Genomic DNA, 56,079 nt, shown 5'->3' with positions numbered 1-56,079 from the left:
CCACCCGTCCCGCCGTCCGGAGGTAGCTCTGCTGACTCACCACGAAGCCCGCGCTGGCCCGGAAGAAGGGATGCAGCGGCTGCTTGCTGAAGGCGCGGTACACCAGGCCCCCGGAGAGCCCCACCGCCGAGGCGTTGCGACTGCCGCCATTGATGGAGCGGCAGAGGTCGGGACCGAGGGTGTCGCCGACCGTGGACACGAGGCGGCAGTCATCCTGGGTGACGAGGCCCAGCAGCTGCGCCTCCACATTGAACCCGAGATTGTCGTTGGGGAAGTAGGTGCCCGAGAACGTCACCGCCAGGCTCCGCCCGAACGCCCGCGACACGGCCAGGGTGTCCACTGCGCCGGGGCCGACGATGAACGGCTGCCGCCCCACGCGCCACAGCGTGCCCCCTCCCGAGGTCTGCCCGAAGCCCAGGGTGAACATGAGGCGGGCCTGGTCGGCGGTGGCCTGGGCCTGGAGGCCGGCCGCGCCGGCCAGCAGGAGGGCCAGGCAGAGGGAAGGCAGTCGCCGCATCAGTGGCTCAGGAGCGAGGGGAGGTCGACCATCAGGCAGCGGTTCATGACCACCGCGATGCCCGCCGCCTCCAGGGCATCCCGGGTGGGGACGTCTGACACCCCGACCTGCATCCACACCAGCCGGGGCCGGACCGCCAGCAGCTCCGGCAGCAGGCCCGGCACTGCCGCGGAGCGCCGGAAGATGTTCACCACGTCGAGCGGGCCGGCGGCGGCCGCCGCCTCGGCGAGCGTGGCGAACACCGGCTCGCCCAGGATGGTGCCGCCCCCCGGGCGCACCGGCAGGACCCGGTAGCCGGACTCCTGGAGGAAGGCGGCCACCTCGTGGCTCGGGCGGGCCGGGTCGGCGGACAGTCCCACCACGGCGATCGTCCGGGCCGTGCGGAGCAGGGCGCCAAGGCCCCGGGCGTCGGTCATCGCGCCACGCGTGTCGGAGGGTCGTGCGGGAGGTGCATCACGGTCCGGGTGGAGACGCGGCGGGTCCCCGGATGCCGCACAGCGCGGGCCGGCTCAGTCGTCCGCGGTGCAGTCGGCGTAGAGCGAGGGGCCTTCCGCCACGCGCACCCGGTGGAGCCGCGCGCCGGCGGGGAGCCGCGGCGCGATCCGGGCGAAGAGCCACGCCGCGAGCGCCTCACAGGTGGGCTGCACGGCGCAGGTGGCGAAGGGGGGAATCGCGGCGTTGAGGTCCCGCCCGTCGAGGCCACCGACCTCGTCCGCGAGGATCCGGTCGAGCGTGGGGAGGTCGAGCAGCATGCCGCTGGCGGGGTCGGGGGCGCCGCCGACGGTGACGGCGCAGGTGTAGTCGTGGGGATGGGGTTCGGTGAGGTCACCGAAGCGGGCCCGGTTCTCCTCCGCCGTCCGTCCCGGCAGCCGGTAGTGGTGCGTGGCCCGGAAACCGAGGATGCGGGTGAGGGTGAGCCCCATGCGCTAGAACGCGAAGCCGAGCCCGACCCGCAGTTCGCGCCCGCCCGACCACTGGTCCCGCTTGCCGCCCGGGAGCACGGCATTGGGATTGTCCGGGTCGGTGGAGGGCTCGGCGGCCGGCTCGTCGGTGTAGGAGAGCGGGTAGTCGAGCTTCCAGTAGAGCTGCCGCGCCTCCAGCCGGAGCTGCAGGCTGTTGGTGAGGAACACCCGGACCCCCACCGCCGGCGCCAGGTACAGCTTGCTGCCGAAGCGGTAGCCGCTCGAGTCCTCGACCGCGCCGGGCGCCAGGTCCTCGCCGTCGACGTAGCCGCCGGTGACCCCGATGAACGGCGCGAGCCGGTGCCACGACTTCCTGCCGGTGACATTCAGCTGGAACCCGGCCTCGATCATGGTGAGGCCCTGGTCCACCGGCCCGCGCTTGCGGGTGGCCACGCTGTCGTCGGCGCTCACCACGAAGCGCTCCAGCTCCGCCCGGGCCACGGCCACGGTGAAGTGGACGGGGGTGCCGATCCGGATGTCGAAGCGCAGCCCGTACGACTGGCCGTGGTGGGGGCCGATGCCGAGCTTGCCGCCGTCGCCGCCGATGTCGCCGAAGAGCAGCGTCAGCGACTTGCCCTTGGTAATGTCGCGGTAGGGCGAGGAGGTGGGCGGATGCCCGACCTGGGCGGCGAGGGGCACGGTGAACGCGAGCGCGAGGATCGCGTGGCGGAGGGCGCGGAGCATGGCGGGAATAGTAAGGGGGGCGGGAGGAAGTACGGAGGCCCGAGGCGCCGGGGACGCGACGCTACGCGCCGCGCAGGTCGCGGCCGGTCATCTCCGGCGGCGGTTCGATGCCGAGGAGGCGGAGCACCGTGGGCCCGACGTCGCAGAGTGCGCCGCCCGCGCGGAGCGGCCCGCCGGCCCGCACCGCCACCAGCGGCACCGGGTTGGTGGTGTGCGCGGTGTGCGGGCCGCCGGTGGCCGGGTCGATCATCATCTCGCAGTTGCCGTGGTCGGCGGTGACCAGCACCGTGGCGCCCGAGGCCTCGGCGGCGGCCAGGATGCGCCCCAGGCATTCGTCCACCGTCTCCACCGCCCGCAGCACGGCAGGCAGCACGCCGGTGTGCCCCACCATGTCGGCATTGGCGAAGTTGCAGAGCATGAAGTCGTGGCTCTTCCGGCGCAGCGCCCCGATGAGCGTGTCGGTGATCCCCGCCGCGCTCATCTCCGGGGCCAGGTCGTAGGTGGCCACCTTCTGCGACGGCACCAGCGCCCGCTCCTCGCCCGGGTACGGGGGCTCGTAGCCGCCGTTGAAGAAGTAGGTGACATGCGGGTACTTCTCGGTCTCGGCGGTGCGCAGCTGGGTGCGGCCCTGGTCGGCGAGCACCTCGGCCACGATCCGGGCCATGCTGAAGGGCGGGAAGGCCTGCGGCACCGGGAAGGTGCGGTCGTACTGGGTCATCGTGACCATGCGCAGCCGCGGGCGGTCGTCCACGTTGAACCCGTCGAACCCGGGGATCATCAGCGCCCGCACGATCTGGCGCATCCGGTCGCTGCGGTAGTTGAAGCAGAAGACCCCGTCGCCGTCGCGCAGCGGCGCCACCGGCGCGCCGCCCTCGGTGAGCACGATCGGCTTGACGAACTCGTCGGTCTCACCCCGGGCCAGCGCGGCCTCCACCGCCGCCACCGGGTCGGTGGCCGCGAGCCCCACGCCGCGCACCATGGCGTCGTAGGCCAGCCGGGTGCGCTCCCAGCGGCGGTCGCGATCCATGCCGAAGTAGCGTCCCACCAGGCTCGCGATGCGGGCCCGGCCCGGCGCGATCCGGGCGATGTCCCGGGTGAGCTGGCCCACGACCTGCGCGCCGATGGTGGGCAGCGTGTCGCGGCCGTCGAGGAAGCCGTGCACCGCGATGCGGGGCACCTCGTGGCGCATCCCGAGCTCGAGGCAGGCCAGCAGGTGCTGGTCGATGGCGTGCACGCCGCCGGGCCCGAGCAGGCCCACCAGGTGCAGGGTGCCGCCGGTGTGCTTGAGGACGGCGCAGAGGTGGGCGAGCGGCTCGAGGCGGAAGAAGTCGCCCCGCTGGATGCTCTGGGAGATCCGGACCAGGTCCTGGGGCACCACGCGGCCGGCGCCCAGGTTCAGGTGGCCGACCTCGGAGTTCCCCATCTGCCCCTCGGGGAGGCCGACGGCGAGCCCGCTCGCCTCGAGCAGGGTGCGCGGCTGGCTCTCCCACAGGCCGTGCCACACCGGCGTCCGGGCCAGTTCGATCGCGTTGCCCTCGCGGGCCTCGCGATACCCCCAGCCGTCCAGCACAATGAGCGCCACGGGACCGCGCGTGTTTGACATGACTCTCCGGCGTCTCTACAATCGAAAGCGTGCGAGCCGCGCAAGAATCTACTTCCCGAGGGTGCCGCCTACCAGCCTTGCTGGTGGCCGCCCTGGTCTTCGTCGTCACCCCCGGTGCCGGCCAGTCCGCCGTCACGCTCACCGCCGAGGCCCGCTTCACCAAGGCGCCGCGCGGGGCGGTGCTCGGTACCCTGCTGTCGGGGGCGGAGGTCCGCCCCGGCCGGACCTCCGGCGCCGCGGTGGAGGTGGCCTTCGAGGGGTGGCTCCCCACCGCCGCCCTCGGCCCGTTCACGCGCGACGGCTTCGACCGGGTGGTGAACCGGCGGGGGGGCGAGCAGCTCCGCCTCACGCCGGAGGGGAGCATCGTCGCGCGGGTGAGCAGCGGGGTCGGGTTCGTGAAGGTCGACACCCGCGGCACCTGGACCCGGGTGCGGCGCACCGCGTGGATCGAGCAGAAGGCGCTCCCGGCGGCGGGAAGCCAGGCCGCCGCCCCACCCGCCGGCCCTGACCGCGGGGTGCTGGCCCGGAAGGCGCCGCTCGCGGTGGCCGCGGGGGGTGCAGTGGTGGGTTCGGTGGATTCCGGCGTCCCCGCCCGGGTGATCGCCCGCTCGGCCGGCTGGACCCGCCTGCAGCTCGAGGTCTGGGTGCCGGACAGCCTGGTGCAGACCGGGGACAGCGGGGTGCTGCGCGGGGTGAGCGTGGCCGAGGTGCGGGCCAATCCCTCGCGGTACGTGGGGCAGGTGGTGGAGTGGCGGGTGCAGTTCGTGGCGGTGCAGAAGGCCGACGAGCTGCGCCCCGAGATCCCCCTGGGCCAGTCGTACCTGCTCACCCGGGGCCCCCTGCCGGAACCCGGCTTCGTCTACGTCGTAGTGCCGTCCAGCCAGGTCGCCCGCTTCGAGGCGGTGCCCGCCCTCAAGGAGCTCACCCTCCGGGGCACCATCCGCGCCGCGGCCACCAAGTACCTGCCCACGCCGGTGCTCGACCTGGTCCAGGTGATGGCCGGCGTGGCCAACTGAGGACGGAAGGCGGGGCGCCCCATGAACGACCTCCTGCGGCAGCGCATCCTCCGGCGGCTCGAGTCGCTGCCCGACGAGCGGGCCTACCAGATCCTGGATTACGTCGAGTTTCTCGAGAGCAAGTACGCCGAGCGGGCGGCGCCGAGCGGCCTGCTGGCCCGGATCACCGAGACGGTCGAGGACACCATGCGCGCGGCCAAGCTGCCGGTGCAGGCCATCAGCGGGACGGCGTCCGTCATGGACAGCGCCGGCCGGCTGATGAAGGGCCTGGCGGCGGCGGGGCAGGCGGTGGTGGACGAGGCCGTGAAGGTCGCCTCCACCGCTCCGGCCCCCCCTTCCCCTCCCCCCAAGGCTGACGGCCCGTGACCCCTCCGACGGCATCCTCCTCCGCCTCACCCTCGTTCATCTCCGGGATCGGTCCCCTCGCCGCCATCAGCATGGTGGTCGGGACGATGATCGGCTCCGGGATCTTCATCGTCTCCGCCGACATCGGCCGCCAGGTCAACGCCTGGGGCCCGGGCGCCCTGCTGGTGATCTGGCTGGTCACCGGCCTGATGACGGTGATGGGGGCGCTGGCCTACGCCGAGCTCGCGGCCATGATGCCCACGGCGGGGGGGCAGTACGTCTTCCTGCGTGACGGGCTGTCGCCGCTGGTCGGGTTCCTGTTCGGGTGGACGCTCTTCGCGGTGATCCAGACCGGCACCATCGCCGCGGTGGCGGTGGCGTTCGGCAAGTTCCTGGGGGTGCTCTTTCCCGGGGTGACCCCGGACGTCTTCCTCTCGCTCGGGCACCTGCCGATGCCGGGGGGCAGCATCGAGCTCGGGCTCTCCTGGCAGCGGCTGGTGGCGCTTGCGGTGGTGGCGGCGCTGACCCTGGTGAACGTCTTCGGCGTGACCCTCGGCGCGCGGGTGCAGACGGTGTTCGCCGTGGCCAAGGTGGCGGCGTTCGCCGTGCTGATCGTGTGCGGGCTCGGGCTCCGGCACGGCTCGGTCGAGTGGGCCGGCAACGCCGCGGGCTTCTGGGGCACGGGCGACTGGTCGCTGGCGCTCATCCCGGTCTTCGGCGCGGCCATGGTGGGGAGCCTCTTCTCCGCCGACGCCTGGAACAACGTGACCTTCGCCGCCGCGGAGGTGCGCGACCCGAAGCGCAACCTGCCGCTGGCGCTCGGGGTGGGCACCGCGCTGGTGTGCACCATCTACCTGCTGGCCAACGTGGCGTACCTGCACCTGCTCCCGTTCGGCGGTGACCCCGCCGGGGCCGACGCCACGGCGCGGGGCATCCAGTACGCGGCGCAGGACCGGGTGGGGGTCGCCGCCGCGGAGGTGATGTTCGGCCCCACCGGCGGGCTGCTCATGGCCGTGGCGATCATGCTCTCCACGTTCGGCTGCGTGAACGGGCTCACCCTGGCCGGGCCGCGGGTGTACTACGCGATGGCCCGCGACGGGCTCTTCTTTGCGAAGGCGGGCGCGCTGCACCCGGAGTACAAGACGCCGGTCTTCGGCCTGGTGACGCAGGCGGGCTGGGCCATGGTGCTCTGCCTGAGCGGGAGCTACGGCAACCTGCTCGACTACGTGATCTTCGCCTCGCTGCTGTTCTACTTCTTCACGGTGCTGGCGCTGTTCCGCCTGCGGGCCACCCGCCCGGAGCTGCCCCGCCCGGTCAAGGCGTTCGCCTACCCGGTGGGGCCGGCGCTGTACATGGTGGCGGTGGCGGCGCTGATGGTGATCCTCCTCTTCAAGAAGCCGCTGTACACCTGGCCGGGGCTGCTCATCGTGGCGCTCGGCGTCCCCATTTATTTCCTGTGGCGCCGGGACCGGAGCGGCTGACGGGTCACCTTGCGCCCCCTCCGCTCGGCGCCGTAACTTTAAGGATGGAACACCCGAACACATTCCGAGTGGTCGCCGCATGAGCGCCATCCGTCCCGGCCTGGCGCTCACCTTCGACGATGTCCTGCTCGTCCCGCGCCACTCCACCGTGCATCCCCGCCAGGTCAGCGTCCAGAGCCGGCTGACCCGCGCCATCCCGCTCAACATCCCGCTGGTGTCCGCCGCGATGGACACGGTGACCGAGGCCGCGATGGCCATCGCGATGGCCCGCGCGGGCGGGATCGGGGTGATCCACAAGAACATGTCGGTCGAGAAGCAGGCGGCCGAGGTGGACCGGGTCAAGCGCAGCGAGAGCGGGATGATCCGCGACCCGATCACCCTGTCGCCCGACCGCCCGCTGCGGGAGGCGGCCACGGTGATGGCGCGGTTCCGGATCTCCGGCGTTCCGATCGTGGACGCGGCGGGGATGCTGGTGGGGATCATCACCAACCGCGACCTCCAGTTCGAGCGAAACCTCGAGCAGCCGATCCGCGAAGTGATGACCAAGGAGCGGCTGGTGACGGCGCCGGTGGGCACCGGCCTCGACGAGGCGGAGCGGATCCTGGCGCGGCACCGGATCGAGAAGCTGCCGGTGGTCGACGCCGAGGGCCGGCTCAAGGGCCTGATCACGGTCAAGGACATCTTCAAGCGCAAGCAGTACCCCGACGCCAACAAGGACCAGCACGGCCGGCTGCGGGTGGCGGCGGCCGTGGGCGGGACGTCCGAGGCAAAGACGCGGGCCCGCGCCCTGATCGACGCCGGGGCCGACGCCCTGATCATCGACTCGGCGCATGGGCACAGCGACGGCGTGCTGCAGACGGTCAAGCTGCTGCGCGACGCCTTCCCCGACGTGCAGCTGGTGGCGGGCAACGTGGCCACCGAGGCCGGCACCCGGGAGCTGGTGCGGATCGGGGTCGACGCGGTGAAGGTGGGCGTGGGGCCGGGCAGCATCTGCACCACCCGGGTGGTCACGGGCGTGGGGGTGCCGCAGGTCACGGCCATCATGGACGCGGTGCGCGGGGGCGGCGACATCCCGATCATCGCCGACGGCGGGATCAAGTACTCCGGCGACGTGGTGAAGGCGCTGGCCTCCGGCGCCAGCTCGGTGATGATGGGCTCGATGCTGGCGGGCACCGACGAGAGCCCGGGCGAGTCGATCCTGGCCGAGGGGCGCCGGTTCAAGTCCATCCGCGGGATGGGCAGCCTGGCCGCGATGCAGGAAGGCTCCGCCGACCGGTACTTCCAGGAGGGGGAGCTCTCCACCTCCAAGATGGTGCCGGAGGGGATCGAGGGGCGCGTCCCCTACAAGGGGCCGGTCGGTGACGTGCTGTTCCAGATGGTGGGCGGGCTGCGGAGCGGGATGGGGTACTGCGGCGTGGCCACCGTGGACCAGCTGCGGCAGGAAGTGGAGATGGTGCAGATCACCAGCGCCGGCCTGCGCGAGTCGCACCCGCACGACGTCACCATCACCCGGGAAGCGCCGAACTACAACGTCTAGGCCCGGGCAGGTTCCCCGCCGGCGCGGCCCCCGTGGCCGCGCCGGGCCCTTGTGTGTCGCACGCAGGATCGACTGTCCCTGAAGCGCCGGTCGTCATTCCCTCACAGTCTCTCTCCCCCGGGAGCCGTTCATGTCCCTGTTCCGCACCAAGTCCCTCTCCGAGCTGATGCCGGAGGAAGGCGAAGGCGGGCTCAAGCGGGCCCTCACCGCCTCGAACCTGGTCCTGCTCGGCATCGGCGCGATCATCGGCGCGGGCATCTTCGTCCTGACGGGCACGGCCGCCGCGCAGTACGCGGGCCCGGCGATCGTGCTGTCGTTCGTGCTGGCCGGCCTCGGCTGCCTGTTCGCGGGGCTGTGCTACGCCGAGTTCGCCTCGATGATCCCGATCGCGGGCAGCGCCTACACCTACGGCTACGCCACGCTGGGCGAGCTGGTGGCGTGGATCATCGGCTGGGACCTGATCCTCGAGTACCTGTTCGCCGCCTCGACGGTCGCGGTGGGGTGGTCGGGGTACTTCACCGCGTTCATGGCGGAGCTGGGCATCCGGCTGCCGCCGGCGCTCACCGGCGCGCCGTTCAGCGTGGTCGGGACCCACACCCTGGTGCCGGCGCAGATCTGCACCGATGCGTCGACCGGGGCCGTGGCGGTGAACGCGGTGACCCGCACCGCGATCCCGGTGGCCGACTGCGTGGCGCAGGGCTACACCCTGGTCAACGGCATCCTCAACGTGCCGGCGATGGTGCTGATCCTGCTGATCACCGCGCTGCTGGTGGTGGGCATCAAGGAGTCGGCCAAGTTCAACAACATCATCGTGTACGTGAAGGTCGCGATCGTGCTGCTGGTGATCGGGTTCGGCATCAAGTACGTCAACACCGACAACTGGGTGCCGTTCATCCCGCCCAACACCGGCGAGTCGGGGCACTACGGGCTGTCCGGCATCGTCCGGGGCGCGGGGGTGATCTTCTTCGCCTACATCGGGTTCGACGCGGTGTCGACGGCGGCGCAGGAGGCCAAGAACCCGCAGCGGGACCTGCCGATCGGCATCCTGGGGTCGCTGGCCATCTGCACGGTGCTCTACATCGCGATGGCGCTGGTGATGACGGGCATCGCGCACTACACCGAGCTCAACGTCCCGCACCCGGTGTTCGTGGCCATCGAGAAGGCCGGCCCCTCGCTCAAGTGGCTGGGCTTCCTGGTGAACATCGGCGCCATCGCCGGCCTCGCCTCGGTGGTGCTGGTGATGCTCATGGGCCAGCCGCGCATCTTCTACAGCATGGCCCGCGACGGCCTGCTGCCGGCGGTGTTCGGCAAGGTCCACCCGAAGTTCCAGACGCCCTACATCTCCACCATCATCACGGGCATCGTGGCGGCGCTCATCGCCGGCATCTTCCCGATCGGGCTGCTGGGCGAGCTGGTGTCGATCGGCACCCTGCTGGCGTTCGTGATCGTCTGCGGCGGCATCATCGTGCTGCGGCGGGTGCAGCCGGAGCTGCACCGGCCGTTCCGCACCCCGCTGGTGCCGTTCGTGCCGATCATGGGCATCCTGATCTGCGGCTACATGATGTACGGCCTTCCCGCTGACACCTGGATCCGGCTCGCGGTCTGGATGGCGCTCGGGCTGACGATCTACTTCCTCTACGGCAAGCACCACTCGAAGCTCAACAAGGCGTAACCCCAGGCTCCGGGGCGCCAAGGCCTGCCTTGGCGCTCCCGGCGGCCCTTGGCCCCCCCGGGCCCCCGCTGTAGTTTCCCGCCCCATGCCGCCCGTCCTGTCCGCCGATCGCCTCGCCGACGCCCGCCGCTTTGCCGAGATCCTGCAGCCGGGCCGGCGCATCTGCATCACCACCCACGTGAACCCCGACGGGGACGGGCTCGGCAGCGAGACCGGGCTGGTCCACCTGCTCCAGGCGCGCGGCATCACGGCGGTGGTGACCAACCCCTCGCCCACGCCGGAGCGGTACCACTTCCTGTTCCGCGACCTGCCGGGCGTGGACCGCAGCCACGAGGCGGTCAAGGAGCTGCGCCGCGCCGACCTGATCCTGGTGCTCGACATCTCCGACGTGGGCCGGCTTGGCATGCTGAGCCAGACCGTGCTCGAGCGCGGGGTCCCGGTGGCGTGCGTGGACCACCACGTGAGCCAGGGGCACCTGCCCGACGGCCCGCGCTACGTGGACCCGGAGGCCTCCGCCACCGGCGAGCTCATCTTCCAGCTGGCGCAGGCCAACGGCTGGCCACTCACCCCCGCGGCGGCGCGGGCGCTCTACGTGGCGATCCTCACCGACACCGGCGGGTTCCGCTTCAGCAACACCCGGCCCGAGACGCTGCGCACCGCCGCCGCGCTGCTTGAGGTGGGGCTCGATCCCGAGCAGATCTACCTCGAGGTCTACGCCAACGCCCCCGAAGGCCGGGCCCGCCTGCTGGCGGAAACGCTCCAGACCATGGTGGTGGAGGCCGACGCCGGCCTGGCGTGGGTCACGGTGCCGCCCGGCGCGCTGGAGCGGCTCGGCGCCACCGCCGACGACCTCGACGGGATCGTCGAGGTGCCCCGCCAGATCGCCGGGGTGCGGATGGCGCTGCTCTTCCGGGAGATCGCGGCGGGGCGGGTCAAGGTGTCGCTGCGCTCGGTGGGGGCGGTCGACGTGGCGCATTTCGCCAAGCCCTTCGGCGGCGGCGGGCACACCAAGGCCTCGGGGCTGTCCATGGAGGGATCGCTCGCGACGGTGCAGGCCCGGGTGCTGACCGCGGCGCGTGAGTACCTTTCCGGCAACGGGTCCCGCTGAACCGGCGGCCGCCCCGATTCCCAGCACGCAGGACCGCACCCATGACGACACCAGCCTCCGGCCCGGACCTCCTCGAGCGGATCGAGCAGACGCTCGACACCCTCCGGCCCTACATCACCTCGCACCGTGGCAGCGTGGAAGTGGTCGACTTCGATGAATCCCAGGGGCTGCTCCTGCTCCGCCTGGGGGGCACCTGCCACGGCTGCTCCGCCTCCACGATCACCCTCAAGCAGGGCATCGAGACCCGGCTCAAGCAGCTGGTGCCGGAAGTCCGCCAGGTCGAGGCCATCTAGATGACCGACTCGCTCGCCGCCCGCGTCGCCGCCGCCCTGGGCCGGATCCAGAACCCCAGGCTGGAGAACGACCTGCTCTCTGCCGGCATGGTCCGCGACCTCGCCGTCACCCCGGACGGCAAGGTCTCGTTCACCTTCCTTCTTTCCCGCAGCGACCCGGCCACGCTGGTGCGCGAGGCCCGCGCCGCGGTGCGCGCCCTCGAGGGCGTGAACCCGCAGGAGCTCCGGATCAGCGTGGTCGACCCGGGCGGGCCCGCCAAGTCCACCCACGCCCCGCCGGGCCAGCCCGCGCCGGGGCAGACCCACGGACAGGCGGGCCTGGTGCCGCCGCCACCCTCGCCGGCCGAATACCCCAACCTGGGCTGCATCATCGCCGTGTCGTCGGGCAAGGGCGGGGTGGGCAAGTCCACCGTGTCGGCCAACCTGGCCGTGGCGCTGGCCCAGCAGGGCCACCGCGTGGGCCTGATGGACGGTGACATCTACGGCCCGAACATCCCGCGGATGTTCGGCGTCTTCGAGAAGCCGCCGGTGACCCAGGGCCGGATCCAGCCGCTCGCGGGGTACGGCGTGAAGCTCATGTCGCTCGGCTTCCTGGTGGACCGTGACGCGGCCGCCATCTGGCGCGGGCCGATCATCATGAAGGTGGTGCAGCAGTTCCTGCGCGACGTCGAGTGGGGCGAGCTGGACTACTTCATCGTGGACCTCCCCCCCGGCACCGGCGATGCGCAGCTCTCGCTGGCGCAGTCGTGCCAGGTGGCCATGGCCGTGATCGTCACGACGCCGCAGGAGGTGGCGGTGGGCGATGCCCTGCGCGGGGCGAAGATGTTCGAGAAGGTGAGCGTGCCGGTGGCGGGGGTGGTGGAGAACATGGGGGCGTGGACCGACCCGGTGAGCGGCGCGCGGCTGGCGATGTTCGGCGAGGGGGGCGGCCAGCGCCTGGCCGAGGAGCTCAAGGTGCCGCTGCTGGGCCAGGTGCCGCTGCAGCCCGGCATGGCCGACCTCGCCGATCGCGGCCGTCCGATCGTGGCCGCGGAGCCGGGGAGCCCGGCGGCCCGGGCGCTGCTGGGGATCGCCGGCCGGATCGTGGAGCTGGCGGGCCACCGCCCGCAGCCGCTCCCCATCCTCCGGGGCTAGGCCAGCTCGCGCAGCGCGGCGAGGCGGGCGTCGACCTCGGCGCCCACCTGCCGCACCACCTCCAGCGCGCCGGTGAGGCCCTCCGGCGTGGCGGTGCCGGCCCGCAGCCGCAGCAGGTCCAGCCGCACGGTATCGAGCGCCCCGAGGGTCTCCCCGAGGGTCCGCGCCACCTCCCGTCGCTCCCGCTCGAACTCCTCCCGCACCGCCTCCCGCGCCGGATGCCCCGGCCCCCCGACCGAGGCCAGGGCGGTGCCCAGCTCCGCCTCCCGCGCGCGGAGCGTGGTGGCCTGCCCGGTGAGCTGGGTGATCACCTCGCCCAGCCGCTGCAGTCGGCGGCGGTCGTCTTCCGGGAGCGCCTCGAACAGGGCGCGCGCCTGGTCGCCCAGCAGCAGCTCGGTAGGGCGGGCGTCCGGGAGCGCCGGCTGGCCCGCCCGGCGCCTGCGGCCCATCAGCCGCAGCAGCCACTCCGCCTTCCGCGCCAGGAGGCGGTGGAGGAAGCCGGGCCGGCCCTCGCGCGGCGCCTCGAGGCGGGTGCCGATCCAGCGGCCGAGCGCCACGGGCAGGGCCATGGCCACGAGCTCCACCGCCAGCGCCGCCAGCCCGGTGATGCGGGTCAGCAGCAGCTCGCGGGGGCCGAGCCAGACGCCCAGCGAGGCCGCGAACCCGAGCAGGTAGAGCAGGATGGCGCGGGTGCGGGTCGGGGGCGTGCCCTCGACCGCCGCGGCCTCGCGTGCGTCCGCCTGGAAGGCGGCGCGGAGGTCGGCGGGGCTCCACCCCTCCCGCGCGGCGTCGCGCAGGTACCGCGCGGTCGAGAGCCCCTTGATCGCCGTCAGGCTGAGCAGCACCAGGGTGATGCCGATGGTGTACAGCTGCCCGAAGCCGAAGAAGTCGCTCGAGGCGGTGAGGGCCTGGGCCACCAGCACCACGGCGGCCAGGGTGCCGTAGCCCGCCAGGTCCACGCTGAAGGACCCTACCTCGCGGACCAGCCGCGCCAGGGTGGGCGGCACCGGCGCGGCCACCGCCGCGCCCGCGCTCAGCGCCGTGGCGAGCGCCTCGCCCGAGGCGTACCGCTCGGCCGGGTCCTTGGCCAGGCAGCGGTCCACCGCCATCGCGAGGGTGCGCGGCACCCCTGGCCGGAGGCTCGCCACCGGCGGGGCGGGCATGGTCAGGTGCTGGGCCAGGAAGGCCGCGGCACTCTCCCCCTCGAAGGGGAGCCGCCCGGTGAGGGCGTAGAAGGCGGTCACGCCGAGCGAGTAGAGGTCGCTGCGGCCGTCCGCGGCCTCCCCGGCGGCCTGCTCCGGGCTGGCGTACTGCGCCGTGCCGAGCTGGGCGCCCGGCGGCGTGATCGGGTGCTGCGCCAGCACGCGGGCGATGCCGAAGTCCATCACCAGCGCCCGCCCGGTGCCCCGCTCGAGCAGGATGTTTTCCGGCTTGATGTCGCGGTGCACCACCCCCTGCTGGTGGGCGTAGGCGAGCGCCCACGCCACCTCCTGCACCATCCGCGCGACGACGCCCGGGGCCAGCGGTCCCTCGGCCTGGACCCGTTCCGCCACGGTCTCGCCGGGGACGAAGGACATCACGAAGCAGGCGCAGTCGCCGTGCTCCTCGACCGCGTGGATGGGGACGATGTGCGGGTGGGCCAGCCGGGCCGCGGTCCGCGCCTCCTGCAGGAAGCGCTCGCGGAGCTGGGGCATCCCGGCCAGGTGGGGCGGGAGCAGCTTGATGGCCACGGGCCGCTCGAGGGCGAGGTCCCGGCCCAGGAAGACGACCCCCATGCCGCCCCGGCCCAGTTCGCGTTCCAGCAGGTAGCGGCCGCGGAGGGCCGCCTCGAGCGCCTCGAAATCAGTGGACATGGGTCTCCGGCCCGCCGGCCGTGGCGCCGCGCCTGACGCGGGCTACCTTACGGGAATGGCCATCATCACACTGCTGACCGACTACGGGACCGTGGACTCCTACGTCGGGGAAATGAAGGGAGTTTTGCTCTCCCTGGCCCCCGGGGCCACCCTGGTCGACCTCACCCACGAGGTCGCGCCCGGCGACCTCGCCTCCGCGGCCTACGTGGTGGGGCGCGCCTGGCATCGCTTTCCCCCCGGCACGGTGCACCTGGCCGTGGTCGATCCCGGGGTCGGGACCCAGCGCACCGCGCTCGCCTTCAGCACCCGCGGGCACTACTTCGTGGGGCCCGACAACGGCCTGTGGAGCGGGGTGATGCACGGGGCGCCGGTCGAGGCCGTCACCCTGGCCCCGCCCCCGCAGGCCTCGCCCACCTTTCACGGCCGCGACATCTTTGCCCCCGCGGCGGCGCGCCTGGCCTCGGGCGAACCGCTGACCAGCCTGGGCGCGGCCTACACCAGCATCCCCCGCCGGGTGAGCGGCGCCCTGCCTCATCATGAGGGCAAGGTCGTCGTTGGGGAAGTGATCTACGTGGACCGGTACGGCAACCTCGTCACCAACCTGACCCCGGAGGTGGTGCCGGCCTACGCGGTCCTCGAGGCCGAGTCATTGGTGATCGGGCCGCTCCGCTCCACCTTCGGTGATGTCCCCACCGGCGCCCTGCTGGCGTATGTGGGCTCGGGGGGGCATGTGGAAATCGCCGTGCGCGATGGCTCCGCGGCACGGCGACTGGGGCTCGGCGTCGGGGGCCGGGTCCGGGCCCGGCTAGGGTAGCGGCGGAGGGGTCCGGTCGCGGGGCGGCCGCTTCACGGCCGTGACGCCGAACTGCGGCGTGGCCCAGAGGAACTCGTCGGTGAGGGTCTCCGCCGGGAGGATCCGCCCCGCGAAGTGCTCCCGGAGCCCCGCCCGCGAGAGCAGCGCCGCCCCGAAGCCCACCGTGGCGAGCAGCCAGGTGACCAGCACCGCCGTGGCCAGGATCAGCGTCCCCGCCACCGGCACCCAGCCGAAGGCCACCCAGGCGAGCCAGGTCCCCGCCACCGCCGCGAGCCCCGCCATCACGTAGCGATAGCTGTTGGCCGGCACCGCGCGGCCCAGCGCGAGCTGGCGCCGGGTCAGGCTCTCGCCCATGGCGTGGGCGATGGCCAGGAATCCCCCCAGCACCGCCACCACCAGCAGCAGGGCAAAGACGATCACCGCGAAGGGCACCAGCAGGATTCCCGCGACCGTCAGCACCAGCCCCACCACCAGCATGCCGAAGGTGGGCAGCACCAGCACCTGGCCCAGCAGCCCCACGAGGAGCGAACGGGTGAAGGAGTGCAGCACGGTGTCGCTGACCACCTCGAGCGGCTGGCGGCCGAAGGCCACCAGCCCGGTGCCCACCAGCATCAGGGTCAGGAACACGCCAAGGACGCCGGCGCCGTTGCGCGCGGCGCGCATCCAGGCGGGGACGGGCGGCGCGACGGCCGTTCGGGCGGCCGGTTCCGGCGGGGCGTCGAGGGTGCGGATCTGGCCCAGGATGTCGCCACCGAGGTCGCGCACCTGGCCGGCCACGGCGAGCACATCGCCGGTGACCACCGCGCCGGGGTGGACGATGACGTCGCCCTCGACGCTGGCCAGGTTGCCTTCCACCCGGCCATAGATGTCGGCGTTGCCGCGCACCACCAGCAGGTGGCCGGCGTAGCGCTCCGCCGAGCCGAGCCCGTAGTGGCCGAGGTGCGCCTGCCCGCCGGGCACGGTGATGCGGAGCGCGTCGCCCCGGAGGGTGGCGGCGGAGCGGAGGAGCGGGGCCAGGCGCAGCGGGTTGCTGAGGTCGCCGAGGTCGATCGTGAGGCCGCCGGGCGCGGCGGTCCCCACCGGCTGGGGCGACGGCAGCACGCCGGCCGGCGCGGTCAGGCCCTCCACCTGCTCGCCCAGCAGTTCGGCGAAGGCAGACTCCTCGCGGGAGAGGCCCGCCGGGGCCCACGCGCGCAGCCGTTCCAGCGCGGCCGGCGTGTCGTGGCGCGACAGCTCGAGCATCAGCGCCCGCCACCCAACCGCCAGCGCCCCGTCCGCCGCCACGCGGCCGATCGGCTTGCCATCCACCAGCAGGACGCCGCCCTCGACGGCGAGCACCAGCGCGCCGCCATCGGTGAAGTCGAAGGTGACGGAGGCGATGTCGGTGGCGAGCGAGACCACGTGATCGCGGACCACGTGGTCGTCATCGTTGCCGAGGAGCTGGTTCAGGAGTTCGATGCGGGACTTCCAGGACGGCTCGCTGCTGTCGAGGTCGCGGGCGGCGGCCGGCGCGGGGAGCAGCGCCAGCGCCAGGGCGCCCACGAGGACTGACTCAGGGAAGCGCACGGGCCGTCCCGGCGGAGGGCAACGCGAGCAGCCGGCGCAGCGCCACGACGCCCGCGGCGTAGAGCGACACGGTCACGCCGATCAGGAGCGCGGCGCGGCCCGGCGTGAGGCCGGTGCGCAACGCCTGGTACCAGCCCTGCTGCTCGAGCATGGTCGAGGCGAACCCGACGCCCTGCCAGAACAGCGCCTGCGCGTGGGTCATGAGCCAGGTACTCGTGCCGCTGATGGTGTCCTGGTGGCCGGCGGCCCACGCTACGCTGGCCGCGATGGAGCCGCCCAGCAGGCCGCCCACGCCGGCCGCCGCGCCGACGGTCAGCGGGTTGCGGGCCACGCCGCTCCGCCACCGGCGCCAGGCGCCGGCCAGCGACAGCCCGCCGGTGTCGACCTGGTCCATGACCCGGTCGGCGAATTCGGCGGGGGGCGTGAAGAGCGGCAGCGCCTCGAGCTGGAGCACCAGCACCCGTTCGGCATCGGCCAGGGCCTGGCAGTCGGGGCAGCCGCGCAGGTGCGACTGGCGGGCCAGCGGCAGCTCCCCGAGGACCCACTGATCGAGGTCGTCGGCCGACAGATGCACGTCCGCGGCAACGGCGGCCACCCCGGCCACCGCCACCCGGGCCATCACCCGGTCCGCGAAGGCCCGGCCCGGCGCCACCTGCGGCAGGGCTCGGAGCTGGGCCACGAGGTCGCGCAGCTCCTCAGCGGTGGTGCGGCACTGCTCGCATGTTTCGAGGTGGGACGTGCGTGGATCGGGGAGACGTCCGTCCAGCCAGAGATCGAGCTCGTCGGGGCTGAAATGGGGTGCGTCAACCATACGGCGGTCTTACGGCCTCGTCGGAGAGGGGGTTTCAGTCTCGGAGGTGCGCGAGCATGTCCCGCAGCTCGTGGCGCGCCCGGTGGATATAGGTCTTCACGGTGCCCAGGGGCAGGTCGAGGAGCTGGGCGATCTCCTCGTAGGCCAGCCCCTCGACGTGCCGGAGCATGATGCAGGAGCGGTACTCGGGCCGGAGCCTGGCGATGGCCCGCTCGATGTGGGTCCCCAGTTCGCGGGCCTCGAGCTCGGCCAGGGGGGTCTCGCCCTTGTCGCCAACCTGCAGCGCCGTGGCTTCGATGTCGTCGGCGCTGGTGGCGTTGGGGGCGCCGTCGATCGAGAGGGTGTCGACCTCGCGGCGGCGCAGCTGATCGATCGCGGCGTTGTTGGCGATCTTGAAGATCCAGCTCGAGAACTTGAACTCGGGGCGGTAGCTCCCGATGGCGTTGAGCGCCTTGATGAAGGTCTCCTGGGCCAGGTCCTCGGCCAGCTGGCGGTCGCGGACCATGCGCAGGATGAGGGAGAACACGGGCCGCTCGTACCGGCGGATGAGTTCACGGTACGCGGCTTCGCGTCCCTCCTTGGCGAGGGCCACGATCTCCTGATCGCTCAGGGACACCAGATCGGGACGTTCAGCCATGAAGAGCCCGGCGCCTTGCCCGGCCGCCGCTCCACGGACTACATTCTGCGCCTATGTTAGCCACAGATAGGAAGTTACCGCTCTCCGGCGGGTTGGAGAAGCGGTCCTATGTCCGGGAGATGTTCACGGCCATCGCCCCCCGGTACGACTTCCTGAATCACCTGCTCAGCCTGAACGTCGACCGGCGGTGGCGCCGGCAGGCGGTGGCCGAGCTGGATTGGCCCGCCCGCCCCGACGGACTCTACCTCGATCTCTGCGCTGGCACCCTGGATCTGGCCGCCCAGCTGGGCCGGCAGGCCGGGTTTGGCGGCCGGGTCATCGGGGCGGACTTCGTGCTGCCCATGCTGGTGCTCGGGAAGGGCAAGTCGGACCGGGTGCGCCCGGTGAACGCCGACGCGCTGGAGCTGCCGTTTCCCTCCGCGACGTTCGACGGCGCCACGGTGGGCTTCGGGGTCCGCAACTTCGCGGAGCTGGACCAGGGGCTGGCGGAGGCGGCGCGGGTGCTCAAGCCGGGGGCGCGGCTGGTGATCCTCGAGTTCACCACGCCGCCGCGGCAGCCGATGCGGGGGCTCTACTTCTTCTACTTCCGCCGGCTGCTGCCGCTGATCGGGCGGCTGGTGTCGAAGCACCAGGACGCGTACGCCTACCTGCCCGCCTCGGTCCTCGCCTTCCCGGAGCCGCCGGCGCTCGTCGCGCTCATGGAACGGGCGGGGTTCACCGGGGTACGGTACACGCTGCTCGTCGGTGGGATCTGCGCCATCCACGTGGGGACCCGCGCATGACGCTCGACACCCTGCAGGAATTCATCGCGGCCATCGAGAAGATGGGCGAGCTGGTGCGGGTGCGGGAGCCGGTGCGGACCCGGCTCGAGATCGCGGAGATCGCCGACCGGTGCATGAAGAGCCCGGGCGGGGGGCCGGCGCTGCTGTTCGAGCGGCCGCTGCTCGACGACGGCCGGCCCAGCGAGCACCCGGTGGCGATCAACCTGTACGGCTCGATGAAGCGGATGTGCCTCTCGCTCGGCGTGCAGCACCTCGACGAGGTCGGGGCGCGGATCAGCGAGCTGCTCAACCTCAAGGTGCCCGACGGCCTGTTCGGGAAGCTCTCGATGCTGCCCAAGCTGGCGGAGGCGTCGAAGTTCCCGCCGCGCACGCGCGGCGGCCGCGGCGCCTGCCAGGAGATCGTGTGGCAGGGCGACCAGGTGGACCTGGACCGGATCCCGTTCCTCACCACCTGGCCCGGGGACGGCGGCCGGTACATCACCCTCCCGATGGTGATCACCGAGGATCCCAACCGGGGCATCCGCAACGTGGGGATGTACCGGGTGCAGGTGCAGGGGAAGCGCGAGCTGGCCATGCACTGGCAGCGGCACAAGGTGGGCGCCCACCACTGGCGCGAGCTGGCGGCCCGGGGGGAGAAGATGCCGGTGGCGATCGCCGTGGGCGCCGACCCGGCCAGCCTCTATTCGGCCTCGGCCCCGCTGCCGCCGATGATCGACGAGTTCATCTTCGCGGGGTTCCTGCGGAAGTCGCCGGTGGAGCTGGTCAAGGCCGTCACCTGCGAGCTCGAGGTGCCCGCCGAGGCGGAGTACGTCATCGAGGGCTACATCGACCCGGCGGAGCCGCTGGTCACCGAGGGGCCGTTCGGCGACCACACCGGCTACTACTCGCTGGCCGACCTCTACCCCCGGGTGCACGTCACCGCCGTCACCATGCGGAAGCAGCCGGTCTACGCCGCGACGCTGGTGGGCCGCCCGCCGATGGAGGACTATTACCTGGGGCACGCCACGGAGCGGATCTTCCTGCCGCTGCTGCGGCTCACGGTGCCCGAGGTGGTGGACTACCACATGCCGGCCTGCGGCATCTTCCACAACCTGGTGTTTGTCTCCATCGACAAGCAGTACCCGGGCCAGGCCTACAAGGTGATGAACGCGCTGTGGGGCGCGGGGCTCATGTCGCTGGCCAAGGTGCTGGTGATCGTGGACAAGCACGTGAATGTGCAGGACCCCGACGAGGCGTGGTGGATCGTGCTCAACAACATCGACCCCGAGCGCGACGTGCGCTTCACCAAGGGGCCGGTCGACGTGCTCGACCACGCCAGCCAGCACTTCAGCTTCGGCAGCAAGATGGGGATCGACGGGACCCGGAAGTGGCGGGACGAGGGCTTCACCCGGGAGTGGCCCGAGCTCATCACCATGGACGAGGCCACGCGGCGCCGGGTGGATGAGCTGTGGCCCCGGCTCGGGATCCGCCTGTGAGGGCCGAGGGCCAGACCTACGACGGCGCGTCGCTGCTGGCCCGCTATGCCAGCTTCGTCAAGCTGCCGCACACCATCTTTGCGCTGCCCTTCGCCATGCTCGGCGTGCTGGAGGCGTCGCTCGAGGCGGGGGTGCGGTGGCAGACGGTCGCGGTGGTGGTGGTGGCGTTCAGCGCCGCCCGCTGGGTGGCGATGGGCTTCAACCGCATCGTGGACCGCCGCTACGACGCCCGGAACCCGCGCACCCGGGAGCGGGAGCTGCCCCGGGGCCGCCTGACCCTGCGGCAGGCGTGGCTGTCGGTGGTGGTGGCCGGCGCGGTGTTCCTGGCCTCCTCCTGGTTCCTCAACCCGCTCTGCTTCCGGCTGAGCCCGCTGGCGCTGGGGTGGATCATGCTCTACAGCCTGGCCAAGCGGTTCACCTGGTGGCCGCACCTCTGGCTCGGGCTCTCGCTCGCGATCGCGCCGGTGGGGGGCTACCTCGCGGTGACGGGGCGCTGGAGCGAGCCGTGGTGGGTGCTGGTGGCCATCACGATGGCCGTGGCCACCTGGGTGGCGGGCTTCGATATCTTCTATGCCCTGCCGGACGAGGGCTTTGACCGCGACGCCGGGCTGCACAGCGCGGTGGTGCGCCTGGGCCAGGCGCGGAGCATCCTGCTCGCCAAGGTGCTGCACGGGGTGACGATCCCCGCGCTGGCGCTGTTCGGCTGGGGCGCCGGATTCGGGGCCTGGTACTTCGTGGGAGTGGCTGCCGCCGCGCTGATCCTCGCGTACGAGCACCAGCTGGTGCGCCCCGGCGACCTGTCGCGGCTCGACACCGCGTTCTTCACGATGAACGGCGTGATGAGCCTGACGGTCTTCATGTTCGCGCTGGTGGACCGGTTGGTGTAGTCCTGGGAAGCGGGAAGCGGGAAGCGGGAAGCGGGAAGCGGGAAGCGGGAAGCGGGAAGCGGGAAGCGGGACGACGAGAGTGGACGTGGGCACCACCCAAGGGGAGGCACGATGGGCAAGCGACCGAAGGAAAGCCTGATTCCGCAGCGGGGCCGTGGCAAGCCGAAGCCGGAGAAGGGCGCGCAGCAGCCGCGCGTGCCGCCTCCCCAGCCGGAGCGTCACGCCCCCAAGAACCCGACCGCCAACCGCCGCGGACGCTGACCGATGCACCCCGTGGTGCTGGCCGTCACCGGGGCCTCGGGCGCGCCCTACGCGGTGCGCCTCCTCGAGGTGCTGGCGCGCCACCGGGTGCCGGTGTGGCTCATCGTCTCGAGCCACGGCTGGCGGCTGCTCGGCACGGAGGCGGGCCTCGCGGATGAGGCCGCGCTCCGGGAGGCCACCGGCGGGGACTGGTCCAGCATCACCTGCTTTGCCGATACCGACCGGGGCGGCACGCCGGCCTCCGGGTCGGCGCGCAGCGCCGGCATGGTCATCTGTCCCTGCTCGATGGGCACGGTGGCCGCGGTGGCGCACGGGACCAGCCGTTCGCTGGTGGAGCGCGCCGCCGACGTGGCCCTCAAGGAACGGCGCAAACTGATCCTGGTGCCGCGCGAGACGCCGCTCTCGCTGGTGCACCTGCGCAACCTCACCGCCGTCACCGAGGCCGGCGCGGTGGTGCTCCCCGCCGCCCCCGGTTTCTACCACCGGCCCACCGGGATCCCGGAACTGGTGGACTTCATCGTGCAGCGGATCCTCGACCAGCTCGACCTCGGCCTCGACATCGCCCCCCGGTGGCAGGGCTGAGGCGGTGCGGCTCGGCATCATCGCGGACACCCACGGCCTGCTCCGGCCCGAGGTCTTCGAGGTCTTCGCCGAGGTGGACCTGATCCTCCACGCCGGCGACATCGGTCCGCTCGACCTCCTGACCGAGCTCGAGGCGCTGGCGCCGGTGCTCGCGGTCTACGGCAACTGCGACGGGTGGGACGTGCGGCAGCGGATCCCGCAGGTGGTCGAGCGCCGGATCGAGGGGCTCGACTTCGTGGTGACCCACGGCGACCAGCTCGGCAGCCCGGCGCCGGAGAGCCTGCATCGGCTGTGGCCCGAGGCCGACGTGATCATCTACGGCCACACCCACCGGCCGCTGCTCACCACCGTGGACCTGGTCCGGACCGTGATGAACCCTGGGGGCGCCGGGCCGCGCCGCTTCGACCTGCCGGCCTCCGTCGGGATCATGGAACTCGAGGCGGGCCTCCCGCCCCGCGCCCGGCTGGTGCCGCTCACCGGGCTCGACGTCGATTAGTCCGGCGCCGGGGTGCGGCTCCTCGGGCCCATGCCCACCCCGTCGAGGTCGCCGGCCTCGGTGAAGACCCAGCGAAAGACCAGCGATTCCTCGGTGAAGGCGGCATAGCGGCTCTCCCGCCAGTACTGCGGCCGGCCGTTGCGGCGGGTCATCTTCTCCTCGACGATCTCGCCCTCGACGCCGGCCAGGTTGAGGAATTCCACGATGGCGCGATTGACGCCATCGACGCCCCCGGCCCGTTCCTGTGCCCCCGCGCTCAGGTGTGCGACGAGACTGTCGGCCTCGGCGCTGACGAACCAGTCGTAGTACTTCCGGCCGAGCGCCAGGTAGTCGGCGTCGGTGAGGGTGGTCTGGGCCGTCACCCAGGCGAAGTGTCGTTCTGCAACCAACCGGAATCCCCATGCACCTGCTCGTGGCCGCGCTCCTGCTCGATACCCTGCTGGTCCGGCCGGCGCCCGCGCCGGTGGTCTTCGATGGCGTCGCGTCGCGGGAGGAGTACGGCGCGCCGACGCTCGAGCTGGCGCGGCCCGCCGGCGTGGTGCAGCTGTGGGTGGTGCGCCACGGCGGGTCGGTGGTGGTCGCGGCCCGGATGCCGGACCGGACGGTCTCCTGGGGCGACGACCTGGTGATCAGCCTCGACACCCAGGGGGATCGCGCTCCCGGCCCGATGCACGACGACTTCCAGTGGTACTTCCGCCGGGTGCTCGACAGCAGCGTGGTGCTGCGGGGCGAGGCGGGCACGTGGCGCGCCCCCCGGGACGATCCGGACTGGCGCCTCGGCGCCGAGCGGGAGGGGGGCGGGTGGGAGGTGCGCGCCGTGAGCGACGCGGAAGGCTGGTCGCTCGAGTTCCGGATGGATCAGGCCTACTTCGCGGAGGCCGGGGCGGGGCGGCCGGGCCTCGCGTTCCGGGTGTTCGACGACGATCCGCAGGGCTGGGTGGCCTGGCCGACGGCGCCCCGGGTGAAGCACCCGACCGAGGTGGAGCGGCAGCCGGCGCTGTGGGCGCCCGTCAGCTTCACTCGGTGATCGTCACCCGCCGCCGGGTGGTGGCCTGGCCGCCGTCAGCGGCGGTCACCGCCAGCTCCAGCAGGTAGTCGCCGGGCCGCAGCGCCGCGAGCGAGAGTGCGCGGCTCAGCCGGGTGACCGGCCCCGACGCGGTGCCCTCCCAGGCCGCGGTCAGCGCGGTGCGCCGCCCGCGGCGCAGGGTGAGGCGTACCAGGTACGGCGCGCCCGCCGCCAGCCCATACACCTCGTGATAGAGCGCCAGCGTATCGCCACGGGCCCAGCGGGCGCGGGGGGTGAAGTAGGCGGTGTCCGCCGCCTCTGGGGCCCACGGCGCGCCGATCCCTGGGCGGCCGAGCACCAGGTCGCTGAGCGCCAGGCGTGCGCCGTCGAAGTCTCCCACCTCCAGTGAGTCGGTGGGGAACACCTGCCCGGTGGAATCCCCGACCGCGAGCTCCACCCGATAGCGCCAGCGTCCCGGGGGCACCGCGAACGCGGCGCGCCCGAACGCCTCCAGCACGCCGGGCCGGCCCGGCGGCAGGCTCGCGATGGTGGTGGTGTCCACCCAGGCCACCGCGGCGCCGTCGGCGCCGAGCACCGCCACCCGCAGGTGTACCGGCGACTGGAGCCGCGCGCCGGCCGGCACCCCCTCCCGCACCGCGACCGGGACCTGGTAGGCCAGGTGCACCAGCGTCCGCTCCCCGCGCCGGCCCACCGCGAAGGCCTCCATGCGGGCCTGGAGGCCGTGGGCAAAGCGCCGTTCCCAGCCTTCGCCCGACACCGCCACCTCGGTGCTGCCGATGACCACCCGCTGCTCCTCCGCCACCAGCTGCGCCCGGCCGTGCGGACCCCACGCCGGGTAGCGACAGTAGACCGGGTGCAGGGGGCAGCGGGAGAGCAGCAGCAGGTCCCAGGCGGTGCTGCGCTGGTACATCGCGTCGAACAGCGTGGGCACCAGGCGGTAGTCGTCGATGGCGCCGCCGAAGTCGAGCGCGCCCGAGCTGTAGCCGCCCGCCTGGAAGTGCAGCAGCAGGTCGCCGTCGGCGCGGCGGTAGTGCCAGGTCTCGAGGGGCGGGAGCCCGAACAGCGGCACGATCACCCGGTCGTCGGGGGCGCCGAAACGGATCCAGACCACGCCGCGATCGTCGTACCACTGCTGCGCGGAGCGATACAGGTTGTTGGGGCTGTAGTAACGCCGGTTGAGCTGCAGCGCGAAGTGCCGCGTGGCGTGGGCGAGCCGCCGGTAGTGCTCGGCCACGCGCTCGGCGGGGTCGCGGAGGTCGCGTCGCGCCCGGGCCTCCCAGAACTGCCGCAGCGTCCCCGCCCGATCTTCCGCGGGGGCCGCGTCGAAGCCGGCGAGGGCGCTGTCGTCGGCGATGGCGCCGAGCGCCTCGCGGTAGGCCAGGACGCCCGAGGCGTCGTCCCGCGCGGCGGCAGCGTAGTAGAGCGAGTCGGCCCACGGCGTCCCGGCCTGGAAGCCGGTCCACGCAAGCGCGTGCCCCGCCTCCGCGGTGGCGGGCAGGTACCGGAGCAGGCTGTCGAGCGGTACGGAGGGCGGGAGGCTGTCGTCGAGCTCCTCGCGCGCCACGCGGACCAGTGCCAGCACCAGCTCGGGCGTGCGGAGGCCGGCCGCCCACGCGCCGGCGAGGGCGGGGCGCACCTCGGCGCGGACCGCCTGCGTGTCGCGCAGCACCACCGCGGCATCCACCAGCAGCGTGAGCGCGGGGAGAAAGCCGGGTTCGGCCACCAGCGCCTGGCGGGCGGAGCGCAGCGCTTCCTCGAGCGCCCCGTACCCTACCCGGGAGCCGAGGTTGAGCGGATCGGCCGCCAGCCACTCGGCCCGGCCCTGCTCGGCGAGTGCCCGGCCGTACCAGGGCCAGGGCCACGCGGGCCGCTGCGCGGCGGCGGCGGAGAAGTCGCGGGTGGCGCGGCCGAAGCTCCAGCCGTCGCCCACCTGGCCCAGCCGGATGCGGGTGAGGCCGCGGTGCAGCCAGGGGATCGTCCCGGTGTCGCTGGAATCGGTCCCGGGCTCGAGGGCACGCTCGCGGGCGCGGAGGGCGGTGGTATCCCCGACGCGCGCCAGGTCGGCCTGGTACCCGGCGAGCTCCGCCCGGAGCCCGGGGCTCTGGCTGGCGAGCGGCGCGGTGACCGCCAGCCATGCCAGCGTGACCGTCCTCAGGCCACCCATGACTCCAGCCTGCTGGTGCGCCGGAAGGCGTCGGGATGCCGCCGGAACCACGCCATGATGAGCAGGATCTCGTCGAGGTGACGGAAGGGCAGGGGGCCCGGGACCGGCGCCGGCCGCGCCAGTTCGTCGCGGACCTCGGCGCGGAAGGCCTCGCGCTCGATCGGCGTCTCGGGCCAGGGATAGCTGGCGCGGACGATGCCGTGGCGGATCAGGTAGGCGCGATCATCGCCGAAGTCGCCCGGGTCGCGATAGACGAACGTGAGCGCCTCGACCGCCGCGCGGGCCCGGTGCGTGGCGGCCAGCAGCCACTCGAGCTGCTCGAACCGCTCCCGCCATTTCGCGGCCCGCTCGAACTCCGCCAGCTCCGCGGCCGCCTGCATCTCCCGGACGATGCGGTCCATCGGCTGGATGGTGCGCCCCTCGAGGAAGGCCAGCGCGGTCTCGGCCCGGTCACGGTAGGCGGCCTCGGTGACGAAACCGGCGCAGGGCCCGGTGCAGTACCCGAACTCGTGCCGCATGCAGGCCGCCTGCAGCGCGGGCCGGAAGAGGTCGATCTGGCCCGCGAAGACCATCGGGATGGCCGGGGCGCAGTCGCGCAGGCCGAGCAGGTCATTGAGGGTACGCACGGCGTCGCGGACCCGGCTGGCGCCGGTGAAGGGGCCGTACCAGCGCTGGTCCTCGCGCCCGGTGACGCCGCCCACGCCGAGCCGCGGCGCCGGGCCGCCCGCCACTTTCACGAAGAGCGTCCGCCGGGCGCGGTTCATGTGGTGATTGAACGGCGGGCGGAACCGCGCGATCTGGCGCAGCTCGGTCAGGTGCGCGGCGAACTCGCTCGGGACGTAGTCCCAGGCCAGCTCGGCGGTGGCGTGGATGATCCGGGCCGCCTTGTCCTCGGGGTAGCTGGCCCGGAAGTACGACAGCAGCCGCTGCCGCAGCCGCTTGGCCTTGCCCACGTACAGCACCCGCCCGTGCGGGTCGAGCATGCGGTAGACCGCCGGCCGCGGCTCGCCCAGCCGGCGCACGCGATCGCGCAGCGCGGCCAGGTCGGCGGTGGGAAGCGACAGGCGGAGGGCAGTGGCCACGGGGGGTCGTGGAAAGGGGAGTGCCGGACTGCTCCTGAATTATGACGTCGGTCCCGTCGCCGGCGCCACGCCCGGCCGGCCTAGCGCTGGCAGCGGTGGCAGAACACCGTGATCCTGGCGTCGATGGCGTGGGTCCCCGCCAGGGTGGTCCCGCAGGCCCGGCACGGCTGTCCCTCGCGCTCGTAGACCAGGAGCTCCAGCTGGAAGTTCCCCGGCTGGCCGGTGCCGGTGCGGTAGTCGCGGAAGGTGGTCCCCTCGGCCTCGATGGCCGCCTTGAGGATGCGGCGCACGTGCTGGTACAGCCGACCGTAGGCCTCGGGGGTCACCAGGTGCGCGGGCTTCGACGGGTCGATCCCGGCGCAGAACAGCGCCTCGTTGGCGTAGATGTTCCCGACGCCCACGATCCGCCGCTGGTCCATCAGGACCTTCTTGATGGCCGCCCGCGAGGGCCGCAGCTGCGCGGTGAACGCCTCCGCCGTGAGGGCGGGGTCGAGGGGCTCGGGGCCGAGGGCCTGGTCGTAGCGGGCCCAGCCGGCCGCGTCGAGCAGCAAGAGCGTCCCGATCCGGCGGATGTCACGGAAGACGAACTCGCCGCCGCGGTCGAGCCGGGCCCGGAGCACGGCGTACTTCGCCTCGGCGGAGGTGAGCGTGTCGTCGTAGAGGAGCAGGTTGCCGGTCATCCCCGGCTGCAGCACGAACCAGCGCCGCTCGCCGGAGGCCAGCACCAGGTGCAGGATGCCGTGCTTGGCGCGGCGGGTGACGCGGTCGACGAACGCGCCGGTGAGCGCCGCGACCAGGCGGGGCCGCGACACCCCGCGCAGCACGTCGGTGTGGGTCAGCGTTGCGCCGACGATCGTTGCCCCCTCGAGCCGGGGGCGGACGCCGCGGACCATCGTCTCGACCTCGGGCAGCTCCGGCATGTCCCAAAGCTAGAGCAGATGGCTTCCCGCGCCTACGGCTGGCCCGCCTCCCCGCGCCCGGGCCGGCTGATACCCAGCTTCTTCATCCGGGCCTCGAGCGTCGTGGGCTTGAGGCCCAGGCGTTCGGCGGCGCCCCCCGGCCCGCTCACCCGCCAGCCACTGGCCTCGAGCACCCGCACGATATGCTCGCGGTCCACCGCGTGCAGCGTGGTCGGCCCCTGGGCCGCGGGCGGCAGCCCGACGGGCGCCGGCGACACCGGGACGTGCTGGCCGGTGGCCCACTCGGCCAGGACCAGGGTGGACCCGGGCGTGGTGATCACCGAGCGCTCGATCACGTTCGCGAGCTCGCGGATGTTGCCCGGCCAGGGGAACTGGCGGAGCCGGTCGAGCACGGCCATGGGAATGGCGTCGATCTCCTTGCCAAGGCGCCCCGCGTACAGCGCCACGAAGTGGCGCGCCAGGTCGGGGATGTCCTCGGTCCGCTCGCGCAGGGGCGCCACCGGGATCGGGAAGACGTTCAGCCGGTAGTAGAGGTCCTGCCGGAACTCCCCCCGCTGCACCATGGCGGCAAGGTCGCGGTGGGTGGCGGCGACCACGCGGACGTTGACGCGCACCGGCTGGGTGGCGCCCACGCGGATCACCTCGCCCTCCTGCAGCACCCGCAGCAGCTTCACCTGCAGGTCGAGTGGCAGGTCGCCGATCTCGTCGAGGAAGAGCGTGCCGCCGTCCGCCAGCTCCACGTAGCCGATCTTCCGCGTCAGCGCGCCGGTGAAGGCGCCCTTCTCGTGCCCGAACAGCTCGCTCTCCACCACACCGCGCGCGATGGCGCCGCAGTTCACCGCCACGAGCGGCCGGTCCCGCCGGGCGCTGGCGCGATGGATGGCCCGGGCGATCAGCTCCTTGCCGGTGCCCGTCTCGCCCCGGATGAGCACGGTGCTGTCCGTGGGTGCCACCTGCGCGATCTTCTCCTGGACCCGGCACATCGCCGCGCTGCATCCCACCAGTTCGGGACACGGGGCGGGCGGCGCCGGCGCCGTGAGGGGACCGGCGCCGCCCGTGGCCGCCGGCGGCGCCTCCGGCCGCAGCACCACCCAGATGGCGCGCAGCGCGCCACCGTCACGCACCCCCTCCCACCCGGCGCGGCAGAGGACGACCTCGCCCGCCGGTCCCGGCAGCCGGATGGTGCTGTCCGCGAGCCGGCCGCGCCCGGCCAGGAAGCGCCGCGCCAGCAGCGGCTCCGGGCGCGCCGCCGTGGCGGGCAGCGCCCCGAGCCGGACTCCGACGAGGCTCTCCCGGCGAGGCGCGCCGAACAGCGCCGCCGCCGCCGGGTTGAGGTAGCCGATCCGGCCCTCCCGCAGCAGCGCCTCCACGAAGGCCTCGGCCGGGGCCTCAGGAAGCGGCGCGATGGGCAGGTCCCAGCGGCAGAGGGGGGTCGGGAGCAGGTCGAGGACCCGTTCCGGCACCCCGTGGAGCGGCTCCGACCCGGCGGGGAGGTCGGGACGGGCCAGGGGGGGCAGCATCTGGGTGCCGTGCGGGAGGGGCGGCATGGGCGGCTCCGGACCGTGTGAACCTTTCTCAAGTGTCCGGCGTTGAAAAAGGTTCCAGAGGGGTGTTCATGACCATCACCGCGGCACAGCTCCAGGGCCTCCTGGGGGAGCGCTACGCCATCCGGCATGAGCTGGGGGGCGGGACGCTGGCGGCCGTGTTCGCCGCCGACGACCTGCGCCACGGCCGGCCGGTGGCCATCAAGCTGCTGCGTCCGGAGCACGCCACCGCACTGGCCGCGGAGCGGTTCGACCGCGAGATCCAGATCGCCGCCCGGCTGCAGCATCCGCATATCGTGCCCCTGCTCGACTCCGGCGAGGCCGGGGGGCTCTTCTACCTCGTGATGCCCCTGGTCGAGGGGGAGAGCCTGCGGGCCCGGTTGGTCCGCGAGGGGCCCCTGCCGGTGCGCGATGTCCTGCGGATCGTCGCCGACGTGGCCGATGCGCTGGCCTACGCCCACCGGAAGGGGATCATCCACCGCGACATCAAGCCCGACAACATCCTGCTCGCCGGGCGGCACGCGCTGGTCGCGGACTTCGGCGTGGCGAAGGCCATGAGCGAGGCCCTCGGGACCGACCGGAACCTGACCGGCGGCGTGGCCCTGGGCACGCCGGCCTACATGGCCCCCGAGCAGGCCACGGCCGATCCCGCGCTCGACCACCGGGTGGACCTCTACGCGCTCGGCATCCTCGCCTACGAACTGCTGACCGGGCGGCCACCGTTCGATGGGGACACTCCGCACGAGGTGCTCACCGCCCAGGTGCTGGATCCGCCGGTGCCGGTGTCGGAGCGGCGTCCCGACACTCCGGCGGCGCTCGCGGCGCTGGTCATGCGGGCGCTGCAGAAGGACCCGGCCGCGCGCTGGGCCACCGCCGACGAGCTCCTGCCCCAGCTCGACGGCCTGGCCACCCCGAGCGGGGGCGTGGAACCGGTGCCGGCCGCCCCGGCCCCGCCGGCCCGCTGGGGACGATGGCTGGCCGGGCTTGCGGTGGCAGTGGCCGCCCTGGCCGTGGCCGTCAGGGTGGTGGTGCGGCGCGTGGAGGCGACCGGGCTGCCGCTCGTCACCCAGCGGCAGCTCACCTTCGAAGGATCGGTGAGCGCCGCGGCCCCCTCCCCTGAGGGCAGCCTGCTCGCGTATGTCGCCGAGACCCAGGCGGGTGACGAGCTCCGGGTCCAGGACCTCCGAGGCGGGCAGTCGGTTCGGCTGGCCCTCGCGCGGGACATCAGCGGCCCCAGCTGGTCCGCCGACGGGTCCGAGGTGCGCTTCGACGCCCTCGACTCGGCCCAGCGCTACGGACACTACACCGTGCCGCGACTGGGCGGGGGCAGCCGACGGCTCGGGTTCCTCGACGGGACCGCCCTGACGCCCGATGGGCAGTGGCTGGCACAGTACCCCGGAGGTGGGACCCGCCTCCTGCTCATCGGGCGCGCCACCGGCGACACCCTCCATCGCGACCTTTCGGGATACCTCTGGCACAGCGACCCCGTCCTCAGCCCGGTGGGACCGCGGGTAGCGTTCGCGGCCGCAGCCCCGGCGGAACGCCGGTACCACCTGCTGGTGTGCGCCCCGCCGGACCTCGCTCCCATCATCGTGCTCGAGGATTCGGTCCCGATCGGGATGCCGGCCTGGGCGCCCGACGGACGGCGCCTCTACTACCTCCGGAGCTCCGGGGCGCTCAGCGACCTCATGATGGTGCGGCTGTCCGGGCGGGGGCGCGCCGATGGCCCCGCCGTCCTGGTGGCGGCGGGGCTGTCGGCCGAGCCGGAGTACATCCGCCAGCTGGCAGTCTCGGGGGACGGGCGGCGAGTGGTCTATGTGCGCCGGGACCGCTGGTCCAACCTTGCCCTGGTGACCCTGGCGGGACGGGCCATGCCGGCCATGGAGCGGCTCATCACCATGGGGTCCGCCCTCTACCGGACCGCCAGGCTCTCGCCGGACGGCCAGACCATCGCCTACGTGCGCGACCGGTCGGACGGCATGAGCCTCGAGCTCCAGCCCGTCGGCGGCGGTGCGCCACGGGCCATCGCGGTCCGGGCCGCCATCCTGGCCGTTGCGTGGTCGCCGGATGGACGGCACATCGCGGCGGCGGTGGGTGAGGAGTCCCGGCAGACCGGGGTCGAGATCTTCCCGGCGGATGGTGGCGAGCGCCGGTCATACGCGGGGATCCGGCCGGGTGCCTCGCTGGGGTGGCTGGGCGACTCACTGCTGCTGGTCACCGGGGAGGGGAATCGCGGCCTCTGGCGTGTCCCGCTCGAGGGAGGACCGCCGAGCCTCTTGCCGGGAGTCGACACGCTCTCATGGATCTTCTTCCCGCTGGCGGCCCCCGATGGTCGGACGCTGCGCTTCTACCAGAACTTCGGGGATGGCAACTGGGGCATCACGCACCTCGACCTGGCCACCGGGAGGTCCCGCCTGATGCAACGCGGGGCCATGCGCCTGCTGCACCTCGGGCGCGAGGGTCGCGATGTCTACTTCACGCCGATGGGGGCGCCGGCCGATAGCGCGCAGCTCTGGCTCGCGCCCGGCGACGGCGGCGAGCCCACGGTGGTGGCGGCCTTTCCCCGGGGGTCGGAGATCCTCGATGTGGACCCGCGGCGCGGCACGGTGCTCCTCAACCTGCGTGATGCCCGCGCGGACGCCTGGGCCGTGGAGCTCCCGGCCGACTGACCCCCGCGGTCGCCACGCCTCGCCTTACGCAACGAGCACCCCAACCTCCTCCTCCTCCCTCTCCACGCCACCCACCGGCTCGCTGACCAGCCCGCGTTCCACCGCGAGCGCGAGCAGCGCCTGCTTGAGCAGGCGCCGGCCGCGGTGCAGCCGGGACCGCACCGTGCCCACCGGGCGGCCGATGATCTCCGCGATTTCCTGGTACGCCAGCTCCTCCATGAAATAGAGCGTGCACACCGTGCGATACTCCTCCGGCAGCCGGGCCAGCGCGTCGGCGATCTCGCGGGTGTCGAGCTCGGAGATGTACGCCACGTCGGCCGGCACCGGGCCCAGGTCCTCCGCCACGGCGGCGCCCAGCACCGCGTCGCCCATGTCCGGGTCGTCGAGGGAGAGCCGATTCGGCGCCCGACGGACCCGGCGATACTCCGAGCGGCACACGTTCGTGACGATCCGGAGGAACCAGGCGCGGAAGTTGGTCCCTGCCTCGAAGCGGCCGAACGCCCGCCAGGCCAGGAGGGATGCCTGCTGCACCGCATCCTCCGCGTCCGCGGCGTTGCCGGTGAAGTGGCGCGCGGTCCGGTAGGCGGGTGCAAGCACCGGGGTGAGCAGCTCCTCGAACAGCGCGGAATCTGGGGTGGGGTTCGCCACGGTTCCCTCCATCGGTGAATCCGTCTGGTGGCCTGCGGACGGACCGAGGGAAAGGCAGGGGGCGGGCCGCGGCCGCGAGGGGCCGCGCCTTGTTTGGAAGAACTTGCGGTGGAAGGAGTTACGACGCCGGCGCCGAATGGCGCCCGCCTTGGCTTATCCCAACCGGTCACGACCCGATGGGAGTTTCCCAAGATGGGGATTGGGAACTCCCATGGACCGCGCCGCGCCGCGCACCCTCGCCGAGGCGGGGCTGCATGGTCTCCGGGCTACGGATTCACAATGACCAGCCCGCGCATGCCGGGGTGGATGCTGCACTTGTACGGGAATTCGCCGGTGGCGGCGAACACCACCGAGGCGGTGTCGTTCCGGGAGCTGAACGTCACATTGAAGGCGTTGGCGGCGGTGGTGTCGGTGACGGTGTGTCCCGCGCCGTCGTCGTTCCGCCACGTGACGGTCCCGCCGGCGGCGAGGCTCACCTGCAGGGTGTCGGGGTTGTAGGCCTGAAAGCCCTTGGTGGCCGCGCCGGAAACGATCGCAACGTCGGCGGCGGGTGGATTGCCGGGCCCGTTGCTGTCGCCGCCGCCGCAGGCGGAAACGAGGGACATGGCCACGAGGGCGGCCGCGGGGAGAAGGAGGATGTGGCGCATCACGTCGCTCCAGACGGAGGGAGGGTCGAGAGGGGACCGCAGGTCGAGCCCGCAACCTCGCATCGCCTCCCCGCATTCCCTAGGAGCCACGTCACACTTTCCGCCGCGCCGCCTCCCGCCAGCCGATATCACCCCGGAATACCTTCCCATCGTAGCGAATCGCGGCGGCGCCCGCGCGGCTCAGCGCCTGGGCTTCCGCGAACGTCGGGGCCACCGCCGTCACGTTGAGCACCCGGCCGCCGCTGGCACGCAGCACGCCCGCGGGGTCGCGGGTGGTCCCGGCGTGGAACACCGTCACGCCCGGCGGCAGGGTCGCCGGGATCTCGATGGCGGCGCCCTTCTCCGGGTCGTCGGGATAGCCGCGCGCCGCCAGCACCGTGGTCACCGCCGCGCCGGACCCGACGCGGAGCGGGCTTGGGGCCTCACCGCGGGCCACCCGGTGCAGGCACTCGAGCAGGCCGCCGTCCACCAGCGGCAGCACCACCTGCGTCTCCGGGTCGCCGAGGCGGCAGTTGAACTCCACCACGCGGAGGCCGCCGTCGGCACCCACCATGAGTCCGGCGTACAGCACGCCGTTGTAGGGCGCCCCCTCCGCGGCGAGCTGGCGCAGCGTGGGCGCGAGCACCTCGCGCCGCGCCCGCTCGAGCAGCGCCGGGGTGGCCAGTGCGACGGGTGCATACGCGCCCATGCCGCCGGTGTTGGGCCCCGTGTCACCCTCGCCGAGTCGCTTGTGGTCCTGCGCCGCGGGGAGCAGCTCGATGCCGGTGCCATTGGTAATGGCCAGCAGCGAGAGCTCCTCGCCCGGCATGAACTCCTCGACGACCACCACCTTCCCGGCCGCGCCGAACTTCCCCTCGCCCAGCATGGCGGTCACCGCCCCGCGTGCTTCGGCGCGGGTGGCGCACACGATGGCGCCCTTGCCCGCCGCGAGGCCCGAGGCCTTCACCACCAGGGGCTCGGGATGGGCGTCGATATAGGCCAGCGCGCGCGACAGGTCGGTGAGGGTCCGGCTCCGCGCGGTCGGGACGCCGGCGCGCTCCATCACCGCCTTGGAGAAGGCCTTGGAGGCCTCGATCTCGGCCGCGGCCTGGTCGGGGCCGAACACCGGATGTCCCGTGGCGCGCAGCCGGTTGGCCAGCCCCATGGCGAGCGGCGCCTCCGGCCCGACGATGGTGAAGGTGATGCCGTGCGCCACCACGGCCGCGACGAGGCGGTCGAGATCGGTGGCGGCGATGGGGAGATTGGTGGCGACCTGCGCGGTGCCGGGGTTGCCCGGGGCGGCGAAGAGCTGGGCCCCCGGGGCTTCGCGGTGGAGGGCCCACGCGATCGCGTGTTCGCGCCCCCCGCCGCCGACGACGAGGATCTTCACGTCTGCTGGGCCTTCCGGAAGGCGTCCTTGGCGCGCTCGGCCGCCTTCTTCGCGGCGTCCACCACCTGGCCGATCGTCTCCCGCGCTTCCTGCGCGTAGTAGTCCTTCGCCGCGTTCACCTCATCCCGCAGCGGCCGCTCCTGCGACTCCGCCCCGCGCCGGGTGTACTCGCCCCGGACGATGCGGTCGTATTCCCCCTGGCCGATCCAGCGCTGCAGCTCCGCCGCGCGGACGGTGTGCATCGGGTGGGTCACCATCAGGGTGCTCAGCACCTTGTAGAGCACGTCCAGCCCCTCGTTGCTGGTGGCGTACTCGTGGGCCTGGGCCATGAAGCTGTCGAGGTCGAGCTGGCCCTCGTGCAATCCCGGGCGCACCCCGCCGGCCATCTTCATGAAGAGGCTCTGCGCGGCGATCGGGTCCTGGCTGCCCAGCAGGCCGGCGCGGTCGCTCGAGAGCTCCGATTTCCGGGACCACTCCAGGAACGCCAGCTTCACCGGGATCAGGGCCAGGCCGGCCAGGCTGGGGAGCGCGGAGGCGCTCACCAGGAACAGGATCGCGGCAATGGTCCGGTAGAAGGCGTGGCCGCTCATGACGTGGCCCATTTCGTGGGCCAGCAGCACCCGGACCTCGTCGTCGTCCAGCAATTCAAGTGCGGCGGAGTGGAGGACGATAAATGGGGAGTCCACGCCATAGGCGCCGGCGTTAAATACCGGCGTCTGCGAGACATAGAGCTCAGGGACCGTCGGCCAGTCGAAGGTCGTGCAGACTTCGACGTGGGTGGTCCAGAGCTTCGGGAACTGGGTGGGTCCCACCCGGATGGCGTTGGCCTGGAACAGCAGTCGGATGCCCCGCTCCCCCCCAAGGAACGCCAGGATTTTCCGGGTGATCTCCTCGAACCCCGGGACCGAGCGCAGGGTCTGCAGCGCGGCGCGGTCGGCGGGATGCTCCCAGCTGACCGGGGCAATATCAGGAAACGTGCGACGAGGGCGTGGCGCTGGCATCGACATGAGCGGCTCGTGGTATGGGACGAGGTCCGTACGCCTCGAACGATAGGTGGTTTCAGGATGAGACAACTCAGTGGCGCGGCGGTGTGGCGGCCTGACGGCCCGGCGGGGACGTCGCAGGGCCAGGCCGCCGGGTCGCCGAGCCGCCTACCCCAGCGCCTGCTCCAGATCCGCCATCAGATCCTCGGCTTCTTCCACGCCGCAGCTCAGCCGCACCAGGCTGTCGGTCAGGCCCATGGCCTGTCGCAGCGCGAGGGGGACGGAGGCGTGGGTCATGCTCGCCGGGTGGCCGATGAGGCTCTCGACGCCGCCGAGGGATTCGGCCAGCGCAAAGACCCGGGTGCGTTCGACCACCCGGCGGGCCAGCGCCGGATCGCCCAGCTCGATCGAGATCATCCCGCCGAAACCCCGCATCTGCCGGCAGGCGAGCGCGTGCTGCGGATGGTCGGGGAGCCCCGGGTAGTAGACCTTCCGTACCTGTGGATGCTTCACCAGCCAGGCCGCGAGCTCGCGGCCGTTGGCGTCGTGCTGGCGCATGCGGAGCGGGAGGGTCTTGAGGCCGCGGAGGCAGAGCCAGCAGTCCATGGGACCGGGCACCCCGCCGGCGGCGTTCTGCAGGAAGCCGATCCGCTCGGCCAGGTCGTCGCGGGCGGTAACCAGCATGCCGCCCACCATGTCGCTGTGGCCGTTGAGGTACTTGGTGGTGGAGTGGAGCACGAGGTCGGCGCCCAGCGCCAGCGGCTGCTGGAAGTACGGCGTGGCGAAGGTATTGTCCACCGCGAAGAGCAGCCCGCGCGCCTGGGTGATGTGGCCGATGGCCTCGAGGTCCGCGAGGAACATCATCGGGTTGGTGGGGGTCTCGCCGTACACCAGCCGGGTGGCCGGGGTGATGGCGCTGGCCACCCGGTCCGGGTCGCGCATGTCCACGAAGGTGAACGTCAGGCCGAACCGGCCGTAGACCCGCTCCATCAGCCGGTGCGAGCCGCCGTAGACGTTCTCGCCGCAGACCACGTGGTCGCCGCTCGAGAGCAGCTTGAGGATGGTGTCGAGCGCCGCGAGCCCGGAGCCGAAGGCAAAGCCGTGCGTGCCGCCCTCGAGGCTGGCCACGCACCGCTCCAGCGCCTCGCGGGTGGGATTCTGGGTGCGGGCGTACTCGTACCCCTTGTGCCGGCCCAGCCCCTCCTGGACGTAGGTGGACGTCTGGTAGATGGGCGTCATCACCGCGCCGGAGAGCGGATCGGGGGCCTGGCCGGCGTGCACCGCGCGGGTGGCAAAGCCATGCCGCGCATCGTCTTCGCGAAGCTGAGTCATGCGGAACCGGGTTCGGGTCGGGCGAAGGTTACCCGCCCGCTCCGGGGGCAGCAAGCGTCGCCCGGGCGGGGAGGGGCCAGCTGATGCTCGATCAGGTCGCTGCCGCCCTGGAGCCGCGCGCCCTCGCGCCCCGCTGCCTCGTGGTCGACGATGATGCCCCGGTCCGCTCCGCGATCGCCAAGGTCACCCAGCTGCTGGGGCTGGCGCCGCTCGAGGCCGCCGACGGCGCGGCCGCCCTCCGGCTCCTCGCGGAGCAGGGCGAGGTGCCGCTGGTGATCAGCGACGTGAACATGCCCGGCATCTCCGGCATGGAGCTGCTCGAGGAGATCACCCGGCGCTACCCCGATACCGCCGTCCTGATGCTCTCCGGCGTGGCCGACGTGAAGATCGCGGTGGCCTGCCTCGACAAGGGCGCGCTCGACTACATCGCCAAGCCGGCGCTGCTGGAGGAGGTGCGGGCCCGCGTGGCCAAGGCCCTCGAGAAGCGCGACCTGCTGCTGCAGCGGCGATTCTACCAGCGCAACCTCGAGCTCCGGGTGCGGGTGCAGGCCAACCGCATCAAGGAGCTGTTCCTGCAGGGGGTGCAGACCCTGGCCCAGGCGCTGGAAGCGAAGGATGCCTACACCAGCGGCCATTCCATCCGGGTGAGCCGCTACGCGGTGCAGACCGCGGTGCGCCTCGGCTTCACCGGCGAGAAGCTCGAGGAGATCCGGCTGGGCGGGGAACTGCACGACATCGGCAAGATCGGCACCCGCGAGGCGGTGCTCAACAAGCCGGGGCCGCTGACCGACGAGGAGTTCCTGCACATCACCGAGCACACCATGCTCGGCGAGAAGATCCTGGCCCCGCTGGCGCGCGAGAACCCGACGGTACTGCGCATCGTGCGCAACCACCACGAACGAATGGACGGGCGCGGCTTCCCCGACCGCCTGGCCGGCGGCGACATCCCGTTCGAGGCACGCATCGTCTGCGTGGTGGATGCCTTCGACGCCATGACCACCAACCGCGCCTACCGGGCCTCCCGGACGCCGCAGGCCGCCATGGAGGAGCTGGAGCGCTGCGTCGGCACCCACTTCGATCCCGACGTGGTCCGCGCCTTCCTCGCCGCCTTCCCCGACCCGGGCCAGCTGCCGCTGACCGTGTGAGCCGCCGGGGTGGCATCATGAACCGCCGGGCGTGACCGTCGTCACCGCCCGGCGGTGCCGTGTGCTGCGAAACTCAAGGGTGCCTCCCTTGCCGCCGTCGCGCCGCCGGGGGGCGGCGCCGCCCGCGCCGCCCCCGCCGGAACCCGCCATGCCTCCCGGCAGCGGGCCGGCGTTGTGCCTGCTCGCCGACGACGACCCCGACCTGCGGCGCGCCATGGCCCACGTGCTCGAGGGGCTGGGACTGGCCTGTCTCGAGGCGGGCTCCGGCCTCGAGGCGCTCACCATCCTCGACCAGACCGGCGAGCTCCCGCTCCTGGTCTCCGACGTGTCCATGCCCGGCCTCGACGGCCTGGGCCTGCTGCGCGAGGCGCGCAAGCGCTACCCGGACATGGCGGTGGTGATGCTCTCCGGCATTCGCGAGGCGGAAACCGCCGTGGCCTGCCTGCAGGCCGGGGCGCTCGACTACATCACCAAGCCCGCCCTGCTGGGCGAGATCCACTCCCGCATCCGCCGCGCCCTCGAGAAGCGGGAGCTGCAGCTGCAGAACCGGTTCTACCAGCAGAACCTGGAGCGGCTGGTCGACCAGCAGGCGGTGCGGATCAAGGAGATGTTCCTCGAGGGGGTGCAGACCCTGGTCCATGCCCTCGACGCCAAGGACCCCTACACCCGCGGGCACTCCACCCGGGTGAGCCACTATGCCGAGCGGCTGGCGGCGCGGATGGGGTTCTCGGGCCAGGCGCTGGAGGACATCCGGCTGGGCGCCGCGCTGCACGACATCGGCAAGATCGGCACCCCCGAGGCCATCCTGCGGAAACCGGGGCCGCTCACGTCCGAGGAGTTCACCTCGATCAGCGCCCACACGGTGCTGGGCGAGCGGATCCTCTCGCCGCTGGTGCGCGAGAACCCGCTGGTGCTCTCGATCGTCCGCTCGCACCACGAGCGGGTGGACGGCGAGGGCTTCCCCGACCGCCTGGAGGGGCCGCGCATCCCCTGGGCGGCGCGCATCGTGGCCGTGGCCGACGCGTACGACGCGATGACGACCGACCGCTCCTACCGGAGCTCGCTGTCGCCCGAGACCGCGCTCGCCGAGCTCGACTCGCACGCCGGCAGCCATTTCGACGCCGAGGTGGTGGCGGCCTTCCGGCTCGAGTTTCCGCCCGCCGCCGCCGCCCCGCTGATCGGCTAGCGGGGCGGGGGGTGGCGCCCGACGGTTCCACGGTCCGCTCCCTCCTCCCCCGCCGCCCCCGCCGCTACCTTACCGCCATGTCTGACACCCTGATGATCAGTGTCTCCGGGATGCGGGGGATCGTAGGCAAGGACCTCACCCCGGAGCTCGTCGCCCGCCACGCTGCCGCCCTCGGCGCGTGGGCCCGGGCCAGCGGCAAGCCGCTCGTGGTCCTGGGCCGCGATGCCCGGACCAGCGGGCCCATGTTCGCGCGCGCCGCCACCGCGGGGCTCATGTCGGTGGGCGTGGACGTGATCGACGTCGGCATCGCGCCCACGCCGACCGTCCAGCTGGCGGTGGAACACCACCACGCCGGCGCCGGCCTGATCCTGACCGCGAGCCACAACCCGATCGAGTGGAACGCCCTCAAGCTGGTGGGGCCGGACGGGGTGTTCCTCGATGGCGAGGACGGCGCCCGGGTCCGGGCCCTCGCGGAGGCGGGCCCGCCGCGAGCCGGGTGGGAGGGGGTCGGCGCCGTCCGGGAGGATCCCGGGGCCATCGCCCGGCATCTCGCGCAGGTGCTGGCGCTTCCCATGATCGACGTGGCGGCCATCCGGGCGCGGCACTTCGTGGTGGCGCTCGACTGCGTCCGGGGCGCCGGCGGCACCACCATGCCCGCGCTGCTCGAGCAGCTCGGCTGCCGGGTCCACGCCATCCATACCGAGGTCGATGGCCGGTTCCCGCGCCCGCCCGAGCCGCTCCCTGAGAATCTGGGCGATTTGTCGCGTCTGGTACGGGAGAGCGGCGCGGCGATCGGGCTGGCGGTGGATCCGGACGTGGACCGGCTGGCGCTGGTGGACGAGACCGGGGCCCCCATCGGGGAGGATTACACCCTCGCGCTGGCCGTCCGCGCCATGCTGTCGCATTCCGCCGCGCCGTCGGGCGGCCGGGCGGGCCAGCCGACGGTCGTGGCCAACCTCAGCACCAGCCTGGTGGTCGAGGACGCCGCACGGATGGGGGGGGCCCGGTTTGTCCGGGCCCCCGTGGGGGAGGCCAATGTGGCCCGGACCATCCGGGACGAGGGGGCGCTGATCGGTGGGGAGGGGAATGGGGGGGTCATTCTGCCCTCGCTGCACATCGGCCGGGACGCTCCGGTCGGTGTGGCACTGATCCTGCACCTGCTTGCGGCAACGGGACAGTCGGTGGCCTCCCTGGTGGGAGGGCAGCCTCGGTACCGGATCGTGAAGGCCAAAGCACCACGCGGCAACGACTTAGCGCCAGTTTACGCGCGCCTGAAGGCCCGCTTTTCGGACGCGGTGCCGGATTCCCGCGACGGACTGAGGCTTGCATGGTCCGACCGCTGGGTGCATGTGCGGCCCTCCGGAACCGAGCCCATCGTCCGGTTCATCGCGGAGGCCCCGACGGACGCGGACGCGCAGGCCCTGGTGTCCGTCTGTCGCGAACTCTTTTCCAGTTGAGGACGGCCTGGCATGTGTGGCATCGTCGGGTACGTAGGCCCCAGGCAGGCGGTGGCGCTCCTCATCGAGGGGCTGCGGCGCCTCGAGTACCGTGGGTATGACTCCTCCGGCATCGCGGTCCTGAACGGCTCGGGCCTGGTGGTCCTCAAGCAGTCGGGCAAGCTGTCGGCGCTGGAGCAGCAGCTGGCGGAGTACACCCCGAAGGGCACCATCGGCATCGGCCACACCCGCTGGGCCACCCACGGCCCGCCCACCGCCACCAACGCGCATCCCCACCTGGACCAGTCGGGGAAGATCGCGCTGATCCACAACGGCATCATCGAGAACGCCGGCGCCATCAAGCAGGTGCTCCTGCAGCGCGGGCACGTGTTCAAGTCGGAGACCGACACCGAGGTGCTGGCCCACCTGGTGGGCGAGTGCTACCGGGGCAACCTCGAGGAGGCGGTGGCCGAGGCGCTGCGCGAGGTGGACGGCGCCTACGGGATCGCGGTGCTGTCGCAGGACGAGCCGGACGTGCTGGTGGCGGCGCGGAAGGGCTCGCCGCTGCTGGTGGGCGTGGGCGACGGCGAGTGGTTCGTGGCCTCGGACGCGTCGGCCATCCTCTCGCACACCCGTTCGGTGGTGTACCTGGACGACGGCGAGATGGTCGTGCTCACCCGCGAGGGGTACCACGTCCGCGACCTCGCGGCCACCCGCATCGAGAAGCCGGTCAACCAGATCGAGTGGGACCTCGCCACCATCGAGCGGGGCGGGTACAACCACTTCATGCTGAAGGAGATCTTCGAGCAGCCGGATACCGTGCGCAACACCATGCGCGGCCACCTGCTCGAGGAGGAGGGGACGGCGCGGGTCAGCGGCCTCAACCTCACCGACGACGACATCAAGCGGATCAACCGGATCGTCATCACCGCCTGCGGCACCAGCTGGCACTCCGGGCTGATCGGCGAGTACATGCTGGAGGAGCTGGCGCGGATCCCGGTCGAGGTGGAGTACGCCTCCGAGTTCCGCTACCGGAACCCGGTGGTCGACGACCGCACCCTGGTCATCGGCATCTCGCAGTCGGGCGAGACCGCCGACACCCTCGCCGCGATCCGCGAGGCCAAGCGCCGCGGGGCGCGGACCATCGGCCTGGTGAACTCGGTGGGGTCCACGATCGCGCGCGAGGTGGACGGCGGCATCTACCTGCACGCCGGCCCCGAGGTGGGCGTGGCGAGCACCAAGGCGTTTACCAGCCAGGTGATCGCGCTGGCGCTCATCACGCTGCGGTTCGGGCGGCTCAGGAACCTGAGCATCCTGCAGGGCCGGCAGATCATCCAGGGGCTCAAGGCGCTGCCGGAGCAGATCCAGCAGATCCTCGACCGGCACGAGGAGGTCGAGGCGCTGGCGGAGCGGTTCTGGCGCAGCAACAACGCGCTCTATCTCGGCCGGGGGGTGAACTTCCCGGTGGCGCTCGAGGGCGCCCTCAAGCTCAAGGAGATCTCCTACATCCACGCCGAGGGGTACCCGGCGGCGGAGATGAAGCACGGGCCGATCGCGCTGATCGACGAGAACATGCCGGTGGTGTTCATCGCGCCCAAGGACGCGGTGCACGGCAAGATCGTGTCGAACGTGGAGGAGGTCCGGGCCCGCGGCGGGCAGGTGATCGCCATCAAGAACGAGGGCGACGATCAGATCAAGCGGCTGGCGGCGGCCACCTTCACCATCCCCGACACCCTCGACCTGCTGACGCCGATCCTGACGATCATCCCGCTGCAGCTCTTCAGCTACTACGTGGCCGTCCGCCGCGGCTGCAACGTGGACCAGCCGCGCAACCTGGCCAAGAGCGTCACGGTCGAGTAGGCCCCGGCCGGCGGCAGGTGGGCACGGACGGGCGGCTCCCCTCGGGGAGCCGCCCGTCGGCATTGGGGGCTCAGGGCTTCACGGACTTCACCATCCCGGACCGGACCGCGCGCCACAGCAGCCCCCAGAAGCTGTCGCCCGGCTGCAGGTGGTAGGCGATCGGCGCGGTGCGGAGCGCGCCGGTCTCGTCCGGCGGCTGCCGGGACCGCACCAGGCGTCCCGCCACCATGCTCTTGAGCTTCTTGCCGAGGTTCTGGCGGCCCGTGACCGGGTCCACCAGGCGGAGCTCGAGCCCCTCCCACGCGGCACCGAACTCGCCGCTGGCCTGCCCGCCGGACACCACGAAGCGGAACCGCGCGGCCTGCAGCGTGCCGCCGGTGATCTCCAGGCCGTTGGACGGCAGCAGGAACCGGTTGAAACGGGCCAGGTCCAGCCGCCCCAGTTCGCCGTGCGCACGGACACGCAGCGGGCCGGGCTGGACCGGCACCTCGATCACGGCGCTGAGGGCCCCCTGGCCAAAGAGGCGGGCGGAGGCCTCGAGCCGTGCGGGACCGGCCCGTGTCGCCGTGGAGTCATTGCTCAGGTGACGCACGGTGGCCCGGAGCTGCTCGAAGCTCACCGCGCCCGCCTGGGTGCGGCCCGGCGCCAGCTCGCCGTAGCGGATGGCGCCGTCCTCGAGGACGATCGAGTCGGCGCCCACCACGACATTCCACGCCAGGAAGCGCGCCGGCCAGAGCACCCGGGGGCGGGGCGGGCCGGCCGGCGTTCGCCGGTCCGCCAGCACGTCGAGCGTCGCCTGGCCCACCCAGACCCCCCCCGCGGTGATCCGCCGGTGACGCAGGTTCTCCTGCCGCAGGCCCAGCACCCGGATGCCGGTGAGCGCGGCCCGCACCCGGGTGCTCCGGGGGCCGGCCGCGGCGAAGTACGTCGAGTCGGCGTGGACCGGGTCGTAGGTCACCGTGTCGACCGTGAGCAGCTGGCGCGCGAAGGAGCGGCGCAGGCCCACGGCGCGGAACTGGTGTCCCCCCGCGGTGGCGGCGGAGCGGAGCTCGCCGATGTCGAAGGTGGTGTCGTCCGCGCTCATGGTGAGCAGGACCCGCTCGACCTGCAGGCTCTCCGTGGGCACGCCGGTGGCATGGAGCGCCGCGGCCAGGCGCAGGGTGCCGTACTCGAAGACCCGGTGGGCGGCGCTGTCGAGCTGCAGGCCGCGCAGCTCGAGGCTGAGCCCGGTGGTGGAGTCGCGGACGGCCCGCGTGCCGCGCCGCTCCCGCGAGCTGATGGTGGCATCCGTGACCCGCACCCGCTCGATCCGGGCGCCGCGGACCTCGTCCGGCAGCCAGCCCGCCACCAGCCGGTAGAGCAGGGAGTCCGGGGCGGGGAGGGTCACGGGGAGGGAGTCCGGCGGGGCGTCGCGGGGCGCCAGGTGATCGGCCGGCCCGTCCACCTCGCGGCGCACGGAGGGGCGTTCGAGCGCGACGCCGGAGAGGCGGAAGTTCCGTCGCCAGATGACGTCGCTGAGGTCGAGTCCGGACAGGGTGATGACCGGCGCCTCCGCCACGAAATGCAGCGCGACGCTGTCCCGCGTCTGGTCGAACTGGATCCGGACCCGCTCCAGCACCAGGCGCCGGCGGAACAGGCTGAGGCGGAGCACCGGCAGTCCGATGTCGAGGCCAGATCCGGGCGCGCCGTTGGCCATGCGGAGGGTCCGCGCGCGCAGGTAGGCGTCGACCGGGACCCGGAGCGCGGCCTCGAGCGCGCGCTCGAGCAGCACGATCCCGGCCCCCGACAGGAGCACGGTGGCGAGGGCGCCGACCAGGATCCGGCGGTGGAGGGGGCGCAGGGGCATGTCCCCAAGATACCCCCGCGGGCGGCCCCCCCCGGTCGAGGGCCGCCTACCTCTGGGCGCGCTTTCGGTTCATGTTTGGCGCATGCGAATCGTCCTGCAGCGGGTGACGCAGGCCAGCGTCACCATCGACGGCCGCACCGCGGGCGCGGTGGGGCGCGGCTTCTGCGTGCTGGTGGGGTTCACCCACACCGACACCCCGGCCGAGGTGGACTGGATGGCGGAGAAGGTGGCGGGGCTCCGGCTCTTCGCCGATGCCGAGGCCAAGATGAACCTCGGCCTGGCCGACGTGGGGGGCGGCGTGCTGGTCGTCTCCCAGTTCACGCTCTATGGTGATGCCCAGAAGGGGCGACGCCCGTCGTTCATCACGGCCGCGCGGCCGGAGACGGCGATTCCCCTCTACGAACGCTTCCTCGCCGGGTTGCGGGGCCACGGGCTGCAGGTGGAGACGGGCGAGTTCGGGGCGATGATGCAGGTGGAGATCCACAACGACGGGCCGGTCACCCTGGTGGTCGAGCGCGAGGCCCCGGGGGCCCCGGGCGGCTCCGCCTAGGCGTGGGCGCCGTGACGGCGCAGGCGCCCGAGGAGGTCCACCACCTTGAGGGAGCACTGGGCGAACTCGCTGTCGAAGCCCAGCAGGCGGTGGGCCTCGTCGTGGTTCCCGTCGTTGATCCGGTCCACGACCCTTCCTGCGGCGCGGTGGAAGGCGGCGTGCTGCGCGACCAGGTCCTGGAAGTCCGGGTGCTCCGCGAGACGGCCGGCCTCCGCATGGAGCCAGCGGCCGAGGTCGCAGTGATCGTCCGCCCCGACCTCGGCCGGATCCAGCCGTCCCTCGCCGGCCATGCTGGCGTGCAGGCGGCGCTTCCACCGGGTATGCGACAGGATTGCCGCCTCGAAGTCCATGGATACTCCCGTGCCGTGATGAGTGCGGGCCCCGTCAGGGGTATCGGCCGCGGGGCCGGAAACCTGAATTGCGCCCCCGTGCGTGGTGCCTGGGTCCAGTCAGGCACCGGGCCCGCCCAACCCAGGAAGCGATGCCACGCATGATGCCGACTCCCCCGCTCATCCTCGCCTCGGGCTCGCCCCGCCGGCGCGAGCTGCTGCAGATGCTCGGCATCCCCTTCGTGGTGCGCCCCTCGCACATCCCGGAAGCGCAGGCCCCGGGCGAGGCGCCGGTGGCGTACGCGGAGCGGCTGGCGCGGGAGAAGGCACTGAGCGTCCCCGGGGACCTCGTCCTGGGGGCGGACACGACCGTCCTGCTCGACGGCCGCCTGCTCGAGAAGCCGGCCGACGCGGCGGACGCCCTGCGCATGCTGCGCGCGCTGCAGGGCCGCACCCACGAGGTGATCACCAGCGTGGCCCTGGTCGCGGGCGGCCGGGTGGGGCAGGCCACCGACATCACCCGGGTGAGCTTCCGCCCCGCGGACGATGACTACCTGCGCGCCTACATCGCCACCGGCGAGCCGATGGACAAGGCGGGGGCCTACGGCATCCAGGGGTACGGGGCCGCGCTGGTGGAGCGGATCGAGGGAGACTTCTTCGGGGTGATGGGGTTGCCGGTGCGCCTGGTGCTGCGCCTGCTGGAAGAGGCGGGGTGTGGATACCGCTTCGGGGAGGGGCGCGGCTAGGCGGCTAGGCGGCGGCTCGGCGGCTCGGCCGCCGTGGGGCAGTGCCGCCGTACCGCCCTGCCGCCCCACCCGGCTACGGCGTGAGGCCCTGCTTCGGCTCCAGCTTGGCGGCCCACAGGCCGCTGTTGAAGTCGGTAAAGAGGATGTGGCCCTTCCACGGCATCGCGTTCATCACGAACGAAGCATTGGGGGTGTATCCCTCGGGATCAAAGGGCTTGTACACCGCGATCTCCCGCCGCTGCTCCGCCAGGTTGCCCACCAGCTCGCCCGAGACATCGACCACCCGGACCCCGCCGTCGTAGTACGCCTGGTACATCACGTCGTCCTCGACGATGATGTCGTGCGCGCCGAACTCCTCCTGGTGGTACTTCGCGATGTTCTGCGGGTGCATCGGGTCGGTGAAGTCGATGATGTGGGTGTAGCCGGCCGAGGTCTGGGGCACGCCGCCCCGCTTCGGGATGCTGCCGAAGAGGTCGGGGAAGTAGTTGGTCCCCTCCCAGACGCGTCCCTCGCGCGACATGATCTCGTCCCCCAGGAACAGGTAGACCTTGCCGGTGGCCTTCTGGATGTACGGGAAGATCTCGTGCGTGGCGCCGCTGGTGGTCGCGAAGGTGTTGATGAGGACGGGCTTCTCGATGGTGCCGCCCCACCGGCCGTTGCCCACGTCCACCGCGACCACGCCGGTGCCCCACTCGGAGCTGTAGGCGATGCCGTCGTGCACCCAGACGTCGTGCACCCGGCTGTTGGGGTGGTCGTATTCGCTGACGTACTTCGGGTGGTCCACATCGCGGACGTCGATGATGACGTAGCGGTCGCCGCCCGAGATGGCGAAGAGGTAATCCCGGGTGGCGAACATGTTGTGCACGCCACCGGTCAGCTCCTGGTCGAAGCCGGACGCCACCCGGGGGTGGGCCGGCGTGGCGAGGTCGAGGAGGACCACGCCGTTCACCCGGTTGGAGGCGCCCTCGCGGGACAGGACGCCGTAGCGGCCATCGGGCGAGACGGTCACGTCATTGATCACCCGCGCGTCCACCTTGATGGAGTCGGTGCGCACCGGGTGCGCCAGGTCCGTGATGTCGAAGACGTAGGCCCAGCCGTCGCCGCCCCAGGTCCCGACCAGGGCGTAGTCGCGGCCGTCGCGGCCGGTCCAGGGCCAGAAGTCCGAGGTGTGGACGTTGGTGATCGCGCCGCGGCCGGTGACGCTGATGCGGCGACGCGCGTCACGGGGGCGGGCCTCCACGACGGCCCGGGCCACCACGTCCCCGGCCGAGGCGAGCAGGGTGTAGCGGCCCGGCACCTCGGCGGTGAAGAGGCCGCGATCCAGGACGCCGGTGGCGCCCGGGGCCGCGATGGTATCGTCGGGGGCGTAGGTGTAGCTCCAGGTGATCGGCACGTCGGTGACCGGCGTCCCGTTGGCGCGGCGTGCGGTGGCCTTGAGGTGCAGGACATCGCCGGTGCGGACGCTGGCCTGGTCCAGGTCCACCGAGAGGCTGCGGACCGGATTGGCCAGGACCACCTGCCGCCAGTCCGCCCGGCGTCCCTCCGCCTCCGCGGTGATCACCACCGTGCCGGCGCGGTGGGCCGTGACGTAGCCATAGCGGTCCACCGACGCGATCGCGGGGCTGGAGCTGCGCCACGTGGCCGGGAGGGCCGCCGCCGGGCGTTCCCCGCCGTCGGCGTGGTGCCCGTGCGCCGTGAGGCCGAGGGTGATGCCGGTATAGAGCCGGCCGGGCTCGCTGCGCACCGCGAGCGACTGCAGGGCCGGCCAGGTGACCTGCACCGGGATCGTGACCATCGCGGGCGGGGTGCCATCCCCGCTGACGGCCGTGAAGACCATCTCGAACCGGCCCGCCGCCAGCGCGGTGACCGCGTTGCGGCCCAGCCGCAGCGCGTTGCGCGGGCCGCTGCCCCGCAGCGGCGGGTTGGGGATCTCGCGGCCGGCGGCGTCGAAGGCGGTGACGCGGAACGAGTCCGTGGCACCCACCTCGAGCGTGAGGGCCGCCGGCTCGGCCACCAGCCGCGCCACCGGGGGTGGGGCGGGCTGCTGGGCCGCCGTGGGGGTGGCGGGGGCGAGGCTGATCGCCGTGACGGCGAGGAGGCGCGAGATTAGCTTCGACACGTCGGGGCTCCGAGGGATGGCGCCGGGGCGCCGTGAACCTGACGGGATGGACCCTGCAACCCGCAACCTGCAGACTGGTGGCAAGCTGATGCCCAGCTCCCCTTCCCGCAAGCGGCTCGCGCTGGCCGGCGTCGCGGCCCTCGCCCTCGCCCTCGCCCGCCCGGCGGCCGCCCAGCAGCCGCCGGCGCCGCCCACCCGCACCTACTGGGTGTACGTCGGGGCCGAGTCGGCCGACCTGCTGCACCGGATCCGGTTCGGGCCGGGCGGCGCGGTGGTGGAGCGCACCATTGCCGCGGGGCAGTCCCCGGCCGAGATGGAGGGCCCGCATGGGCTGCAGATCAGCCGCGACGGGCGGTTCCTTCACGTCACCACCGGCCACGGATCGCCCGACGGCCGGTACTGGCGCTACGCCCTCGGTCCCGACACCCTCGCGGGGCCGGGCATCCTGCTCGGCAACTTCCCCGCCTCCCTCGACGTCACCGCCGACGGGCTCTACGCCTTCATCGTCAACTTCAACCTGCACGGACGGATGGTCCCCTCGTCGGTGTCGGTGGTCTACACGCCGACCCTGACCGAGGTGGCGCGCACCGAGACCTGCACCATGCCGCATGGCAGCCGGCTCTCGCCGGACGGCCGGGCGCAGTACTCCACCTGCATGATGGACGACCAGCTGGTGGAACTCGATGCCGCCACCTTCGAGGTGGCGCGCCGCTTCGGCCTGGCGCGCGGGAGCGAGGGGCCGCTCCCCGCGGTGGCCCCGCCGGCCCACGGCGGCCATGACATGGGCGGCATGATGCCGCGACCCAGCTGCTCGCCGACCTGGGCCCAGCCCGCCGCCGACGGGGCCCACGTTTACGTGGCGTGCAACAAGGCGGACGAGATCGTGGAGGTGGAGCGGGCCGGCTGGCGCATCACCCGCCGGTTCCCGACGGGTCGTGGCCCCTACAACCTGGCGGTGACGCCGGATGGGCGGCTGCTGGTGGCGAGCCTCAAGCAGGGGGGTGGGGTACAGGTGTTTGACCTGGCGCGCGGCCACAGCGTGATGCAGGCGCAGAGCTCCACCACGATCAGTCACGGGGTGGCGATCAGCCCCGATTCCCGCTACGCCTTTGTGAGCAGCGAGGGGGTGGGGGCGGCGCCGGGCACGGTGGACGTCTGGGACCTGGTGGCGCTGGCGCGGGTGGCGTCGGTGGAGGTGGGCCAGCAGGCCGGGGGGATCGCGTTCTGGAAGATGGAGCCGGCGGCGCCGTAGCCGCCGCCGTCAGACCTTGACCCGCCAGACCGGCACCGCCTGGGCGCGGTTCTTGACCGCGAGCGGGTCGCGCGCCTCGACCGGGGGCTTCTCCTTGAGCACCTGGTAGAGCGGGTCGGAGATCAGGATCTCCCCGCCCTTGGCATTGGAGCAGAGCCGGCTGGCCACGTTGACATTGTCGCCGATGACCGTGTATTCCAGCCGCAGGTGGCTGCCGATGTTTCCCGCGAAGGTCTCGCCGTAGTTGATCCCGATCCCCACGCTGATGCTGGGCCGCCCGTCCGCCGTCCACTTGGCGTTGAGCGCGTGGATGGCGCGCTGCATGGCGATCGCCGCCTGCACCGCGCGGTCGGGGTCGTCGGCGTGGGGCACCGGGGCCCCCCAGAGGGCCATGACGGCGTCCCCGATGAACTTGTCGAGGGTGCCGCCGTTGGCGAAGATGATGTCCACCATCTCGGTGAAGTAGTCCGAGAGCAGGCTCGCGATGCTCTCCGGGCTCATGTGTTCCGACATCGTGGTGAAGCCGCGGATGTCGGAGAAGAGGATCGTCACCGGGCGCTTGTCGCCGCCCAGCTTCACCGCCCCCTGCTGCATGGCGATCTCCGCCGCCACGTTCGGCGCGAAGTAGCGCTCGAAGTTGGAGCGGACCATCGCCTCGCGCTGGATCTGCTCGGCGAAGCGGCTGTTCTTGATGGCGATCGCCGCCAGGCCGCCGAACGCGATGAGGAACTGCAGGTCCTCGTCGCTGAAGGAGTTGGTGGCGGTGAGGTTGTCCACGTACAGGATGCCGAGCACCATCTCCGCGCTGGCCATGAGCGGGATGCACATGGCGCTGCGGACGCTCTGCAGCATGATCGACGCCCCGCCCTTGAAGCGGTCGTCGGCCACGGCGTTGTCGGTGAGGATGGCCACCCGCTCCTCCACCGCCTTGCGGGCGATGGATCGCGGCACGTGCTGCGCGGAGCTGTCGCCGAGGCGGCTCTTGGACACCCGCGGCACCAGCTCGCCGCTCTCGGTCTTGAGCAGCACCGACACCCGGTCCACGCCCATGACGTCGAAGGTGGTCTCCACCACCCGGCCCAGCAGCTTGTCGAGGTCGAGCTCGCCGGAGAGCTTCTGCGACACCTCGAGCAGCAGGGAGAGCTTGCGCGCGTTGCGCTCGGCCGTGCTGGCGCCGGCCACCTTGAGCTGGCCCTGGGCGTCGTGGGCGCCGGCGGCCTGGGCCACCTCGCCGACGATGGCCGCCCCCACGTGGCCGCTCATGGCGATCTGCTTGACGATCGTGCCGCCGGGCTGGGGCAGGTTCTGCCCGGTGGTGACCAGCCGCGCGCTGCCCATCTCGGGGGTCTTGAGCTGGAAGACCACCTTGCCGAACGTCACCGAGTCGCCGGCCTCGAGGGTGCCGTCGGTGACCCGCTCGCCATTGATGAACGTGCCGTTGGAGCTGCCCAGGTCCTTGAGCGCGATCGTGGCCTTCCCCACCCGGAGCTCGGCGTGGCGGCGGCTGATCGTCGGATCGAAGATGGGGATGTCGCTCGTGACCGCCCGGCCGACCACGTAGGTATGGTCCGGGATGAGCTCGAAGTCCTGGTCGCCGGTGAAGGAGACGAGCTTGAAAGGCATGGCCTCCAATATACGCGCCCCGGGGAGGGGCCGCATGTCCGCGGGCCGGCGGCCCGGCCGGGCCTAGGGCCCGCGCGCCCCCGCGAGGCCGAGCGCCGCGAGCACCGCCCGCGCCTTGGCTTCGGTTTCGCGCCACTCCGCCGCGGCCTCGGAGTCCGCGACGATCCCGGCGCCGGCCTGCACCCAGGCGCGGCCACCCCGCATCACCACGGTGCGGATGGCGATGGCCGTGTCCAGGGTGCGCGCCCCCCAGCCGACGTACCCTACCGCGCCGGCGTAGGGCCCCCGCCGCGTGGGCTCCAGGGCGTCGATGATCTCCATGGCCCGCACCTTGGGCGCGCCGCTCACGGTGCCCGCCGGGAAGCACGCGCCGAGGGCGGCCAGCGCGTCGAGCTCCTCGCGCAGCCGGCCGCGCACCTCGCTCACCAGGTGCATCACGTGCGAGTACCGCTCCACCACCATGAAGGCCGTGAGCCGCACCGTGCCGAACGCCGCCACCCGGCCCACGTCGTTCCGGCCCAGATCCACCAGCATCAGGTGTTCCGCGCGTTCCTTCGGGTCGGCCTCCAGCTCCGCCTGCAGCGCCTGGTCCTCCGCGGCGGTGGCGCCACGGGGCCGGGTGCCGGCGATCGGGCGCACGGTGACCTCGCCCTCCTCCACGCGGATCAGCACCTCGGGCGAACTGCCCACCACGTGCAGGTCGTCGAAGTGCAGGAAGTACAGGTACGGCGCCGGGTTGAGCGCGCGGAGGTAGCGGTAGGTGAGGAACGGGTCCGGCGCGTCGAGGTCGATCCGGCGGGACAGCACGGTCTGGAAGGTGTCGCCCGCGGCGATGTGCTCCTGGATGGTGCGCACGCCGTCCTGGTAGGCCTGGTCGCTGAAGGGCGCGGTGGTGGCCGGGATCGGCGCCGCCCCCTCGATGGCCAGCGGCGTCAGGGCCGAGGGCGCGGCCAGACGCGCCAGCCACCCCTCGATCCGCGCGACGGCGCCGTGGTACAGCGCCTCGAGCGCCGCCGGCGACATCCCCGGCGCCACCTCCACGTTCGCGATGATCGTGGCCCGGTTGAACAGGTTGTCGAGCACCAGCAGGGTGTCGGCCACCATGAGCAGCGCGTCGGGGAGCCCGCGGTCGTCGGCCGGGGCGTCGGGCAGCCGCTCCAGGCTGCGCACCACGTCGTAGCCGATGTACCCCACCGCGCCGCCGGTGAAGCGGGGCAGCCCCGGCAGGTCCACCGGGGGGTACTGCCGCATCGTCCGGGCAAGGTGGTCGAGCGGCGCCTCGTCGGTGGCCACGGTGCTCCAGCCAGCGCCCGGGGTCCACCGGCGCACCTCCCGGCCGTGGTAGCTTAGGACTTCGCGGGGGTCGGTGCTGAGGAAGGTGTAGCGGGCCCAGCGCTCGCCCCCTTCCAGGGACTCGAGCAGGAAGCCGTAGCGCCCCTGGTGCAGCTTGGCGAACGCGGCCACCGGCGTGTCGCCGTCGAGCACCACCTGGCGGACCACGGGCACCATGCCCGGCGTGGCGCGGGCCAGGAAGTCGGGGAGCGAGCTGAAGCCGGGAGCCATGACGCGGGAGCCGTGGGCTGGGGAGGGTCGGGTGACGCGAGGGCCGAAACCTACCGCCCGCGGGCCCGTCGCGCGACTCACGCTAGCGGGGCGCCGCCAGCAGGTAGGTGCCGGGGCCGCGCAGCGGCGCCTCCAGGTTGTCGGAGGCGGGCCGGCTGCTCGGCAGCACCCCCCAGCGGCCGTCGTCCAGCCGGACCAGCACCACCAGCGCGCGCTCGAACCGGGCCAGGCTGCCGTACCGGGCCACGCCGGCGGCCGGCGCGGCGAAGTGCACCGGGTACTTGAACCGCAGCCGCGCCCCCGTGTCCGGCGGGATCGTGCTGGTGAGGGTCAGGCCGTACAGCCCGGGGGCGGGGGCGACGCTCACGGTCACGCTTTCCGGCGTGCCCGCGGCGGCGAACGCCGCGGCCGGGAACGCGAGCTCCACGAACACGGTATTGTCCGGGGGGCCGTGCCGCAGGATGATGGTCCGGGGCCGGCCCGTGGCGAAGGTCACGGTGGTGTCGCTGGGCGTCACGCCGGCCACTTCCAGCGGGAAGAGCTCGTCCGCCGGGAGCACCCGGCCGACCGCGGGGGGCACGGCGTCGGGTGTGCCCCCGGTGGCGGCGGGCGCCCGGCCGCAGGCCAGGGCCAGGGCGAGCAGCGGCGGGACGAGGCGGGATGGAGGGATCACGGCTGCAACTTACCACGAGGCGGCAGCGAGCGGATGCTTCGACGGCACGGACGCGGGGGACACGGGATCCGGGGGCGACTCGGTGCCGCGCTGCTGCTGGCGGCGCTCGGCGGCGCGCCGGCGGCGGCGCAGGGCTGGGACGATTCCACCACCCTGGCGCTGGTGGGGCGCGCCATGGCCGCGCGGCAGCGCGCCGAGCCGGATTCCACCCTGCGGAGCTACCACACCACGGCGCACGGCTTCGTCTTCTTCCTGGGCCAGGCGGGTCGCGACCTCGCCGCCGCGCCCCGCCTCATCAAGGCCGACGAGCTGCTGGTGGACGTCTACTGGCAGGCGCCCGACCTGCACCGCCAGGTGATCCGCGGCTGGCGCGACGGCCGCTGGCTCCCCACCGACATCAATTACCACCGCGACCACCTTGGCATCGTCACCAACAACTTCGGTGACCGCATCCGCATCGGCGAAGGGGACGAGGTCCGCGACGTCATCCACCCCCTCGCCCCGGAGGGGCCGGCCGCCTACCACTTCCGCCTCGCCGACTCCCTCGAGCTGCGCACCCAGGAGGGCGCCCGCCGGCTGCATGAGGTGCTGGTGCGTCCCCGCGATCCGGCGGCGCCCCGGGTGATCGGCACCCTCTCGCTCGACGCCACCAGCGGTGACCTGGTGCGCTTCCGGTTCAGCTTCACCGCCGCCGCCTACCTCGACCGCTCCATCGAGGACCTGAGCGTGCGCCTGGAGAACGCCCGGGTGGAGGGCCGCTGGTGGCTGCCATGGCGCCAGGAGATCGAGATCCGCCGCCGGCTCACCTGGCTCGACCTCCCCGCGCGGTCCATCATCCGGGGACGCTGGGAGATCGGCGAATACGAACTCAACGCCGGGGTGCCCCAGGTGGTGCGGCTCGGCCCCGCGGTGGGCGGACTCCGCGCGCCGGCGGAGAGCACCGCCACCTGGGATGCACCGCTCGCCGCAGCGATCCAGGAGGTGGCACGCCCCGTGGCGCAGGGCGACCTCGATGCCCTCCGCGACGAGGTGGCCCGCCTGGCCCCGGGGCAGCACCTGAGCGGCCTCGCCCGCTCCCGGCTCGGAATCTCGGCCATCAGCGACCTGGTCCGGGTGAACCGGGTGCAGGGCCTCACCCTGGGCCTCGGGTTCCGCTTCGCCCTCGGACCCGCCGCCGCCCTGCTGCCGCGCGCCGCGATCGGGACCGCCGACGGCCGCCTGACCGGCGGCGCGACCCTCGAACTGGGACGGGGCGCCACCGCGGCCACCCTCACCGCCGCCCGGGCCATCGCCGATCTCGGCGACACGCCGGTGGTCTCGGGCGTGGTCAACTCGCTGCTCGCGCAGGAGGGGGGGCGCGACCTCGGCGACTATGTCCGGCTCGACCAGGTGGGCCTGACCGTGGCCCGGCGGCTCGGTGGCTCGGTTGCCAGCAGGGTGGAGGGCGGGGTGGCGGTGGAGCGGACCCGGTCCGTGGCGGTGGAGGCCACGCCCGCCTCCGGCAGCTACCGCCCCAACCCGGCCCTTGGTGCCGGGACGGTGGGCGTGGGGCGGCTCGGCGTGGTGCTGGGTGCCGCCCGGCTCGATCGCGACGCCTCCCACCGGCTCGAGGTCCGGGTCGAGGGTGGCACCGGGGACCGGGACTACGGACGGCTCACGGCGGGTGTGGACCTGCGGCGGCCCGCCGGGCCCGGTGTGGTGGCGGTTCACCTGGAGGGGGGCGCCGGCAGCCGCGAGCTGCCCGCCTCTCGGAGCTTTGCGCTGGGAGGCTGGGGCACCCTGCCCGGGGTCGGCTTCCGGGCCATCGGAGGCCGCCGGTACGCCCTCGGCCGACTGGAATACCGCCTGGCCGCGCCCGCGCCGGCCATTCCGCTCGGACCCTACGTCTCAACCGGCAACCGGCTGGTGCTCGCGCCGTTCCTGGCCACCGGGGTGGCTGGAGGAGGGGTGGCTGGGGTCCCCTGGCGGGCCAGCGGCCGGCTGCAGCCGGTGGCGGGGGTCGGGCTGGAGCTCTTCCACCGGCTGCTCCGGGTCGAAACCGGGGTCTCGCTGCGCACCGGCCGGGTGGGTCTCTCGGTGGATGTGGAGCGGGAGTGGTGGGAGATCCTGTAGGCCACTCCCCGGGGGTCCCCGGGTGCCTTAGGTTTCTTCCATTGCCCCTGAGTAACCGATTCTCCCGCTTGGGCTTGCATGCAGTTTACTGACGAGTGGCTGGTCCCGACCATCGAGAAGCTGCTCAACCCCGAGGTGCTGATCAAGCTCCGGGGTGAGCTGGCCAAGGACCCGCAGTCGCTCTGGGCGACGGTGGTCCAGCGCAAGCTCGTCAGCGATGACGAGATCCTCCGCGCGGCGGCGGCCCGGTTCCGGCTGCCGGTGGCCGACCTCAGCAGCCTCGACCGTACCATGCGCGACCTGGTCCCCGAGCCGCTGGTGCGCCGTTTCGGGATCCTCCCACTGCGGCAGACCGAGGCGCTGCTCGAGATCGCCACCGCCAATCCCTTCGACATCGACGCGGAGAAGGACCTCGCCTTCGCCACCGGGCGGGAGGTGCGGTCATTCCTCTGCTCCCCGCTCAAGATCCGGGAGCGGATGGACGAGCTGTACCGGGGCGGTGGCTCCGACGTGATGGCGCAGCTGCTCGGCGGCATGGACGGTGACCTGCAGGTCACCCAGCTCGACGACCATGACAGCGTCACCGACCTCGCCGCCTCGGCGGAGGAGGCGAGCCAGCGCCCGGTGGTGCGGCTGGTGGATCTCATGCTCTCCGACGGCATCCTGGCCCGGGCGAGCGACATCCACATCGAGCCGGGCGAGGCCGGGGTGGCGGTGCGCTACCGCATCGACGGCGTG

The 56,079-nt window shown here is 72.8% G+C and carries 50 protein-coding genes (2 of these 50 cut by a window edge); 25 read left to right on the top strand and 25 right to left on the bottom strand.

Annotated elements, in window-relative coordinates; genetic code table 11:
* The 5 genes from IPJ95_02495 to IPJ95_02475 form a co-directional block, all read right to left on the bottom strand.
* Nucleotides 1–517 carry the 5' portion of a hypothetical protein gene (locus IPJ95_02495; protein MBK7922484.1) on the bottom strand. It extends 290 nt beyond the left edge of the window, so 517 of the gene's 807 nt are visible here — the first part of the coding sequence; it begins with the start codon at nt 515–517; its stop codon lies beyond the left edge, outside the window.
* Nucleotides 517–933, bottom strand: a complete 417-nt coding sequence (locus tag IPJ95_02490) for a CoA-binding protein (protein ID MBK7922483.1) — start codon at nt 931–933, stop codon at nt 517–519. The genes IPJ95_02495 and IPJ95_02490 overlap by 1 nt, the downstream gene beginning before the upstream one ends.
* A 93-nt stretch (nt 934–1,026) precedes the next feature.
* Nucleotides 1,027–1,440, bottom strand: a complete 414-nt coding sequence (locus tag IPJ95_02485; GenBank protein ID MBK7922482.1) for a 6-carboxytetrahydropterin synthase — start codon at nt 1,438–1,440, stop codon at nt 1,027–1,029.
* 3 nt (nt 1,441–1,443) lie between these two features.
* Complete coding sequence (locus IPJ95_02480; GenBank protein MBK7922481.1) at nt 1,444–2,163, bottom strand: hypothetical protein; 720 nt, start codon at nt 2,161–2,163, stop codon at nt 1,444–1,446.
* A 61-nt stretch (nt 2,164–2,224) separates the two neighbouring features.
* Entirely contained in the window at nt 2,225–3,766 is a 1,542-nt protein-coding gene (locus IPJ95_02475; protein ID MBK7922480.1) for a 2,3-bisphosphoglycerate-independent phosphoglycerate mutase, read from the bottom strand.
* A 77-nt stretch (nt 3,767–3,843) separates the two neighbouring features.
* Between IPJ95_02475 and IPJ95_02470 the strand changes: the two genes are divergently transcribed.
* From IPJ95_02470 to IPJ95_02435, 8 genes are all read left to right on the top strand, one after another.
* A complete protein-coding gene (locus tag IPJ95_02470) occupies nt 3,844–4,782 on the top strand; it encodes a hypothetical protein (GenBank protein ID MBK7922479.1) in 939 nt (312 codons plus the stop codon).
* Between the two features lie 21 nt (nt 4,783–4,803).
* A complete protein-coding gene (locus tag IPJ95_02465) occupies nt 4,804–5,148 on the top strand; it encodes a hypothetical protein (protein MBK7922478.1) in 345 nt (114 codons plus the stop codon).
* Between the two features lie 71 nt (nt 5,149–5,219).
* On the top strand, nt 5,220–6,608 hold the full coding sequence (locus tag IPJ95_02460; GenBank protein ID MBK7922477.1) for an amino acid permease: 1,389 nt from the start codon (nt 5,220–5,222) through the stop codon (nt 6,606–6,608).
* 79 nt (nt 6,609–6,687) lie between these two features.
* Nucleotides 6,688–8,145: an IMP dehydrogenase gene (gene guaB / locus IPJ95_02455; GenBank protein ID MBK7922476.1), complete on the top strand. Its 1,458-nt coding sequence runs from the start codon at nt 6,688–6,690 to the stop codon at nt 8,143–8,145.
* Between the two features lie 130 nt (nt 8,146–8,275).
* Nucleotides 8,276–9,817 (top strand): amino acid permease, encoded by a 1,542-nt coding sequence (locus IPJ95_02450; protein ID MBK7922475.1) that lies wholly within the window; start codon nt 8,276–8,278, stop codon nt 9,815–9,817.
* A gap of 85 nt (nt 9,818–9,902) precedes the next feature.
* Nucleotides 9,903–10,925, top strand: a complete 1,023-nt coding sequence (locus tag IPJ95_02445) for a bifunctional oligoribonuclease/PAP phosphatase NrnA (GenBank protein ID MBK7922474.1) — start codon at nt 9,903–9,905, stop codon at nt 10,923–10,925.
* Nucleotides 10,926–10,966: 41 nt separating this feature from the next.
* Complete coding sequence (locus IPJ95_02440; GenBank protein MBK7922473.1) at nt 10,967–11,218, top strand: NifU family protein; 252 nt, start codon at nt 10,967–10,969, stop codon at nt 11,216–11,218.
* Nucleotides 11,219–12,352, top strand: a complete 1,134-nt coding sequence (locus tag IPJ95_02435) for an Mrp/NBP35 family ATP-binding protein (GenBank protein MBK7922472.1) — start codon at nt 11,219–11,221, stop codon at nt 12,350–12,352.
* Here the strand turns inward: IPJ95_02435 and IPJ95_02430 are convergent.
* Entirely contained in the window at nt 12,349–14,205 is a 1,857-nt protein-coding gene (locus IPJ95_02430; GenBank protein MBK7922471.1) for a serine/threonine protein kinase, read from the bottom strand. The genes IPJ95_02435 and IPJ95_02430 overlap by 4 nt on opposite strands.
* Nucleotides 14,206–14,260: 55 nt before the next feature.
* On the opposite strand from IPJ95_02430, the gene IPJ95_02425 reads away from it, so the two are divergent.
* Nucleotides 14,261–15,019, top strand: coding sequence for an SAM-dependent chlorinase/fluorinase (locus IPJ95_02425; GenBank protein MBK7922470.1), 759 nt, complete (start codon nt 14,261–14,263; stop codon nt 15,017–15,019).
* Here IPJ95_02425 and IPJ95_02420 read toward each other — a convergent pair.
* The 3 genes from IPJ95_02420 to IPJ95_02410 are packed head-to-tail and all read right to left on the bottom strand — an operon-like array spanning nt 15,011 to nt 18,033.
* Nucleotides 15,011–16,585 (bottom strand): polymer-forming cytoskeletal protein, encoded by a 1,575-nt coding sequence (locus IPJ95_02420; GenBank protein MBK7922469.1) that lies wholly within the window; start codon nt 16,583–16,585, stop codon nt 15,011–15,013. The genes IPJ95_02425 and IPJ95_02420 overlap by 9 nt on opposite strands.
* Nucleotides 16,572–17,396: a hypothetical protein gene (locus IPJ95_02415; protein MBK7922468.1), complete on the bottom strand. Its 825-nt coding sequence runs from the start codon at nt 17,394–17,396 to the stop codon at nt 16,572–16,574. Before IPJ95_02415 ends, IPJ95_02420 begins: the two co-directional genes overlap by 14 nt.
* Before the next feature lie 34 nt (nt 17,397–17,430).
* On the bottom strand, nt 17,431–18,033 hold the full coding sequence (locus IPJ95_02410) for a sigma-70 family RNA polymerase sigma factor (protein MBK7922467.1): 603 nt from the start codon (nt 18,031–18,033) through the stop codon (nt 17,431–17,433).
* Nucleotides 18,034–18,086: 53 nt separating this feature from the next.
* Here IPJ95_02410 and IPJ95_02405 point away from each other — a divergent pair, with 53 nt between their 5' ends.
* The 5 genes from IPJ95_02405 to IPJ95_02385 all read left to right on the top strand — a co-directional run bounded on the left by IPJ95_02405 (nt 18,087) and on the right by IPJ95_02385 (nt 22,516).
* Nucleotides 18,087–18,815 (top strand): class I SAM-dependent methyltransferase, encoded by a 729-nt coding sequence (locus IPJ95_02405; GenBank protein MBK7922466.1) that lies wholly within the window; start codon nt 18,087–18,089, stop codon nt 18,813–18,815.
* Nucleotides 18,812–20,290, top strand: coding sequence for a menaquinone biosynthesis decarboxylase (locus IPJ95_02400; protein ID MBK7922465.1), 1,479 nt, complete (start codon nt 18,812–18,814; stop codon nt 20,288–20,290). Before IPJ95_02405 ends, IPJ95_02400 begins: the two co-directional genes overlap by 4 nt.
* Nucleotides 20,287–21,177 carry a UbiA family prenyltransferase gene (locus IPJ95_02395; protein ID MBK7922464.1) on the top strand — a complete coding sequence of 297 codons (891 nt, stop codon included), beginning with the start codon at nt 20,287–20,289 and terminating at the stop codon, nt 21,175–21,177. The genes IPJ95_02400 and IPJ95_02395 overlap by 4 nt, the downstream gene beginning before the upstream one ends.
* A gap of 264 nt (nt 21,178–21,441) precedes the next feature.
* The gene (locus IPJ95_02390; protein ID MBK7922463.1) at nt 21,442–22,020 is read left to right on the top strand and encodes a UbiX family flavin prenyltransferase; all 579 of its coding nucleotides are present in this window, start codon (nt 21,442–21,444) and stop codon (nt 22,018–22,020) included.
* Nucleotides 22,021–22,024: 4 nt separating this feature from the next.
* On the top strand, nt 22,025–22,516 hold the full coding sequence (locus IPJ95_02385; GenBank protein ID MBK7922462.1) for a metallophosphoesterase family protein: 492 nt from the start codon (nt 22,025–22,027) through the stop codon (nt 22,514–22,516).
* Here IPJ95_02385 and IPJ95_02380 read toward each other — a convergent pair.
* Nucleotides 22,513–22,878 carry a hypothetical protein gene (locus tag IPJ95_02380; protein MBK7922461.1) on the bottom strand — a complete coding sequence of 122 codons (366 nt, stop codon included), beginning with the start codon at nt 22,876–22,878 and terminating at the stop codon, nt 22,513–22,515. The genes IPJ95_02385 and IPJ95_02380 overlap by 4 nt on opposite strands.
* 38 nt (nt 22,879–22,916) lie before the next feature.
* On the opposite strand from IPJ95_02380, the gene IPJ95_02375 reads away from it, so the two are divergent.
* Nucleotides 22,917–23,543 (top strand): hypothetical protein, encoded by a 627-nt coding sequence (locus IPJ95_02375; protein MBK7922460.1) that lies wholly within the window; start codon nt 22,917–22,919, stop codon nt 23,541–23,543.
* Here IPJ95_02375 and IPJ95_02370 read toward each other — a convergent pair.
* The 4 genes from IPJ95_02370 to IPJ95_02355 all read right to left on the bottom strand — a co-directional run bounded on the left by IPJ95_02370 (nt 23,533) and on the right by IPJ95_02355 (nt 28,692).
* Nucleotides 23,533–25,707 carry a GWxTD domain-containing protein gene (locus tag IPJ95_02370; protein MBK7922459.1) on the bottom strand — a complete coding sequence of 725 codons (2,175 nt, stop codon included), beginning with the start codon at nt 25,705–25,707 and terminating at the stop codon, nt 23,533–23,535. The two genes, IPJ95_02375 and IPJ95_02370, sit on opposite strands and share 11 nt — an antisense overlap.
* Entirely contained in the window at nt 25,695–26,789 is a 1,095-nt protein-coding gene (locus IPJ95_02365; GenBank protein ID MBK7922458.1) for a nuclease, read from the bottom strand. The genes IPJ95_02370 and IPJ95_02365 overlap by 13 nt, the downstream gene beginning before the upstream one ends.
* Nucleotides 26,790–26,869: 80 nt before the next feature.
* Entirely contained in the window at nt 26,870–27,709 is an 840-nt protein-coding gene (gene mutM / locus IPJ95_02360; GenBank protein ID MBK7922457.1) for a bifunctional DNA-formamidopyrimidine glycosylase/DNA-(apurinic or apyrimidinic site) lyase, read from the bottom strand.
* Nucleotides 27,710–27,741: 32 nt separating this feature from the next.
* Nucleotides 27,742–28,692 carry a sigma 54-interacting transcriptional regulator gene (locus IPJ95_02355; GenBank protein MBK7922456.1) on the bottom strand — a complete coding sequence of 317 codons (951 nt, stop codon included), beginning with the start codon at nt 28,690–28,692 and terminating at the stop codon, nt 27,742–27,744.
* A 632-nt stretch (nt 28,693–29,324) separates the two neighbouring features.
* On the opposite strand from IPJ95_02355, the gene IPJ95_02350 reads away from it, so the two are divergent.
* Entirely contained in the window at nt 29,325–31,922 is a 2,598-nt protein-coding gene (locus IPJ95_02350) for a protein kinase (GenBank protein MBK7922455.1), read from the top strand.
* Nucleotides 31,923–31,946: 24 nt separating this feature from the next.
* Here IPJ95_02350 and IPJ95_02345 read toward each other — a convergent pair whose 3' ends face one another.
* The 5 genes from IPJ95_02345 to IPJ95_02325 form a co-directional block, all read right to left on the bottom strand.
* A complete protein-coding gene (locus IPJ95_02345; GenBank protein ID MBK7922454.1) occupies nt 31,947–32,570 on the bottom strand; it encodes a sigma-70 family RNA polymerase sigma factor in 624 nt (207 codons plus the stop codon).
* Nucleotides 32,571–32,836: 266 nt separating this feature from the next.
* Nucleotides 32,837–33,217, bottom strand: a complete 381-nt coding sequence (locus IPJ95_02340) for a hypothetical protein (GenBank protein ID MBK7922453.1) — start codon at nt 33,215–33,217, stop codon at nt 32,837–32,839.
* Nucleotides 33,218–33,308: 91 nt separating this feature from the next.
* On the bottom strand, nt 33,309–34,586 hold the full coding sequence (gene purD / locus IPJ95_02335) for a phosphoribosylamine--glycine ligase (protein ID MBK7922452.1): 1,278 nt from the start codon (nt 34,584–34,586) through the stop codon (nt 33,309–33,311).
* Nucleotides 34,583–35,587, bottom strand: a complete 1,005-nt coding sequence (locus IPJ95_02330) for a M48 family metallopeptidase (GenBank protein ID MBK7922451.1) — start codon at nt 35,585–35,587, stop codon at nt 34,583–34,585. The genes purD and IPJ95_02330 overlap by 4 nt, the downstream gene beginning before the upstream one ends.
* Nucleotides 35,588–35,737: 150 nt before the next feature.
* A complete protein-coding gene (locus IPJ95_02325; protein ID MBK7922450.1) occupies nt 35,738–36,901 on the bottom strand; it encodes a cystathionine gamma-synthase in 1,164 nt (387 codons plus the stop codon).
* Between the two features lie 83 nt (nt 36,902–36,984).
* Between IPJ95_02325 and IPJ95_02320 the strand changes: the two genes are divergently transcribed.
* From IPJ95_02320 to glmS, 4 genes are all read left to right on the top strand, one after another.
* Entirely contained in the window at nt 36,985–38,046 is a 1,062-nt protein-coding gene (locus tag IPJ95_02320) for a response regulator (GenBank protein ID MBK7922449.1), read from the top strand.
* 148 nt (nt 38,047–38,194) lie between these two features.
* On the top strand, nt 38,195–39,232 hold the full coding sequence (locus tag IPJ95_02315) for a response regulator (protein MBK7922448.1): 1,038 nt from the start codon (nt 38,195–38,197) through the stop codon (nt 39,230–39,232).
* Between the two features lie 77 nt (nt 39,233–39,309).
* Nucleotides 39,310–40,689, top strand: coding sequence for a phosphoglucosamine mutase (gene glmM, locus IPJ95_02310; GenBank protein ID MBK7922447.1), 1,380 nt, complete (start codon nt 39,310–39,312; stop codon nt 40,687–40,689).
* A 12-nt stretch (nt 40,690–40,701) separates the two neighbouring features.
* Nucleotides 40,702–42,528 (top strand): glutamine--fructose-6-phosphate transaminase (isomerizing), encoded by a 1,827-nt coding sequence (gene glmS / locus IPJ95_02305; protein ID MBK7922446.1) that lies wholly within the window; start codon nt 40,702–40,704, stop codon nt 42,526–42,528.
* A 70-nt stretch (nt 42,529–42,598) separates the two neighbouring features.
* On the opposite strand, the gene IPJ95_02300 is transcribed toward glmS, so the two are convergent.
* A complete protein-coding gene (locus IPJ95_02300) occupies nt 42,599–44,374 on the bottom strand; it encodes a DUF748 domain-containing protein (GenBank protein MBK7922445.1) in 1,776 nt (591 codons plus the stop codon).
* Between the two features lie 82 nt (nt 44,375–44,456).
* Between IPJ95_02300 and IPJ95_02295 the strand changes: the two genes are divergently transcribed.
* Complete coding sequence (locus IPJ95_02295) at nt 44,457–44,924, top strand: D-tyrosyl-tRNA(Tyr) deacylase (protein ID MBK7922444.1); 468 nt, start codon at nt 44,457–44,459, stop codon at nt 44,922–44,924.
* Here IPJ95_02295 and IPJ95_02290 read toward each other — a convergent pair.
* Nucleotides 44,921–45,274 carry a CZB domain-containing protein gene (locus IPJ95_02290; GenBank protein ID MBK7922443.1) on the bottom strand — a complete coding sequence of 118 codons (354 nt, stop codon included), beginning with the start codon at nt 45,272–45,274 and terminating at the stop codon, nt 44,921–44,923. The two genes, IPJ95_02295 and IPJ95_02290, sit on opposite strands and share 4 nt — an antisense overlap.
* Before the next feature lie 140 nt (nt 45,275–45,414).
* Here IPJ95_02290 and maf point away from each other — a divergent pair, with 140 nt between their 5' ends.
* Entirely contained in the window at nt 45,415–45,999 is a 585-nt protein-coding gene (gene maf, locus IPJ95_02285; protein ID MBK7922442.1) for a septum formation inhibitor Maf, read from the top strand.
* Between the two features lie 73 nt (nt 46,000–46,072).
* Here the strand turns inward: maf and IPJ95_02280 are convergent, their stop codons facing one another.
* Nucleotides 46,073–48,118 carry a hypothetical protein gene (locus IPJ95_02280; GenBank protein ID MBK7922441.1) on the bottom strand — a complete coding sequence of 682 codons (2,046 nt, stop codon included), beginning with the start codon at nt 48,116–48,118 and terminating at the stop codon, nt 46,073–46,075.
* 88 nt (nt 48,119–48,206) lie between these two features.
* Here IPJ95_02280 and IPJ95_02275 point away from each other — a divergent pair, with 88 nt between their 5' ends.
* Entirely contained in the window at nt 48,207–49,370 is a 1,164-nt protein-coding gene (locus IPJ95_02275) for a YncE family protein (protein MBK7922440.1), read from the top strand.
* A gap of 9 nt (nt 49,371–49,379) precedes the next feature.
* Here IPJ95_02275 and IPJ95_02270 read toward each other — a convergent pair whose 3' ends face one another.
* The 3 genes from IPJ95_02270 to IPJ95_02260 all read right to left on the bottom strand — a co-directional run bounded on the left by IPJ95_02270 (nt 49,380) and on the right by IPJ95_02260 (nt 53,229).
* Complete coding sequence (locus IPJ95_02270) at nt 49,380–50,993, bottom strand: FHA domain-containing protein (GenBank protein MBK7922439.1); 1,614 nt, start codon at nt 50,991–50,993, stop codon at nt 49,380–49,382.
* A 63-nt stretch (nt 50,994–51,056) separates the two neighbouring features.
* Nucleotides 51,057–52,556 (bottom strand): chorismate-binding protein, encoded by a 1,500-nt coding sequence (locus IPJ95_02265; protein ID MBK7922438.1) that lies wholly within the window; start codon nt 52,554–52,556, stop codon nt 51,057–51,059.
* Nucleotides 52,557–52,638: 82 nt separating this feature from the next.
* Entirely contained in the window at nt 52,639–53,229 is a 591-nt protein-coding gene (locus tag IPJ95_02260) for a hypothetical protein (protein ID MBK7922437.1), read from the bottom strand.
* Nucleotides 53,230–53,262: 33 nt separating this feature from the next.
* On the opposite strand from IPJ95_02260, the gene IPJ95_02255 reads away from it, so the two are divergent.
* Both IPJ95_02255 and IPJ95_02250 read left to right on the top strand, forming a co-directional pair.
* Nucleotides 53,263–55,341: a hypothetical protein gene (locus IPJ95_02255; protein ID MBK7922436.1), complete on the top strand. Its 2,079-nt coding sequence runs from the start codon at nt 53,263–53,265 to the stop codon at nt 55,339–55,341.
* Between the two features lie 78 nt (nt 55,342–55,419).
* Nucleotides 55,420–56,079 carry the start of a type II/IV secretion system protein gene (locus IPJ95_02250; GenBank protein MBK7922435.1) on the top strand. 1,662 nt of this gene lie beyond the right edge of the window, so the window shows 660 of its 2,322 coding nt (coding positions 1–660); its start codon is at nt 55,420–55,422; its stop codon lies off the right edge, out of view.

This window comes from Gemmatimonadota bacterium, assembly GCA_016713785.1.
Classification (GTDB): domain Bacteria; phylum Gemmatimonadota; class Gemmatimonadetes; order Gemmatimonadales; family GWC2-71-9; genus JADJOM01.
The sequence above is the reverse complement of the archived record's forward strand: the minus strand, read 5'-3'. Positions and strand labels throughout refer to the sequence as shown.

Coding starts and splice junctions, on each gene's coding strand:
- IPJ95_02490 (MBK7922483.1), bottom strand. CDS start 933: ATGACCGACGCCCGGGGCCTTGGCGCCCTGCTCCGCACGGCCCGGACG.
- IPJ95_02485 (MBK7922482.1), bottom strand. CDS start 1,440: ATGGGGCTCACCCTCACCCGCATCCTCGGTTTCCGGGCCACGCACCAC.
- IPJ95_02480 (MBK7922481.1), bottom strand. CDS start 2,163: ATGCTCCGCGCCCTCCGCCACGCGATCCTCGCGCTCGCGTTCACCGTG.
- IPJ95_02475 (MBK7922480.1), bottom strand. CDS start 3,766: ATGTCAAACACGCGCGGTCCCGTGGCGCTCATTGTGCTGGACGGCTGG.
- IPJ95_02465 (MBK7922478.1), top strand. CDS start 4,804: ATGAACGACCTCCTGCGGCAGCGCATCCTCCGGCGGCTCGAGTCGCTG.
- IPJ95_02460 (MBK7922477.1), top strand. CDS start 5,220: ATGGTGGTCGGGACGATGATCGGCTCCGGGATCTTCATCGTCTCCGCC.
- guaB (MBK7922476.1), top strand. CDS start 6,688: ATGAGCGCCATCCGTCCCGGCCTGGCGCTCACCTTCGACGATGTCCTG.
- IPJ95_02450 (MBK7922475.1), top strand. CDS start 8,276: ATGTCCCTGTTCCGCACCAAGTCCCTCTCCGAGCTGATGCCGGAGGAA.
- IPJ95_02445 (MBK7922474.1), top strand. CDS start 9,903: ATGCCGCCCGTCCTGTCCGCCGATCGCCTCGCCGACGCCCGCCGCTTT.
- IPJ95_02440 (MBK7922473.1), top strand. CDS start 10,967: ATGACGACACCAGCCTCCGGCCCGGACCTCCTCGAGCGGATCGAGCAG.
- IPJ95_02435 (MBK7922472.1), top strand. CDS start 11,219: ATGACCGACTCGCTCGCCGCCCGCGTCGCCGCCGCCCTGGGCCGGATC.
- IPJ95_02430 (MBK7922471.1), bottom strand. CDS start 14,205: ATGTCCACTGATTTCGAGGCGCTCGAGGCGGCCCTCCGCGGCCGCTAC.
- IPJ95_02425 (MBK7922470.1), top strand. CDS start 14,261: ATGGCCATCATCACACTGCTGACCGACTACGGGACCGTGGACTCCTAC.
- IPJ95_02415 (MBK7922468.1), bottom strand. CDS start 17,396: ATGGTTGACGCACCCCATTTCAGCCCCGACGAGCTCGATCTCTGGCTG.
- IPJ95_02410 (MBK7922467.1), bottom strand. CDS start 18,033: ATGGCTGAACGTCCCGATCTGGTGTCCCTGAGCGATCAGGAGATCGTG.
- IPJ95_02405 (MBK7922466.1), top strand. CDS start 18,087: ATGTTAGCCACAGATAGGAAGTTACCGCTCTCCGGCGGGTTGGAGAAG.
- IPJ95_02400 (MBK7922465.1), top strand. CDS start 18,812: ATGACGCTCGACACCCTGCAGGAATTCATCGCGGCCATCGAGAAGATG.
- IPJ95_02390 (MBK7922463.1), top strand. CDS start 21,442: ATGCACCCCGTGGTGCTGGCCGTCACCGGGGCCTCGGGCGCGCCCTAC.
- IPJ95_02375 (MBK7922460.1), top strand. CDS start 22,917: ATGCACCTGCTCGTGGCCGCGCTCCTGCTCGATACCCTGCTGGTCCGG.
- IPJ95_02370 (MBK7922459.1), bottom strand. CDS start 25,707: ATGGGTGGCCTGAGGACGGTCACGCTGGCATGGCTGGCGGTCACCGCG.
- mutM (MBK7922457.1), bottom strand. CDS start 27,709: ATGCCGGAGCTGCCCGAGGTCGAGACGATGGTCCGCGGCGTCCGCCCC.
- IPJ95_02355 (MBK7922456.1), bottom strand. CDS start 28,692: ATGTGCCGGGTCCAGGAGAAGATCGCGCAGGTGGCACCCACGGACAGC.
- IPJ95_02350 (MBK7922455.1), top strand. CDS start 29,325: ATGACCATCACCGCGGCACAGCTCCAGGGCCTCCTGGGGGAGCGCTAC.
- IPJ95_02340 (MBK7922453.1), bottom strand. CDS start 33,217: ATGCGCCACATCCTCCTTCTCCCCGCGGCCGCCCTCGTGGCCATGTCC.
- IPJ95_02330 (MBK7922451.1), bottom strand. CDS start 35,587: ATGCCAGCGCCACGCCCTCGTCGCACGTTTCCTGATATTGCCCCGGTC.
- IPJ95_02325 (MBK7922450.1), bottom strand. CDS start 36,901: ATGACTCAGCTTCGCGAAGACGATGCGCGGCATGGCTTTGCCACCCGC.
- IPJ95_02320 (MBK7922449.1), top strand. CDS start 36,985: ATGCTCGATCAGGTCGCTGCCGCCCTGGAGCCGCGCGCCCTCGCGCCC.
- IPJ95_02315 (MBK7922448.1), top strand. CDS start 38,195: ATGCCTCCCGGCAGCGGGCCGGCGTTGTGCCTGCTCGCCGACGACGAC.
- glmM (MBK7922447.1), top strand. CDS start 39,310: ATGTCTGACACCCTGATGATCAGTGTCTCCGGGATGCGGGGGATCGTA.
- glmS (MBK7922446.1), top strand. CDS start 40,702: ATGTGTGGCATCGTCGGGTACGTAGGCCCCAGGCAGGCGGTGGCGCTC.
- IPJ95_02300 (MBK7922445.1), bottom strand. CDS start 44,374: ATGCCCCTGCGCCCCCTCCACCGCCGGATCCTGGTCGGCGCCCTCGCC.
- IPJ95_02295 (MBK7922444.1), top strand. CDS start 44,457: ATGCGAATCGTCCTGCAGCGGGTGACGCAGGCCAGCGTCACCATCGAC.
- IPJ95_02290 (MBK7922443.1), bottom strand. CDS start 45,274: ATGGACTTCGAGGCGGCAATCCTGTCGCATACCCGGTGGAAGCGCCGC.
- maf (MBK7922442.1), top strand. CDS start 45,415: ATGATGCCGACTCCCCCGCTCATCCTCGCCTCGGGCTCGCCCCGCCGG.
- IPJ95_02275 (MBK7922440.1), top strand. CDS start 48,207: ATGCCCAGCTCCCCTTCCCGCAAGCGGCTCGCGCTGGCCGGCGTCGCG.
- IPJ95_02270 (MBK7922439.1), bottom strand. CDS start 50,993: ATGCCTTTCAAGCTCGTCTCCTTCACCGGCGACCAGGACTTCGAGCTC.
- IPJ95_02265 (MBK7922438.1), bottom strand. CDS start 52,556: ATGGCTCCCGGCTTCAGCTCGCTCCCCGACTTCCTGGCCCGCGCCACG.
- IPJ95_02255 (MBK7922436.1), top strand. CDS start 53,263: ATGCTTCGACGGCACGGACGCGGGGGACACGGGATCCGGGGGCGACTC.